The organism is Bacillus sp. B4EP4a, assembly GCF_006680105.1.
In the GTDB taxonomy this organism is placed as follows: Bacteria; Bacillota; Bacilli; order Bacillales; family DSM-1321; genus Peribacillus; species Peribacillus simplex_E.
The window spans coordinates 1-57671 of record NZ_VHIK01000039.1 but is presented as its reverse complement, the minus strand read 5'-3'; the positions used below and the strand labels follow the sequence as shown (position 1 = coordinate 57671).

Sequence of the window (57671 nt, the reverse complement as noted above, 5' to 3'; positions counted from 1 at the left end):
ACACAGTGAAAGAAGCAGCAGAACAGGCAGACGTAATCATGAACCTATTACCGGATGAAACTCAGCCGAAAGTGTACCAAGAAGAAATCAAACCGGTATTGCGTGCAGGTCAAGCGTTAATGTTCGCACACGGATTCAACGTCCATTTCAATCAAATCGTTCCTCCGGCAGATGTAGATGTATTATTAGTCGCTCCAAAAGGTCCGGGACATCTTGTTCGCCGTACATATGAACAAGGTGCAGGGGTGCCGGCATTATTCGCCATCTATCAAAATGTAACGGGTGAAGCAAAGGAATTGGCACTTGCGTACGCTCGGGGAATCGGTTCTTTAAGAGCTGGCGGTTTGGAAACCACTTTCCAGGAAGAAACGGAAACGGATCTATTTGGAGAGCAGGCAGTACTTTGCGGCGGATTGACTGCCCTTGTGAAAGCTGGATTCGAAACCTTGACAGAAGCTGGATACCAACCGGAAGTAGCATATTTCGAGTGTTTACATGAACTTAAATTAATCATCGACCTTATGTATGAAGGCGGAATGGAAAACATGCGCTATTCCATTTCTGACACAGCTCAATGGGGAGATTTCGTTTCTGGACCACGCGTTGTGACGGAAACTACGAAAGAGTCAATGAAATCGATCTTGAAAGACATCCAAGACGGTGAGTTCGCTAAAGGATGGATCTTGGAGAACCAAGCGAATCGTCCAGTCTTCAATGCGATCAATAATCGTGAAAACCAACATCAAATCGAAGTGGTTGGCCGTGAATTAAGAAAAATGATGCCATTCGTGAAACCTCAACAAAAAGAGAAAGAAGTGGTAGCAGTTGCGAAAAATTAATATATTTGAAACTACACTTCGAGATGGGGAGCAATCAGCCGGTGTAAATTTGAATTTTACCGAAAAACTTGAAATTGCTTATCAGCTTGAAAGATTGGGTGTTGATATAATCGAAGCCGGTTTTCCGGCAGCATCCAAAGGGGATTTCAACTCCGTACAGGAAATCGCGCGCAAAATCAAAAACAGCTCTGTCACAGGGCTGGCGCGTGCTGTAAAAGGCGATATTGATGCAGCTTGGGATTCATTAAGGGGCGGCGCAGAACCAAGATTGCATACGTTCATCGCCACTTCGCCCATTCATCGTGAATATAAGTTGAAAATGTCGAAGCAGCAAGTGATTGAAAAGTCGGTTGAAATGGTTAAGTACGGAGCAGCGCGTTTTCCGATCGTGCAATGGTCTGCAGAAGATGCAAGCCGTACAGAACTTGACTATTTGGCTGAAATCGTTGAAGCGGTCATTCAAGCTGGTGCCAAGGTCATTAACATCCCGGATACTGTAGGGTATGCAGCTCCAATCGAATACGGAAACATTTTCAGGTACCTTCGTGAACATGTTCCTTCTATTGATAAAGTTAGTTTATCCGCACACTGCCATGACGATCTTGGAATGGCGACAGCCAATTCATTGGCTGCCATCGAAGGCGGGGCTACGCAAGTCGAAGGCACAATCAACGGAATTGGAGAACGTGCCGGAAATGTGGCGCTCGAAGAAGTGGCTATGGCACTCTACATCCGTAAAGATTTCTATCAAGCGGGAACAGATCTTGTATTGAATGAAATTAAAAGGACCAGTGATTTGGTCAGCCGCCTTACGGGAATGCAAGTTCCTGCTAATAAAGCCATTATTGGTGCCAATGCATACGCACATGAATCTGGCATTCACCAGGATGGCATGTTAAAAGAAAAAACGACATACGAAATCATTTCACCTGAGCTCGTCGGTGTTTCGTCCAATTCACTTGTTCTAGGAAAGCATTCAGGACGCCATGCTTTCAAAGAAAGATTACAAGAGTTGAACTTTACGGTAACGGATGAGGAATTGAACTCGTTATTCGTCCAATTCAAGGAATTGGCCGATAACAAAAAGACGATGACAGATGAAGATATCGTTGCGCTGGTGCTTGAAGAGAAAGCGACGGATATCAGTTTTTATGACATGGTTTCCTTGCAGATTTCCCACGGTACCCATCAGACGGCGACCGCGACGGTTACACTGAAAAAAGGCGATAATGAAGAGATTCAAGAAGCGGCTACAGGTGCAGGTAGTGTTGAAGCCCTATATAACACGCTAGAAAGATGTTTGGGCAGCGAGATCAACTTACTGGACTATCGAATTCAATCGGTAGGTGGCGGAATGGATGCTCTTGCTCAGGTCTTTGTGAAAATTAATTATAACGGTGTGGAAACTAGCGGCCGCGGTCTTGATCAGGACGTCTTGGAAGCATCTGCCAAAGCGTATTTGAATGCTGTGAACCGTGTGATCATCATGAAGGAACTGGAAGAAAAAGCAGTATTACTATAGGAAGGGGAGATTTCGATGAAAAGGAATATTGCGGTGCTTCAAGGAGATGGCATCGGGAAAGAAGTAACAAGAGGCGCTGTAGAAATCCTCGAAGCCGTTGCCCAAAGATATGGACACGATTTTGAATTTCAATATGGTGAGATTGGAGGCGGGGCCATCGATAACACAGGTTCGCCTCTGCCGGATGAAACAGTGGAGATTTGTAAAAACAGCGATGCGGTATTATTAGGGGCCGTTGGAGGACCTAAGTGGGATGACCAGCCTGCGCACCTAAGACCGGAACGAGGTTTATTGAAAATCCGAAAAGATTTGGATCTTTATGCTAACATCCGTCCAATCAGCTATTATTCCAGCTTGTCGGAATCTTCTCCTCTTAAAAAGGAATTCATTGAAGATGTGGATTTCGTGATTGTCAGGGAACTAACTGGCGGCCTTTATTTCGGAAAGCCAAGTGAGCGCGTTGAAAGAGAAGGGAAAGAGGCGGTCGTCGATACACTTTTCTATCAGAAAAGCGAAATGAAGCGCATCATTGAACTTGCTTTTGCATTAGCATCGGATCGCAAGAAAAAGGTAACTTCCGTGGATAAAGCGAATGTTCTTGAATCCAGCAGGATGTGGCGTGAGACGGCTGAAGAAATTGCCAAGGACTATCCGGATGTAATTCTTGAACATATGCTTGTTGATAATGCAGCCATGCAATTGATCAAAAACCCGAAACAATTTGATATTATCGTGACGGAGAATATGTTCGGTGATATTTTAAGCGATGAAGCGTCGGTATTGACTGGCTCGCTTGGAATGCTTCCTTCCGCCTCTATATCAACAAAAGGGCCTAATCTATATGAGCCGATTCATGGCTCTGCCCCGGATATTGCGGGCAAAAACCTGGCTAATCCGATTGGGACGATTTTATCAGCAGCTTCCATGCTGCGTCTATCCTTTGGTTTGGAAGATGAGGCGCAAGCCGTTGAGCAGGCGGTGGAAACGGTCCTTGAATATGGCTTGAGAACAGGCGATATCGCAAATGGCCAACCAAATATTACGTCTACTTCAGAGATGATTGCGGAAATAAAGGCAAATCTTTTAGACCAGGAAGCGATTTCCAACATCATGGGAGCTTACGCATAAACTTCTTTCACGGCCTAACATTAGGCCGTGTTTTTTAAAAAAATACAAGATTGATCGAGGTGGGATAAAGATGGGAAAGTCGATAATAGAGAAAATATGGGATCGTCATATTGTGAATGAAGAGGAGAATAAACCGGATTTAATTTATATAGACCTTCAATATATTCATGAAGTAACCTCTCCGCAAGCATTTGAAGGATTGAGATTAAAAGGACGCAAAGTCAGGAGACCCGACCGTACTTTCGCGACAATGGATCATAATGTTCCAACCGTTAATCGCTATTTCATCGAGGATGATATTGCGAGGAAACAATTAGAGGCACTTGAGCAAAACTGTAAGGAGTTCGGTATCCGCCTTGCTGATTTAAACAGCCCGGAACAAGGTATCGTTCACGTTATCGGGCCGGAATTAGGGCTTACACAGCCAGGGATGACGATTGTCTGCGGGGACAGTCATACTTCCACACATGGTGCGTTTGGCTCGATTGCGTTTGGAATCGGTACGAGTGAGGTCGAGCATGTTTTGGCCACACAAACCCTATGGCAAACAAAACCCAAAACATTAAAGCTTGAGGTTAATGGCAAGCTTGGTCATGGCGTGATGGCGAAAGATGTCATTTTATATGTGATTTCTAAATTCGGTGTCGATTTCGGTACAGGACATATCATTGAGTATTGTGGGGAAGTTTTCCGGGATATGTCAATGGAAGAGAGAATGACGGTTTGCAATATGTCGATCGAAGGCGGGGCAAGAGCGGGGCTGGTAGCTCCCGATGAAACAACGTTCTCTTATTTGAAAGGTCGTAAATATTTACCGAAAGGAGAAGAGTTCGAGCAATGTGTTCAGGACTGGAAGTCGCTTTCCAGTGATGAGGATGCTGTATATGACCAAGAAATCATTCTTGATGGCAGTTTGATTTCACCAATGGTCAGCTGGGGGACAAATCCTGGAATGGCTAGCGGAGTGGATGGAAAAGTACCTACCTTCGCAGAAGATATCATGGATCCTAAGGAACTGAATCGAGCCATTGAGTATATGGGTCTTGAGGAAGGCATGCCGATCACGGAAATTCCCGTACAACATGTATTCATAGGATCGTGTACCAATTCACGCATTGAGGACTTACGGCAAGCCGCAGAAATGATCGAAGGCCAAACTGTTCAAAAAGGGGTTCGGGCGATGGTCGTTCCCGGTTCACAAAGCGTCAAAAGGCAAGCGGAAGATGAAGGGTTGGATGAGATTTTCAAATCTGCGGGCTTCGAATGGCGCGAATCGGGCTGCAGCATGTGCCTGAGCATGAACCCTGACGTGGTTCCTGCCGGTGAGCATTGTGCCTCCACAAGTAATCGGAACTTTGAAGGCAGGCAAGGAGCTGGAGCAAGAACACACCTGGTTAGTCCGGCTATGGCTGCCGCGGCAGCCATTCATGGGAAATTTGTCGATATTAGGAATTTGAAAAGTACTGAACAAGTCCATTAAGGATACGAATTAACCGGAGGTGCAGAAAATGGAACCCATTACTATATATAAAGGAAGAGCGGCAGCACTTGACCGTAAAAACGTGGATACGGACCAGATCATTCCAAAGCAATTTTTAAAACGGATTGAGCGAAGCGGATTTGGCGAATTTTTATTCTATAACTGGCGTTTTGATGAAAATGGAAAGAAACGTCCTGATTTTGAATTGAATCAGCCACATAATCAAAACACGTCCATTTTAATAGCAGGTGAGAATTTTGGCTGCGGTTCTTCGCGGGAGCATGCCCCTTGGTCATTGAAAGACTATGGATTCGATATCATCATCGCTCCGTCTTATGCTGATATCTTTAAAAGTAATTGCATGAAAAATGGCATGGTCCCCATCGCTTTAACCCTGACTGAAGTAAACTATTTAATGGAGAGAGTGTCGGCACCTGATTATGAGTTGATGATCGACCTTCCCAATCAGACATTGAAAGATGGTCAAGGGTTTGAAACAAGCTTTGAAATTCATCCATATTGGAAGGAAATGCTCATCAAAGGCTGGGATGAAATTTCGATAACGCTTCAATATGATAAAGAGATTTCTGCCTATGAATCACAAAAAAAGACTGTTTCGAGTATTTAATAGAAGAAGGTCATTTCCCGTTCTCCTTTTTTATTTGAAAGGATGCGGGATTTTTTTTATCGGGGAAAGAAGGAAAGGCGTTCATCCGCCCGTATAAATTTTTGTGTTTCCTGCTATTACATGCTAAACTGTTTCTCAAAAAGCGAACGGTGAGGCGGAAAATAGGATGGATGATGAGAACAACGAAAAGAAGGTCGGAGAAACCAAAATTATCGCCTTTCCAAATCTCGGTGAAAGGCTGATTGTAAAAGGACTGGATGAGCTTGGAAACAGAAACTTTAAAGCGGCTGCACAGCTTTTCAGCCAAGCCAGGGAGTATGAGCCCGAAAATGATGAAGTTTGCATGGGACTAGTGGTCTCGTTAGTCGAACTTGAGTATTACCAGGAGTCAAAAGAGTTGTGTATAGAGATGCTGAATAAAGGCATCGGCGACTACTTTCAACTGATCAATATTTATTTGATGGTACTGCTGCAATTGGGCGAGCATCAGGAAATGGTCACGACGATCGAACTGCTATTTGAAGAAAGCCAAATTCCTTTTGATAAAGAGGAACATTTCGAAAAGATGCTTCAGTTCAGTAAAAGGGCCCTTGAGGATAAAAAAGAGGAGAAGGAAAGGCAAAATCAGCAGCTTTCAGAGGAATTGCAGGAGGATGAACTTTTTGAAGGGACAACGGATAATGAAATGCTTATGGTCATTTCGAAACTCACGAATATCAATATTCGACCATTTATCCCTCAAATCGTAGAATTTCTACAAAAAGATGAGGGACACCCTTTCTTTAAAACGATGCTCCTTAACATCCTTATCGACCAGGAATATAACGAGGAAGTGACGTTGAAGAAATTCAATCAATCAAAGTCGGTCATACCAAGCGAATTGAAAAGTTTGAAGGAGACAGACTTCTATAAGAAGGTAACCGGACTGACCGAAGAGGAAATCAGTCAGGATAATCCGAGCTTATTTGAAATGGTCCATAGTTTGATTGAACGTCATTCTTTTTTATTGTTTCCTTTTGAACCCGGACCAGAAAGCTTGCCTGCATGGGCAGCTGCCTACCATGCCTTGGCGGAAGAATACATGACCGGGGAAGTTTTCATGAGGGAATTAGCGGACCTTTACCATGCTGATGAGGAAAGTGTTGTTGATATTCTATCCTATATAAAAGAAATTGAAGAAATTTCTTATCCCATTATTTAAGCTATTGCTGTTGTAACAGATTAATCCTGTGGTATAATGTAGTGGTTGTAATGTATAATCGTCTAATTTTGACGATTTCCCCAATATTTTTTGGGTATATTTGAAGGATGACTTGTTAACACTTGCAAAGCATATTCATCCAATGCTTATTATTGAAGTATATAGATTTTTGGAGGGAAACACATGTCTGTAAAATGGGAAAAACAAGAAGGTAATCAAGGCGTACTAACAATCGAAGTTGACGCTGCAAAAGTAAACGAAGGTTTAGACGCAGCTTTCAAAAAAGTAGTGAAACAAGTAAATGTACCTGGCTTCCGTAAAGGTAAAATGCCACGTCAAATGTTCGAAAAAAAATTCGGCGTAGAATCACTTTACCAAGATGCGCTTGATATCATTCTTCCAGATGCTTATGCAAATGCTGTCGAAGAAGCTGGAATTCAGCCTGTAGATCGTCCAGAAATCGACATCGAGAAAATGGAAAAAGGCGAAAACCTGATCTTCACTGCAACTGTAACAGTTAAGCCTGAAGTTAAATTGGGAGATTACAAAGGTGTTGAAGTTGAAAAATTCAATACTGAAGTAACTGACGAAGATGTTGAAAACGAATTGAAAACTTTGCAAGAGCGTCAAGCTGAGCTTGTCGTTAAAGAAGAAGGACAAGTTGCTGAAGGCGATACAGTTGTTCTTGACTTTGAAGGATTCGTTGATGGTGAAGCATTCGAAGGCGGAGCTTCAGAAAACCATTCATTGGAAATCGGTTCAAACTCTTTCATTCCAGGATTTGAAGAGCAAGTTGTAGGTCTTGAAACTGGCGCTGAAAAAGATATCGAAGTTACATTCCCTGAAGAATACCATGCAGCTGAACTTGCAGGTAAACCAGCAGTATTCAAAGTGAAAATTCACGAAATCAAAACAAAACAACTTCCTGAGTTGGATGATGAGTTCGCGAAAGATGTCGACGACGAAGTGGAAACTTTGGCTGAACTTAAAGAAAAAACAAAACATAAATTAGAGCATGACAAAAAACATGAAGAAGAAAACTTCATTCAAAACACTGTAATTGGTAAAGCTGTTGAAGGTTCAGAAATAGACGTTCCTGAAGCAATGATTTCAAACGAAGTTGACCGCATGATGAATGAGTTCTCTCAACGCATTCAATCTCAAGGTCTTAATTTGGAACTTTACTACCAATTCTCAGGTCAAGACGAAGAAGCTTTAAAAGCGCAAATGAAAGAAGAAGCTGAAGGTCAAGTTCGTACGAGCCTAACTCTTGAAGCGATCGCTGAAGTTGAAAAACTTGAAGCTACTGACGAAGATGTAGAAGCTGAACTTGCACAAATGTCTACTATGTACAATATGGAAGTTGACGCGATCAAACAAGCTCTTGGAAACTTAGAAGGAATCAAAGGCGATCTTAAAATTAAGAAAGCGATTGACTTCTTGGTAGAAAACAGCAAAACAGTTGACGCAAAATAATTTTTATTAAATAAGTAGATTAAAATATTTCCTTTAAAAAACAAGGCGCGAGTAATCGTGCCTTGTTTTATACATATTGAGAATTAGTGTAAATTTCAAATATCGGTTATTTCCTGATTGATTTTTTTTGGATTTCGGTGTAGATTAGTTCTAATACCGCATATACATATTTATACAGCAAATCCTGCTTTTAAAAATCCAAAGTTTTGGGCATACTGGTAAAGGGCAAATACATATTGATTGATTATTGTACTTATTTAACAACTCGGACCGTGAGCATTTTTGTTACTAAACTTCCAAGAACATGATAAAATGCAAAACATACTTAGGATTTTGGAATGTTTAAGTAGATGTGTGCCTAGTTTTTTTTCATTACGATTGGGTACCGCTATGTAATAGAGTTGGAAGAGTATTTAAAGGGGTGAACGTACATGTTTAAATTTAATGATGAAAAAGGACAGTTAAAATGTTCTTTTTGCGGTAAAACACAAGAACAAGTCCGTAAACTGGTTGCTGGTCCAGGTGTCTATATTTGTGACGAGTGTATCGAACTTTGTACGGAGATCGTCGAAGAAGAGCTGGGCACTGATGAAGAAGTAGAATTCAGAGATGTTCCTAAACCTATGGAAATCCGTGAAATTCTTGACGAATATGTGATTGGACAAGAACAGGCAAAGAAATCTTTGGCTGTCGCTGTTTACAATCATTATAAACGTATCAATTCCAATAGCAAAGTCGACGATGTGGAGCTTTCCAAAAGTAACATCGCCCTAATCGGACCGACGGGAAGCGGGAAAACCCTTCTTGCGCAAACATTGGCGCGATTACTGAATGTTCCTTTTGCCATTGCTGATGCCACTTCATTGACGGAGGCTGGATATGTTGGGGAAGATGTCGAAAACATCCTGCTAAAATTGATCCAAGCAGCTGATTATGATGTGGAAAAAGCGGAAAAAGGCATCATTTATATTGATGAAATCGATAAAGTTGCCCGTAAATCGGAAAATCCTTCCATTACACGTGACGTGTCTGGTGAAGGTGTGCAACAAGCTTTATTGAAAATACTTGAAGGAACAGTTGCAAGCGTTCCGCCTCAAGGTGGACGTAAACATCCACATCAGGAATTCATCCAAATCGATACGACCAATATTTTGTTCATCTGCGGCGGTGCCTTTGATGGCATCGAACCGATCATCAAACGCCGTCTTGGTCAAAAAGTCATTGGCTTTGGCTCTGACGTGAAAAAGGATGATATTGCAGAAAAAGAATTGCTTTCCAAAGTCCTTCCTGAAGACTTGCTTCGTTTCGGATTAATTCCGGAATTCATCGGACGTCTTCCGGTAATTGCGACTCTTGAGCAATTGGATGAAGCTGCTTTGATTGAAATCCTTACACAGCCGAAAAATGCCCTTGTTAAACAATATCAAAAATTGCTTGAGCTTGACGATGTTGAATTGGAATTCGAACAGGAAGCGCTAAGTGAAATTGCTAAAAAGGCAATTGAACGTAAAACTGGTGCACGTGGTCTGCGCTCCATCATCGAAGGCATCATTCTTGAAGTGATGTTCGATCTGCCTTCACGTGATGATGTTGCAAAATGTGTGATCACAGGCAGCACGATTTCGAAAAACGAATCTCCAAAGCTCGTCCTAAAGGACGGTACAACCATCAAAGGACAAGAAAAGAAAACATCTGCTTGATTTATATGAAAAAGCAAGACTGCCAGTTCATCCTGGCAGTCTTTTTTCTTTGTCTTTTTCCAAATTATTGTTATTTGGGATAAAAACGCCAAAATTTTCAACGCGAATTTCTTGGATAATTTCGCCCTTCCAAAGGAGATACTAACAGAAATGACAAACTAGGAGAGTGCAGGAGGGAATACGATGAATTGGACAGGATTGGCGTTGTTTATCCAGCTGTTTTTTGGGATCATTATTGGATTGTATTTTTTGAACTTATTGAAAGGCCAGCGGACACAAAAAGTTTCCATTGACCGTGATTCACGTAAAGAGATGGACCAATTACGGAAGATGAGGTCGATTTCGTTAACAGAGCCATTGGCAGAAAAGGTAAGACCCAGCACATTTAATGAAATCATCGGTCAAGAAGATGGGATTAAATCTTTAAAAGCCGCTTTATGTGGGCCGAATCCCCAGCATGTGATAATTTACGGTCCTCCAGGGGTAGGGAAAACGGCAGCTGCCAGACTTGTTTTGGAAGAGGCGAAGAAAAATGGAAAGTCCCCCTTTAAGAATTCGGCCGTTTTCGTCGAATTGGACGCCACCACAGCCAGGTTTGATGAACGAGGAATTGCCGATCCGCTCATTGGTTCTGTGCACGATCCAATCTACCAAGGAGCTGGAGCAATGGGACAGGCTGGCATTCCGCAGCCAAAGCAGGGGGCAGTCAGCAATGCTCATGGTGGCGTACTGTTCATAGATGAAATAGGGGAGCTTCATCCAATACAGATGAATAAACTGTTAAAGGTATTGGAGGATCGTAAGGTCTTTCTGGAAAGTGCTTATTATCAAGAGGAAAATCAAAATATTCCCACTCACATCCATGATATTTTTAAAAATGGACTACCGGCTGACTTTCGGCTGATTGGAGCCACAACAAGAACGCCAAATGAAATCGCGCCTGCGATACGTTCAAGATGCATAGAGGTGTTTTTCCGTGAACTTGACCGGGAAGAAATAATCACCGTGGCTAAGAATGCCTCTGATAAAGTGGGGATCACCATCAGTGAAAAGGGCTTGCAGTCGATTTCGGATTATGCCCGAAATGGCAGGGAAGCCGTCAACATGATTCAGACTCTTGCAGGAATATCAATTAATGAAAACAGGACATTTATCAGAGAAGAAGATATAGATTGGATGGCCCATAGCAGCCAGCTGACCCAAAGAATGGACAGGAAAATAGAATCGAATTCTAAAATAGGCCTTGTCAACGGTCTTGCAGTCTATGGTCCCAATAGCGGGGCGTTGCTGGAAATCGAGGTTACGGTCATGGCTGCCTCTGATGAAAAAGGTTCGATAAACATTACCGGTATCGTTGAAGAAGAAAGTATCGGCGGCGGGAGTGGCAAATCGATTCGCCGCAAGAGCATGGCAAAAGGTTCGATAGAAAATGTCATTACAGTTTTACGGTCGATGGGAGTGCCTGCCAATCAATTCGATATCCATGTGAACTTTCCGGGCGGAAGTCCAGTAGATGGCCCTTCTGCAGGAATTGCAATGGCCACAGGCATATACTCGGCCATATATAAAATCCCTGTTGATCACACCGTGGCGATGACTGGAGAAATAAGCATTCATGGCGGCGTTAAACCGATCGGCGGTGTCATTCCGAAAATCAAGGCGGCTAAACTTGCCGGGGCAAAGAAAGTAATCATTCCAGCCGAAAACATGCAGCCGCTTCTAGCTGAAATCAAGGATATAGAAATCATTCCCGTTTCGAATGTAAAAGAAGTGCTGGATCAGGCACTGAAAAAAGAATTGATGTCGGAACAAATCCTTACAACCTTGGACCTATCAAAAAAAGAAAGTGTATAAAGGAAATGCCCCGGCTAAAAATAGAACCGGGGCATTTTAAGGGCCATATTGGCGTTCCCGACAAACTTGACGTAAAAATAAACACGCATTCAAACGTGCTTTTTTATCTAATATTGGAGATAATAATAGCAGTCGAAACGTGTTAAGGTAAACGAATAGACACTTCTATATAAATAGGATAGAATTGTTAAAAGGTTGAGAACATGGGTAAATAGTTTACAACGACGATACTAATTAGATGGAGGTGTCAGGAAATGACTGATAAAGAAATCATCGTCCCCCTCCTGCCGCTTAGAGGACTGCTTGTATATCCAACGATGGTACTTCATTTAGATGTAGGCCGAGATAAATCAGTGCAAGCCCTTGAGAAAGCAATGGTGGAAGACCATCTTATATTTTTGACGACACAACAAGATGTTTCGTTGGACGAACCAGGTGAAGAAGATTTATTTACAATGGGAACTTTAACAAAGGTAAAACAGATGTTGAAGCTTCCGAATGGTACAATCCGGGTGTTGGTGGAAGGGTTGAACCGCGCAGAAGTCATTGAATTTTACGATTATGAGACACATTATGGTGCCAAGATTAAAATATATGAAGACAGTGATGAAAAGGATGCTGAACATCAAGCATTAATGCGCACACTATTGGATTATTTTGAACAATACATAAAAATGTCCAAAAAAATAACCGGTGAAACGTTTTCGTCCACTTCGGATATTGAAGAGCCTGGGCGATTAGCGGATATAATAGCTTCACACTTGCCTTTGAAATTGAAGGAGAAGCAAGAAGTGCTTGAGACCATTGATATGAAAGAGCGTTTAAGCCGTGTCATCGAGATCATCAATAACGAGAAGGAAGTTCTTTTTCTCGAGAAAAAGATCGGCCAGCGTGTTAAGCGTTCGATGGAACGGACTCAAAAGGAATATTATTTACGAGAACAAATGAAAGCGATCCAAAAGGAATTGGGCGATAAAGAAGGAAAAACAGGGGAAATTGAGGTCCTCAACGAAAAGATTGAAGAAGCGGATATGCCTGAGCACATCAAAGAAACGGCATTAAAGGAATTGGACCGTTATGAAAAAGTTCCTTCGAGCTCAGCCGAGAGTTCTGTCATCCGCAATTATATCGAATGGCTGATTTCGCTTCCGTGGACCAAGGCGACCAAAGATGACTTGAATATTCATAAAGCCGAAAAAATCCTGAACCGGGACCACCATGGTTTGGAAAAGGTGAAGGAGCGGGTGCTTGAGTATTTGGCCGTCCAGCAATTGACTAATTCATTGAAGGGACCGATCCTTTGTTTGGTGGGACCGCCAGGGGTCGGGAAAACGAGCCTGGCTAAATCGATCGCTTCATCCCTGAATAGGAATTTCGTCCGTATATCTTTAGGTGGAGTGCGCGATGAATCAGAAATCCGCGGACATCGCCGCACATATGTAGGGGCGATGCCGGGACGGATCATTCAAGGCATGAAAAAAGCAGGAACGATCAATCCTGTCTTTTTACTGGACGAAGTGGATAAGATGTCCAATGACTTTAGGGGAGATCCATCTGCAGCGATGCTGGAGGTGCTTGATCCGGAGCAAAATCATAATTTCAGTGATCATTATATTGAAGAAACCTACGATCTTTCCAAAGTCATGTTCGTCGCGACGGCGAATAATTTGGGATCGATTCCAGGTCCGCTTCGTGATCGTATGGAAATCATTTCGATTGCAGGTTATACTGAGATAGAGAAACTTCATATAGCCAAGGATCACTTGCTGCCTAGACAGCTGGAAAACCATGGTTTATTGAAGACACAACTGCAAATCCGTGAGGAAGCTCTAACAAAAATCATCCGTTACTATACTCGGGAAGCCGGTGTTCGGAGTCTGGAGCGACAGCTTGCAAGCATCTGTCGGAAGACTGCAAAAATCATCGTTTCCGGAGATAAAAAGCGGGTCGTCATTTCTGAAAAGAATGTCGAGGAGTTTTTAGGGAAAACCATGTTCCATTATGGACAGGCGGAAGTCGAGAACCAAGTCGGTGTAGCCAATGGGTTAGCGTACACGTCGGTAGGTGGCGATACGCTCCAAATCGAGGTTTCCTTATCACCAGGTAAAGGCAAGCTGATCCTGACAGGAAAGCTTGGCGATGTAATGAAAGAGTCAGCCCAGGCTGCTTTCAGTTATGTCCGTTCAAAAACCGAGAAACTTCAGATTGATGCGAACTTCCATGAAAAATATGATATCCATATTCATGTCCCTGAAGGTGCGGTCCCAAAAGATGGCCCTTCTGCAGGCATCACGATTGCAACAGCGTTAATATCGGCCCTTACAAATAGGCCGATCAGAAAAGAGGTAGGCATGACAGGCGAAATTACATTACGCGGACGGGTTCTTCCGATCGGCGGGCTTAAAGAAAAATCTTTAGCGGCCCATCGCGCAGGACTTACGAAAATCATCATCCCGCAAAATAACGAAAAGGATATTGATGATATCCCGGAAAGTGTCCGTAAAGCATTAACATTTGTTCCAGTTTCACACGTCGATGAAGTCCTTGAGCATGCATTGGTAGGTGTGAACGAATGAAAGTGACGAGTTCAGATATTGTCATCAGTGCTGTGAAGCCTGAACAATATCCAAATACCCCAATACCAGAATTTGCCTTGGCAGGCCGTTCCAACGTTGGGAAATCCAGTTTCATCAACAAAATGATCAATCGAAAAAACTTGGCGCGCACATCCTCTAAACCGGGTAAGACGCAGACCTTGAATTTTTATATCATAAATGAAGCACTCCACTTTGTGGATGTACCGGGTTATGGTTATGCAAAAGTATCTAAGACGGAGCGTGATGCTTGGGGAAAGATGATCGAAACGTACTTCACTTCCCGTGACCAGCTCCGCGCTGCGCTTCTGATCGTCGATTTGCGTCATCCCCCGACAAAGGATGATATCGCAATGTATGAATTCCTGAAGCATTATGACCTGCCCCGGATCGTTATTGCCACCAAAGCGGATAAAATTCCAAAAGGCAAATGGCAGAAGCACTTGAAAATCACGCGCCAAACGTTAAATATGGAAAAAGAAGATGAATTGCTTCTATTCTCTGGTGAAACTGGCGAAGGTAAGGAACAAGCATGGGGCGTCCTTAAGAAATATATGTAAAAGAAAAGGGTATTCCGCATCTGGAATACCCTTTTTCATTATGGAATTCAAAAAAATTGCCAATCAAATTTTCACTTTTTTCGAACCAAAAAATAAATGCCGATTGCCATCAAGGCAAATGGCCAAAACCTTTCGATGTTCGCAGTAGTTGTATCCACAAACCCGAAAGACGTTTTGATTTTATCATAGAATAATAAAGTGATCGAGATGATGAATATTACCATGCCGTGAAACATTCCAGAATTTGTTTTACGTGCCCGGAGAATAAATCCCAGAGAGATGATTAAAATAAAGATACCTATATTATCCGGCCAAATATCCAGGTTCTCGACAATGTGGAAGTGAGCCCCGAACCCGAGTAAGATGACGCCCGGCAGGATGGACTCATATTCATTACCGCTATATGCCTGAATCAGGAAGGCGGCACCAACTATACATAATAAAGTGGGCCAGCTGAAAAAGCCTGGAAAGATTTCGATTTGGGAATGTTCAAGAAAAAAATAGAGCCCGAAACCGATTAAAACGATTCCTGGGAAAATACGCTGCGTTTTCATTTTATCCTCCTATGCAATTCGATTACTTGAAGTTTTTTGCCATTTTTGATATGTTACTTTTGTACACAATGTCGAAATATGTTTGTAACTTACAAATCCGCTTAGACACCTTTTGTAACAATTCAGGCGTTTTGGCTGTCTTTTCCATGGTAGCATACGTTTTCATAAACTGTTCATATTATATGCGTGAAACCATTTTAGTACATGGTATAATAAATTTACATGAAAAATTTTGGGGGTGCAAAACAAAAGGATGCATATTTTAGCGGTTGGTATAAATTACAAAACTGCCCCTGTAGAAATTCGGGAAAAACTATCGTTTAACGAAGCCGAACTTGCCGAGGCAATGAAAGCTCTTAAAAATAAAAAAAGCATCTTGGAAAACATTATTATTTCTACATGCAACAGGACGGAAATATATGCGGTCGGTGACCAGCTTCATACAAGCAGGTATTATATAAAGGAATTTCTTTCGGAATGGTTTAATATCGATAAAGAAGAATTTTCTAAATATCTGTTCATTTATGAAGGTGATGGGGCTGTCGAGCATTTATTTTCAGTTATCTGCGGCCTGAGTTCCATGATACTGGGAGAAACTCAGATTTTGGGACAAGTACGTTCAAGCTATCTGTTAGGTCAGAAGGAAGATACGATCGGTACCGTTTTTAACCATCTCTTCAAGCAAGCCCTTACATTAGCTAAAAAAGCTCATTCGGAAACCGAAATCAATACCAATGCCGTTTCCGTCAGCTATGCAGCAGTCGAGCTTGCAAAAAAAATCTTTGGAGGCCTGAACGGCAAGAATGTTTTGATTCTTGGGGCCGGTAAGATGGGTGAGCTGGCCATTCAAAATCTTCATAGCAATGGCGCAGACAGCATTACGGTCATTAACCGTACCTTCCAGAAAGCAGTCGACCTGGCCGAGAGATTCAATGGTACGGCGAAACAGCTTCAAGAGCTGCAATGCGCTTTAGTGGAAGCTGATATCCTGATTACTTCAACTGGATCAAAAGATCTTCTTGTAACACAGGAAATGATGTCATTCGTCAATAAGCTTCGTAAAGGCCGTCCTATTTTCATGGTCGATATCGCAGTGCCGCGTGACCTCGATCCGAAATTGGCCGAGCTGGAAAATGTCTTCTTGTATGACATTGACGATCTTGAAGGGATCGTGCAAGCCAATATCGAAGAACGTAAAAAAGCTGCCGAGAAAATAGAATTGATGATCGAATCAGAAATTGTGGACTTCAACCAATGGATTAATTTGCTTGGTGTGGTTCCCGTCATTTCTTCTTTACGGGAAAAATCCCTATCGATACAGAAGGAAACGATGGAAAGCATCGAAAGAAAGCTTCCGCATTTAAGCGAACGTGACAAAAAAGTTCTGAACAAGCATACGAAAAGCATCATTAACCAAATGCTGAAAGATCCTATACTTTATGCAAAAGAGCTGGCAGATGAGCCGAATGCAAAAGAGCAATTGAATAATTTCATAAAAATCTTCCATTTAGAGGAATTGATTGAAGACCAGCTGGTTGCGGATGAAAAAGAACGGAACAGCTCCAAGTCATCCCTATTGAATCCAGTTCCTGTCCAGTAATGAGGTAGATATGGAATTACTAATGACAAGATTGCATGAAGCCACTGTTTTGTTGTATGCCATCAGTATGCTTTTATATTTTATCGATTTTCTTAATAATAACCAGAAGGCGAATAGGGTCGCCTTCTGGTTGCTTTCTATTGTTTGGGTACTGCAAACAATTTTTTTGTTTCTGTATGTGTTGAAAACGGGAAGGTTCCCGGTATTGACGATTTTTGAAGGCTTATATTTTTATGCATGGGTCCTCATATCGCTATCTTTAATCATTAACCGATTGCTAAGAGTCGATTTTACGGTCTTTTTTACGAATGTATTAGGTTTCATGGTCATGGCCATCCATACCTTTGCACCTGTTCAGATAGAATCTCAAGTGCTTGCACAGCGCCTGGTTTCAGAGCTATTGCTCATACATATCACTTTTGCCATCCTATCATATGGGGCATTCACGCTTTCTTTCGTTTTTTCACTTTTATACTTAATTCAATATGATTTACTGAAAAGGAAGAAATGGGGGAAACGCCTGCTTCGACTCGGCGATTTAACAAAGCTCGAGCATATGTCTTATGTCCTCGCGGTAATAGGTGTTCCATTATTAGTGGTCTCCCTTATCCTGGGGATTCAATGGGCTTATATAAAAGTGCCTGGAGTATCCTGGCTGGACATGAAAATCATCGGCTCATTCATTTTGCTTATCGCTTACAGTGTGTTTTTATACTTGAAAATTCGGAAACAAGTGTATGGAAGGACACTAGCCTTTCTGAATATTGGATCTTTCATGATTGTGTTAATTAACTTTTTCCTTTTCGGAAGCCTTTCAACATTCCACTTTTGGAATACATAGGAGGAAACTATGAGAAAAATAATTGTCGGTTCTAGACGTAGTAAATTAGCGATCACCCAAACGAACTGGGTTATCGATCAACTTAAAGAGCTTGGGGTTCCATACGAGTTCGAAGTGAAGGAAATTGTCACAAAGGGTGACCAAATCCTTGATGTAACACTTTCCAAGGTTGGCGGAAAGGGCTTATTCGTTAAAGAAATCGAACAAGCGATGCTTGATAAAGAAATTGATATGGCCGTACATAGTATGAAAGATATGCCTGCAGTGCTGCCTCCAGGCTTGACGATTGGCTGTATACCACCGAGAGAGGACCATCGGGATGCCTTGATATCAAAGAACCATGAAACCCTTTCCGAACTGAAGCCCGGCTCCATCATAGGTACAAGCAGCTTGCGCCGCGGCGCGCAAATTTTGGCTAGAAGGCCGGACCTTGAAATTAAATGGATTCGCGGTAATATCGATACCCGTCTGAATAAGCTGAAAACGGAAGATTATGATGCTATCATTTTAGCAGCGGCCGGACTATCAAGAATGGGATGGGAGCAGGACATCGTAACGGAATTTTTAGATGAGGATATTTGTATTCCGGCGGTTGGACAAGGAGCACTTTCCATTGAATGCCGCGAAGACGACAAAGATCTGTTGGCGGAACTTGCGAAATTGACCTGTGAAAAAACGAAAAGAACGGTTGAAGCGGAACGTGCCTTTTTGGATAAAATGGAAGGCGGATGCCAGGTTCCGATTGCCGGATTTGCGGTGGCAAAAGATAATGGATCCATTTCGTTGACGGCTTTAGTCGCTGCCCCGGATGGAAAGGTGATTTATAAAGAAATGGTTGATGGTGCTGATCCCGAGGCGGTTGGGCATGCTGCTGCCAAACAGATTAGTGAAATGGGCGGTAAAGAATTGATCGATCGCGTAAAAGAAGAGCTTGATCAGTAATGAATCCCGTTCAACCTCTTAAGGATTATCAGGTATTAATCACCAGAGGGAAAGGACAGGCAGATGGTTTAAAAGAGTCGATCGAAAAAAATGGCGGAACGCCGCTTCTTGTGCCATTGCTTGAGTTCACTCTTCCTGATCATATGGAAGATGTACAACAGCGGTTAGAAGAGTTGCTTACATATGACTGGATCATTCTGACCAGTCAAAATGGGGTGGATTTCTTCTTTAAGCTACTTGGAAACCAGCCTTTAAAGCTTCCGAAAATAGCCGTAATCGGCTCCAAAACAGAAGCGGCCCTGAAACGACATGGATATAAGGCGGATTTTGTTCCAGCTCAGTTTGTTGCCGAAGGATTCGTGGCGGAGTTCAATACCCGGCTTGATCCGGGGGCACGCGTGCTGCTGGCAAAAGGAAATCTCGCAAGGGCAGTCATTGCGGAGGCGATCAATGAAGCTGGTGCATCTTGTGATGAAGTGATTATTTATCATACAGTGCTTCCCCGAAGCAGTGAAAAAAAACTGGTGCGTCTTATAAAGAACCATGAAATCGACATCATAACCTTTACGAGTTCATCGACGGTCAATCATTTTTTACAGATCATGAAACGCCATGAATTGGATACATACATAGACCGGATCATCATCGCCTGTATCGGGCCGATTGCCGCTAAAACGGCTGAAAAACATGGGCTACCCGTAGATGTCTGTCCAGATGTTTATACGACGGATGCCATGGTTGCGGAGTTAATACGCTTCATCTTGAAAAGAAGTAAAAAGGGAGGAACTTTAAAATGAAAAACATTCCATTCAATCGCCACCGCCGCTTGCGTGCAAGTGCTGGCATGAGGGCATTAGTCCGTGAAACACAATTGCATAAAGAGGATTTGATCTATCCGATCTTCGTCATCGACGGGGAAAATGTGAAAAATGAAATCAACTCTATGCCAGGCATCTATCAGCTTTCCATGGATAATCTGGGGGCCGAAATGGATGAAGTCGTGAGTTTGGGAATTAAATCAGTCATTTTATTCGGTGTCCCTTTTGATCATGATAAGGACGAACAGGGCACAGGGGCATTTCATCACAACGGACTTGTGCAAGAGGCAACCCGCTTTATTAAAAAACAATATCCTGAAGTAATTGTCATTGCGGATACCTGCCTTTGTGAGTATACAAGCCATGGCCATTGCGGGGTCGTTGAAGGGGAAAAAATCCTCAATGACGCTTCTCTTGACCTTCTTGCCAAAACGGCAATCAGCCAGGCAGAGGCCGGCGCCGATATCATTGCGCCTTCCAATATGATGGACGGTTTCGTTGCGGCCATCCGTACAGGTCTGGATGAAGCGGGTTATGAAGATATTCCGATCATGTCCTATGCGGTGAAATATGCTTCGGCCTTTTACGGCCCATTCCGTGATGCTGCGAATGGTGCGCCACAATTTGGCGACAGGAAAACTTACCAAATGGATCCCGCCAATCGCCTTGAAGCGTTCCGTGAGGCTGAATCCGATGTTGCTGAAGGTGCGGATTTCCTAATCGTGAAACCAGCCCTTTCCTACATGGACATCATCAGGGACGTTAAGAATAACTTTAATCTTCCGGTTGTTTCCTATAATGTCAGCGGTGAATATTCAATGGTTAAGGCTGCTGCCCAAAATGGCTGGATTGATGAAAAAGCGATAGTGATGGAAATGCTAACAGGCTTGAAACGCGCAGGTTCCGACTTGATCATTACGTATTTTTCAAAAGAGGTAGCACGCTGGATAAACGAAGATAATCAATGATATAAAAAATATAACCTGTAATGGAAAAAGGGGATTGAATCATGCGGTCATATGAAAAATCGAAAAAAGCGTTTGCCGAAGCAAAAAATTTGATGCCAGGCGGCGTGAACAGCCCGGTACGTGCCTTCAAATCTGTGGACATGGATCCCATTTTCATGGAGCGTGGAAAAGGCTCAAAAATGTATGATATCGATGGAAATGAATATATCGACTATGTTCTATCATGGGGACCGCTTATCCTGGGTCACACGAATGACCGTGTCGTGGAATCATTGAAAAAGGTAGCGGAATCAGGTACAAGCTTTGGAACTTCTACGCTTATAGAGAATGAACTGGCCAAGTTGGTCATTGAACGGGTGCCTTCGATTGAAATGATCCGGATGGTATCTTCAGGAACCGAAGCGACGATGAGTGCACTAAGGCTGGCACGAGGCATTACAGGCCGTGATAAAATCCTGAAATTCGAAGGTTCCTATCATGGCCATGGCGATTCATTGCTAATCAAAGCGGGTTCAGGCGTTGCAACATTAGGTTTACCGGATAGCCCTGGAGTACCGGAAGGCATTGCAAAAAATACGATTACCGTAGCATATAATGATCTTGCTGCAACCAAATATGCGTTTGAACAATTTGGCGAAGACATCGCTTGCATCATCGTAGAGCCTGTTGCAGGGAACATGGGCGTGGTTCCGCCACAACCTGGTTTCCTCGAAGGCTTACGTGAAGTGACGACCCAATACGGGGCTCTATTGATCTTTGACGAAGTTATGACAGGGTTCCGTGTCGGCTATAATTGTGCACAAGGCTATTTTGGCATCGTACCTGACCTGACTTGCCTTGGGAAAGTAATTGGCGGCGGTTTGCCTGTCGGAGCATTCGGAGGCAAGCGCGAATTCATGGAACAAATTGCCCCGAGTGGGACAATTTATCAAGCGGGGACATTATCTGGTAACCCTCTTGCGATGACGGCTGGCCTTGAAACGCTGAGCCAATTGACTCCAGAATCCTATGATGAGTTCACCCGAAAAGGGGATATGCTCGAAAAAGGAATTGGCGAAGCAGCGGAAAAGTACGGAGTTCCCCATACATTCAACCGTGCCGGTTCCATGATTGGACTTTTCTTTACTAATGAAGAAGTCATAAACTATGATACAGCTAAAACATCCGACTTAGAGTTCTTTGCTTCTTACTATAGGGAAATGGCGAATCAAGGCATCTACTTGCCGCCGTCACAGTTTGAAGGTTTATTCCTTTCCACTGCACATAGTGATGAAGATATCGAAAAGACCATTGCAGCGGCAGAAAAGGCTTTTGCAAAGTTAAAAAAATGATGCAAGGCTTCATGAACTACCGCTATATTCGATAATAATAAATTTGAACTGGCTACCATTTTTCCAAAGGCTTTTGGAGAATGGTAGCCAGTTTTTTTTGAATTCAATCGGTAAATGGAAGAAACGAATCAAAAGTAGGAGGCCGGTTGATACAATCCAGTGTAATTTTAGCCTGAAAATTGAAACTCCTTCTTTTTAAAAGGCTTAGGAAATATAAGGAGTATTGCAAATGAAATTAAGGAATAATCAGCTTCCTCCCTTCATAGATTGATATTGGTATAGGTACCGTTTCCTGAAGCTGAAAGGAGGAGTTGTCTTGTCGCAAGAAAATGAATCGTATTTACGATTTTCTTTAGAGGAATCCGTTTGGTTCCAGAAGGGACAGGAAGTGGCTGAGCTATATTCCATTTCCCTTGATCCAAATGTGGCGATTCAAGAAAGTGATCAATATGTTTATATACGAGGCTCGTTAGATTTAAGCGGTGAATACAAAGGCTCGCAAAATGGTGAAGAAGAGGAGTTTTCGCAGACCTTTTTGCCAAAAGCGGTTCAAAAGGTCGAGAGGCATCTCGATGGACTTAATGAGTTCACACACCGTTTTCCGGTTGATATAACGATTCCGAATAATCGGATTGCCTCATTGGATGAGGTCGATGTCTCGATTCAAAGCTTTGATTATGCCATGCCAGAGCATAACTGTTTGAAATTGCAGGCGGACCTTTTGATAACCGGAATCTATAATGATTCATATGTGGAAGAACGTTTCGATACCAATCAGGAAGTTGGAGAAATAGAGGAACAGGAAGAAACGGATGGGGAAAATGAGTCATATATTCCTTATGCAGCTGCAGTGCCGCCAATCCCGGATTTTCAGCCTGTTTTCCGTGATGAGGAAGAAGAAGAGTTATACGCGCCTTTTTCTGCAGAATCAAAACGAGTTTCTGAAGCAAACGAAGAAGAAGAAGAGGAACCGATTTATTTAAGCGATCAGCATAATGTCCCAGTTTTTGAAATGCCCGTTTCACCATATCCTGAAGAGGAGGAGTGGGAAACGGAAGTGCATAGAGAGGAAGAAGCTGTAGAAGAAGAAGTAATTGGCGATCCGCCTGACTCCGCGGAAAAGGTACCTTCAATGGGAGAGGCGGAACTGGAGGAAGTACCAAGCAGGCAGGATTCCATGGAGAAGATGGAGATTCCTAAGGTGACATTGAGAGAAGAAGTAGTGGAAGAGCCAAGTCATGCAACCAAGCATCAAAATAGCCCGGTTGCAAATTTAGAAACCGAGGATGTCATCAGGCAGGGAGAAGATGACGTTGCAGCGGGTCCTATCCTTAATGAGAATGTGAAGGTGGAGCAGGAAGAGGAATCCAATTCGTCCATAAGCGATCTATTCAAAAAGAGGGAAAGACCAGCGCCTCCGGCTAAGGAGGTTAAGAATTTCAAAGGCAGGAAGCAAGCCGCGGAACGTGATGATAAAGAAACGGCCGATCATGATGAAAAGCAGCTATCCATCATGGATTTATTCGGACGGAAACAAGAAGAAGAACTGGTAAGGATGAAGGTTTGCATTGTTCAGCAAGGGGAAACGCTTGATGACTTGGCTCAACGATATGATGTTACGGTTCAATCGATACTTTTCAGCAATGAATTGGAGTCGAATCAGAACGTCCATGAAGGGCAAGTCATCTATATACCGAAGGCGGTTGCATATAAGAATTGACCAGGACAGAGAGCAGAGCATATGGTCTGCTCCTGTTTTTTAGGTGCTAGAGGAATCGGATCGTTTAGTTTTTTTAGAGAAAGTGAGTGAGTCTCGTGAGGGAAAACGAGAATCAGCAGCCTGCCAATCGGGATCGGGACACGGAGACCGTATTGAAGGAATATGCCATGTATGTACAATATATTGAGGACTTCGGACGTGTAAAAAAAATATACAGTGATCGCGGTACATTTGCCTTGAAATCCATGTTACCGCAGAACGGCATTGATTTTATCAAAAATGTTCAAAAATTGTACCATCGAGGCTATAACCGGATCGTTCCCATTTATCAAACGATGGATCAGCGTTACGCCGTTCTTCATAATGGACGTTTGTATTACCTGATGCCCTGGCTCAATAATGAAAGGGACGGGGAGCGCGATGAAAATCATAAGCAAATGTTCAGGGAGCTTGCTCGGATGCATACACTTTCCGTTAAGGAAATACAAGTGGATATCGAGGAACGGGAAGCCCATTATGAGCGGACGCTTGATGCCTGGAATAACGAGAAGGACTTTATCGATGAGTATATTGTCAGCTGTGAAAAGAAGTGGTATATGTCTCCATTCGAACTGACGGTTTGTTCTTTCTACACTGATATTTCACAGGCGCTGAAGTACTCGATCAAGAAGTTTGAAACCTGGTATGAAAAAACGAAGGATAGTGAAAAGGTTCGAACCGTGGTCACGCACGGAAAGGTTTCCATGAAGCATTTCGTTTATGATGAGCGGGGATATGGCTACTTCATCAATTTTGAGAATTCGAATACGGCTCCGCCGCATTTCGATTTACTGCCATTTCTCGTTAAATCGGCAAGGACCTATCCTGTCCAATGCGATGACTGCGTTGACTGGCTATATAACTATTTTCGTTATTTTCCGTTGAAAGAAGAAGAATTGCTGCTCATGCAAAGTTATCTGGCATTCCCTGGGTCAGCTTTGGAATTAGTGAAGGGTTACTCCGATGGCAGGGGTCATCGTTCAGAGCTTGATAATGTTACACAATTGCAGCGGCAATTTTGGCTTTTGAAAAATATTGAATATATGGTGATGAAAATCGAAGAAATCGAACAGCAGAAAAAGGCTGCTGCCGAGGCTGCCAAAGAAGAACAATCACCCCCAAGCTAAATATACATGATTGGATCATCTCCAGTCATGTATATTTTTTTGCTGTAAGGGAATACTTAAATCCAGTCGAAATACAAAGACATGGCCAGGAAAATAAAGGCGATTAGCAGGAGCATATCGAAGAAAGTCGGGAAAATCAGCGTACGTAATCCTTGGAACACAATAAAGGGGAAGATGAACTGCTGGCAGACACCGCGGAATTTCTTCACCCAAGGCGGTAAAGTATAGGGAGTATATCTTCGCTTCATATTATTACCTTCCTTTTTAGGACTTCTTATATTCTATGGGTGGGCAGTGGAAAAGGTGAAACAGCCGTCACATTCACTGTTCCTGGAGGATAAACTAAAGAAAATGAACTTGAATTGTATCAAATGGGATGATTACTGAGAAAGTAAGCGAAAAGATGATTGACTGGAGCCCCATGTTTTTTGTACTATATACTATATGCATTCAATGATTTTACATATGAATATAAATCAATGCAAAGACCGGAAATAGTAAGATGAAATGCACTTTTCAGAGAGGAAACCAAATTGGTGCGAGGTTTCCAGGCAGCAGCATCCGAAGTCGTCCGCGAGCAGTCTTCGTGAACCTCTTAGTAGCGAAGGCCGGTGAAGAGCCGTTATCCGATTTGAGAGCCGAAAGAGATTTTTTTCTTTTTCGGAAAAAAGGTGGCACCGCGAACAACTTCCTTCGTCCTTTTGTGATGATGGAAGTTTTTTTTATGCCCAAAAAGGAGGAAATGTTATGGAAGAGAACCAAATTTCTATGCCGACTAAATATGATCAGCAGACGATAGAGAAAGGCCGCTACAAATGGTGGCTTGATGGAAAGTTTTTCGAAACGACGGGTGACGATAAAAAAGAACCATATACGATTGTCATCCCGCCGCCTAACGTGACAGGTAAGCTTCATCTTGGCCACGCTTGGGATACGACGCTTCAAGATATATTGACACGCATGAAGAGGATGCAAGGCTATGACGTTTTATGGTTACCGGGCATGGACCATGCCGGTATCGCCACTCAAGCGAAAGTAGAACAGAAACTTCGTGCTGAAGGCGTGAGCCGTTATGACCTTGGTCGAGAAAAATTCGTCGAAGAGACATGGAAATGGAAAGAGGAATATGCGAGCCATATCCGTGAACAATGGTCAAAGCTCGGTCTTGGACTTGATTATACACGTGAACGCTTCACTCTTGATGAAGGGCTTTCAAAAGCTGTGCGCGAAGTGTTCGTTTCGCTTTATAACAAGGGCTTGATTTATCGCGGCGAATACATCATCAACTGGGATCCATCAACGAAAACGGCGTTATCCGATATCGAGGTTATTTACAAAGATGTGCAGGGCGCATTTTACCATATGAAATATCCTTTGGTTGACGGATCAGGTGAAATTGAAATTGCCACCACCCGTCCAGAAACGATGCTTGGCGATACTGCTGTTGCTGTTCACCCTGAAGATGACCGTTATAAACACTTGATCGGCAAAATGGTCCGCTTGCCAATTACAGGCCGGGAAATCCCGATTGTCGGTGATGATTATGTCGATATGGAATTCGGTTCAGGCGCGGTCAAAATTACTCCGGCCCATGATCCGAATGACTTCGAAATCGGGAACCGTCACGATTTGGAACGCATCCTTGTCATGCATGAAGATGGCTCGATGAATGAAAAGGCTGGTAAATATGAAGGCATGGACCGTTTTGAATGCCGGAAACAAATCGTCAAGGACCTCCAGGAAGAAGGAGTACTTTTCAAAATCGAAGATCACCTTCACTCAGTCGGCCATTCAGAGAGAAGCGGTGCTGTTGTTGAACCATATCTTTCGACTCAATGGTTCGTTAAAATGCAGCCGTTGGCTGATGCATCCGTTGAGCTTCAAAAAGGAACCGATGAGGAAAAAGTTCATTTCGTACCGGACCGTTTCGAAAAAACGTACCTGCGTTGGATGGAAAATATCCGTGACTGGTGCATTTCCCGTCAGCTTTGGTGGGGTCACCGCATTCCAGCCTGGTACCATAAAGAAACAGGTGAAGTGTATGTAGGTCACGAAGAGCCTGCGGACGCTGAAAACTGGGAACAAGATACAGATGTTCTTGATACATGGTTCAGCTCGGCATTATGGCCGTTCTCGACTATGGGCTGGCCTGACAAGGACAGTGTCGATTTCCAACGCTACTATCCAACCGGGGCACTTGTGACAGGCTATGATATCATTTTCTTCTGGGTATCGCGGATGATTTTCCAAGCTCTTGAGTTCACAGGTGAACGTCCATTTGAAGATGTGCTGATCCACGGTCTGGTTCGTGACGAACAGGGGCGCAAGATGAGTAAATCGCTTGGCAATGGTGTCGATCCGATGGATGTAATCGATCAATACGGTGCCGATTCGCTGCGTTACTTCTTATCCACGGGCAGCTCGCCAGGCCAGGACCTTCGTTATAGCACGGAAAAAGTGGAAGCGGTTTGGAACTTCTCCAATAAGATTTGGAACGCATCCCGTTTTGCTTTGATGAACATGAACGGCATGACTTATGACGAAATCGATTTAAGCGGTGAGAAGTCTGTAGCTGATAAATGGATCTTGACGCGTTTGAATGAAACGATTTCAAACGTAACCAGACTTGCGGACCGTTATGAGTTTGGTGAAGTGGGCCGTGTGCTTTACAACTTCATTTGGGATGATTTCTGTGACTGGTATATTGAAATGGCGAAGCTTCCGCTATATGGCGAAGACGAAGCAGCTAAGAAAACGACGCGCTCGATCTTGGCTTATGTACTGGATAACACGATGAGACTGTTACACCCGTTCATGCCATTCATTACCGAAGAAATCTGGCAGAACCTACCGCATCAAGGTGAGTCCATCACTGTTGCCGCTTGGCCGGAAGTGAATGAAGGGTTGACGGATACAGCTGCAGCCGAGGAAATGAAGCTGCTGGTTGAAATCATCCGCTCCGTCCGTAATATCCGTGCTGAGGTGAACACACCGCTAAGCAAAAAAATCAATTTGATCTTAAAAGCGAAAGATGAGTCCATCTTAGGGACATTACAGAAAAACAGCAGCTATATCGAGCGTTTCTGTAATCCTGAACAATTGACGATCGGAATCGAAGTCGAAGAACCTGCTCAAGCCATGACAGCTGTCGTAACTGGCGTAGAGCTAATCCTTCCGCTTACAGGACTGATCAATATTGACGAAGAAGTGAAACGTCTTGAAAAAGAACTCGACAAACTTAATAAAGAAGTTGAGCGCGTACAGAAAAAATTGGGCAACGAGGGCTTCGTTAAAAAGGCGCCGGCAAGCGTCATCGAAGAAGAACGTGCCAAGGAAAAAGACTATAGCGAAAAACGCGACTCTGTAATCCACAGGATCAGCGAACTGAAACAACTATAAAACAAAAGGATGAACCAGCTTGAAGCTGGTTCATCCTTTTTGTGTTTAAACGCTATTTAAGAAAAATATTCCGTTAGGATGATATTCTTTCTTTTATGAATGTAAGGTACTCCCGTACGATATTCATATCACTTAGTGCACTTAATGTCCGGCTGCCGACGACATCCTCGATTTCGTTGAGCATGAGGCTGCCATCTTCCGCAAATATGAAATCGATACCGACCAGGCCAAAATCAAATGACCTCATTACTCTTTCAACAAGGGCTAATTCAGAAGCAGTCAGCTCATATAGAGAAGCCGATCCGCCCAGCGTATAATTTGCCTTGAAACTGGAAGCGGATTCCCTAAGTACAGCAGCCTTCACTTTTTTCCCAACCACGAAGACGCGGATATCCCTACCGAATAAGCCAGGTTTTTGGACTATCCAATTTCCATCATTCAGTTCGGCAAGATCATCGGCATGCTCGATTAAATATACTTGCTTCCCGCCGCGGCCACGTGCTTCCTTAGCAATGAAAGGGAACTCCATGTCATCGGCACTCGGCCTCCCGTTACAATATACGGTATCGGCCATTGGAATCCCGAGCGAGGACATATATTGATGCGTCTTTGCTTTGTCATTCGCGATTTCCGATACGAAGGAGGAGTTAAAGCAAGCAATCCCCAGTTGCTCAAGTTGCTTTGTAAAAAAAGGGTCGATGGTCCGGACGATAGCAAAGTCCGGCAATGAAATTGGCTGTGTCCCATGTTCCACGTACAACTCGTTGAAACGATGACCGATCCTAAGGTCTTCCCGAAAGTGAAAGTGTAAATCAAGATCAAGCTTACTTGCTTCGTCAAGCATCCATTCTATGTATCCCTTATTTTTCAAGGCATCCTCACGGTTATAAATCAACCAGCCTGCTTGTTTTTTCATCAGATGCACTTCCTTTTCCTAATTCTTTCAAGATATAATCGAACATGCTATCAGCGATGTTGATGCCTGTACAATCATAAATATTCAGTAAATGCGAATTCGAATTCACTTCGCACAAAAGCGGACCTTCTTCACCGAATAACAAATCGACGCCAGCGAAGTCTGCACCCAGTATTTGTGCACATCGGATGGCAAGTTGTGCTTCTTCACTGGTGGGTATATATGGTGCAGCCTGCCCCCCGGCAGTCATATTAGCTCGGAAGTCTTGCTCGGAATGGCGTTGCATCGCTGCTATGACTTGATTACCCACGACATTCACACGAATATCCCGACCTTTGCTGTGTTTGATGAATTCCTGGAGGATAAATGGTTTGTGGCCAAGATTATGGATCGTCTTTAGTAACTCATCCTCTGTTTGGATTAAATATACTTGTTCCCCAAATGAACCGTATGCTTCCTTAACGATAAGGGGATACCCAAGTTCATTGCCGATTTGTATGAAAGCATCCATATTGACTCTTTCAATCCCTTCGTACGTAAAAGGGGGAAATATGGTTTTCGGCATCGGTATACCATGCCCGGTCAATGCTTGATGTGTTTTTGCTTTGCTGTCGCAAATATCGATCGCTGTACTGCTGTTATATACGGGGATGCCGAGCAATTCCAAATGGCGCGCCAAATGAATGTCTTTATCCATGAACAGGACAAAATCAGGCAGCTTATCAAAGGCACCTTTAAGCAGTGGCACTCCTTTTTCGATAATGGGAATGAGATCTGAATTGCGGATAAGGGTTGCCATGATATCTTTCCTTTCAGCCGCCTCTTTAATGAACAAAGCCAAACTGGAAAACTTATCATGCTGTAAATAGCCGTTAACGACAATCCAACAGTGGAAATCTGAAGGTTTCATAGTAAAACACTACCTTTCATCTAGGTTAATCGTTCATATATTGATAAAATAATCTTAACGCATAAGAGCGGTATAAAGAAAGAGGAGGCTCAACGATTATGGTCACAACCATGAAAGAAATCAATCATTTTTTTGAACGGCGCCAAGTTCAATTGGGCATGAATTTTGGCCTATCACGGATGGAAGCATTGTTAACTGAATTAGGTGACCCGCACAAGGCGCTAAAGTATATTCACATTGCAGGATCAAACGGGAAAGGATCAACACTGCAATATATTAAAGCAATCCTGCTTGCCCAAGGCATTCGGGTCGCTTCCTTCACTTCTCCTTATTTAATACGGATGAATGAGCAGCTGAAGATAAATGAGGATGAAATCAGTGATAAGGATTTTATCGCTGTCTTCCAGGAGCTTTGGCCGATCATCCAAGAGATGGATAGTAAGGGGAATGGTCCCACTCAGTTCGAAATTTTGACTGCGATGGCATTCTCTTATTTTAGCCAAAAGGAAGTGGATTTGGTTTTGATGGAAACCGGTTTGGGAGGAAGGCTCGATACAACGAATGTCATCCAGCCGTTTCTTTCGATCATTACCTCGATTTCTTTGGAACATACGAACATCCTGGGAAACACACTTGGGGAAATTGCTTTTGAGAAGGCGGGCATCATTAAAAGCGGGGCGCCGATCATTAGCGGAGTCACAGCCGGGGAACCAGCAAAAGTAATTGAAGAAAAAGCGTCGTCATTAGGCGTACCTTATTACCAATTAGGCAAAGACTTTCATGTAGGCAAAATAAAGCAAAGTGAACGTGGGCAAAGTTTCTCCTTTTCTCTTGCAGACAGGTCCATCGAAAATGTGGAAATGCGGATGTTAGGCCGTCATCAAATGGAGAATGCGGCACTGGCCATTGCTGCTGTCACATTAGGAATGGAAAATATCGATGAAAAAAGCATACTTAAAGGAATAGGGGAAGCGAAATGGGATGGCCGCTTTGAAAAAATATCGGATGAGCCGTTGGTGATCATTGATGGTGCACATAATCCTGCCGGCATCGACGTACTGAAGGAAACGCTAAAAGTGCATTACCCCGACTATAAGTACCGATTCGTATTCAGTTCATTTAAAGATAAAAATTATTCCGAGATGCTTCATGGACTGGAAACGGAAGCGATGGAAATCATTATTACCGAATTCGACCATGAACGGGCGGCGGATGCGAAAACGCTTTATGAAAAGTGCAGTCATCCAAATAAAAGGATAAACAGGGATTGGCAGGCGGCAATAACGGAATGCAGAAGGAAAACAGGGGAAAAAGAGATTCTTGTCATCACAGGGTCCCTTCATTTCCTTTCACTTGTGAGGGAGTTCCTGATCAGAGAAGATGCCTAAAGGGATGTGTCTTTACCGGCGGACTAATTAATTTTCCCGAATGCATATTTAGAAAGCATCCTCTTCACCTCAAGTTTTATTAATTCTATTTTTAAAACAATAAAGACTTTAGGCAAAAGGATTCTATCTATAAGTTAAAACAAAGTTGATTGGAGCGGGTGTTCGAGACTCCTGCTTAGAACAGCGAGTCCAGGGGAGACCCCGCAGGCGCAAAGGCGCCGAGGAGGCTCACGGACCGCCCGCGGAAAGCGAGTGCCTCACGTTCCAATCAACGTTCAAATTGCACAAACGCCTAAAGAAACTGTAGACAAACTCGGTTTTCATCGAGTTTGTCTACAGTCTGGGAAAGGGATCTTTTCAAAAAACTCTAATAGAGTGATTGTTAACAAATCACCAAGTATATTTGTTAAAATATGTTTATATATTGATTCTATTTGACTGGTGAATAGTAGGATCTACTTAATAAAATAACGGAAGGAATGATAATCATGAAGAACCTAAGTGATTATTACATAGCGGAAGGGACTTTTATATTAGGGTTTCAAAGAAAGGCAATCGAATCCTCATGCACTATGTATAAATGATGGTTATCCATATCTATCTCTTCGTTTTGGGCTTAATTTTAGGCTCATTCTTCAACGTTGTCGGTTTAAGTGTTCCAGCTAGTCATTCATTTGCTAATCGTCGCTCCGCCTGCCCTTCTTGCGGGCGTACATTGACATTCTTCGAGTTGATACCGGTTATTTCTTATATGTTGCAAGAAGGGAAATGCCGTGGCTGTAAAACAAGGATTTCACCCCTTTATCCGGCAGTGGAAATGCTGACCGGTGTTTTGTTTACCTCTGCTCCCATATTCCTTGGCTGGTCGAACGAACTCTTGATTGGCTGGACATTGATTTCATTATTTATGATCATCTTCGTGACTGATGTCGCCTATATGCTCATTCCTGATAAAATACTGCTTTTCTTTACGGTGATTTTTATCGTTCTAAGAGTCCCATTTCCGCTGTCGCCCTGGTGGGATTCAATTGTCGGGGCAGCGGTTGGCTTTAGCCTGCTGTTATTGATTGCAGTCGTGAGTAAGGGTGGCATGGGTGGTGGTGATATCAAGCTATTTGCAGTGATTGGCTTTGTACTGGGAATGAAGATGGTGTTATTATCGTTTCTTTTTGCGTGCTTTTATGGGGCGTTCCTTGGCATCATCGGGTTGCTGACCGGAATCCTAAAAAAGAAAACACTTATTCCTTTCGGACCTTATATCGTTTTTGGGACATTGACTGCTTATTTTTGGGGCGATGCCCTTTTACATTGGTATGTAACTTTTTTAAGATGAGCTTAAAGGGCCATCCTCATGCAAGAGGAATTTGTCAAAAATCACCTGAACAATAGCGGAGTTGGGAACTATCCCCAAATGGCTGCAAGTGAAGATGACATGAAAGAGGAATGTATGTAATTGGTGAGAGGCGATATTGAATGGTTCATGAACCAGAAGTACCAGTACCTGGAAACCTTGTTTAGTTACCCATATATGGATAGGGAAATTTGACGAAACCTATTAATGACAAGACGACAAAAGTCTTGTTATTTTTTTTTACCTCTATGTTAGGATGAACAAAATGATCTGGAGGGGAGGAAAAAAATTGGGCAAGCCGGAACAAAGCAAGGGTGTAACGATTAAAATAAATGGGGAAGAAAAAGTATTTCCAGATAAAAAGATTGAAAGTCAAGAGGCGGCGAGTAAGGAGCAGGGGCAGGAACACACTGATGAGAGTTTCGAATGGATACTCCCTGAGGATTCAAACGAAAACAAAATCGTATTGGTTCCCTCACCGCCGAAGAAGAAAATGCCGAAGTTCATCGGTTTTGGCACCAGTTCGCTGAAAAGCTCGGATAACAGACCGATCAAGACATTCATGATCGCTGTCATTTGTGCCGTCTTTTTTGGGTCGATTCTTGGCTTGATCGCCGTTAAAACGATTACAAAGGAAAAAGCAGAAGTATCTTCGGTCGAGACCCCGATTCCAACGGAAGCCACTGTTGAGGATAAAAAAGCGGCAGTGACTGAACCAGGAAACCAGCTGAAGACATTCCTTGTACAGGGAGGAGTATTCAGCAGCGAGGATGCAGCAAGGCAAATACAAAAGAAAATCATTGAAAAGCAGGTTCCTGCTGAAATTTTCAAATTGGAAGACAGCTATTATCTATTCTTGGGAACGGCAGAGAGTCTAGCTGCAAGTAAGGAGCTGGCCTTGTTCTTAAAGTCCTATGATGTGGACGTATATTGGAAGGAAATTGATTTTGAAGCGGCCGGGACAAGCCAGGAAGATGAGAAAACCCTCGATAAGATGAAGGCGATATACGCTTCGTTGGCAGAAACATCCGCAACAAAGCTTCGTGGAAAGGGAGGGATGGTAAACGAAGAAACCCTGAAAAAAAACATGGATGAACTGAAGACGGTGAAATTATCGCCGGAGTTTTCGAAAATGAACGATGACCTGACTGCTGCCGCAAAGTCGATTGACGAATATGGGACTTCCAAAAATGAAGAAAAGCTATTCCAGGCTCAAGAAAGTCTGCTTGATTTTTTATTGAATTTCCAAAACATATCGAGTTAAGTAAAGAAAAAAAGGGGAGCTGCCTAATGGGACAAGCTCCCCAATATGAAACCATCTGTGACACCTTTTTTATTTTCCGGGAAATACTTACAGGCATTTGTCGATTCCTAGTAAACAATAATTGTGGATTGCAACATAATTTGGTAGGATAGATATTGTATCTCCCTATGTAAAGAAAGGTGACTTTTATATTATGCATCCATTGATTTTAGCTTCTTCATCACCACGTCGTAAAGAACTTCTACAATTTCTTCAAATCCCCTTTGAAAGCATGAATTCCAATGTCGATGAAAGTATTGATGAAAACATGTGTCCTGATGCAGCGGTGAAAGAACTGGCCTCCCGTAAAGCGGAAGCCATCGCAGCAAAATTTCAGGAAAGCTGGGTGATCGGCTCGGATACCGTTGTTGTCCTTGATGGTGAGATATTGGGTAAGCCGACAAGCCGGGCGGATGGAAAAAGAATGCTGGAAATGTTATCAGGACGGACACATGAAGTATACACAGGTGTCGCCATCCTATTCGGCAAGCATCGCAGAGTATTCGCAGAAAAAACGGAAGTGACATTTTGGGAGCTGCCAGAAGCTGAAATCGAACGTTATCTGGATAGCGGTGAACCCTTTGACAAAGCTGGCGGCTATGGGATTCAAGGATACGGATCTCTTCTTGTCGAACAAATCAAAGGGGACTATTTCTCAGTCGTTGGGCTTCCGGTCTCAAGACTGGCCCGGGAACTTAAAGCGATGCAGGAAGAGTTAGGATAAGATAATTTGATTTCGTCTGGCATCTTCCCTTTTCTAAGGAAGGGTTGATTTTTTGAGCGAAAAAATGTTAATACGGGATTACCCGAAAGAAGAGAGGCCGCGCGAAAGGTTTCTGCAGGACGGGCCGCAAAGTCTCTCCAATCAGGAATTGCTTGCTTTGCTACTCAGGACGGGGTCAAGGGAGGAATCAGTCCTGCAACTATCCGGCAGGCTCATCAATTCCTTCAAGGGCCTGCGCTTGCTAAAAGAAGCCTCTGTGGAAGAACTGACCGTGATCAAAGGGATTGGTGAAGCAAAAGCGATTCAAATCCTGGCCTCTGTCGAACTTGGCAGGAGAATTAACAATTTGAATGATCAAGACCGTTATGTGATTCGATCTCCTGAAGATGGAGCCAATTATTGCATGGAAGAAATGCGGTTTTTATCACAGGAACATTTCGTCTGTCTCTATTTAAATACGAAAAATCAAGTGCTTCAAAAAACTACGGTATTCATCGGCAGCCTCAATGCCTCGATCGTGCATCCGCGCGAGGTTTTTAAAGAGGCTTTCAAAAGGTCCGCTGCCTCTATCATCTGTCTTCATAACCACCCCTCCGGAGACCCCTCTCCCAGCAGAGAAGATATTGAAGTGACGAAAAGGTTAGTCGAATGTGGTAAAATAATCGGGATTGAAATATTGGACCACATCATTATCGGGGAACATAAATATGTTAGTTTGAAGGAAAAAGGTTATTTATGACACTATCAAAATTTTTGACGATACGATATAATATTGTTTATGATTTTTAAAAGAGGAAACTTTTTCAAAGGGTCTTATTGTCAAAAAACGACAAATTATTATTTGAACTTATAAAAAGGCATTTTTGTTTACGAAAGGGAGATACCATAATGTTTGGAATTGGCGCTAGAGATATAGGGATTGATTTAGGAACGGCGAATACGCTTGTTTATGTAAAAGGAAAAGGTATCGCTGTACGTGAACCATCGGTTGTAGCTGTGCAAACAGATACAAAGCAAATCGTTGCAGTCGGAAACGATGCGAAAAACATGATCGGCCGTACACCTGGTAACGTGGTAGCCCTTCGCCCGATGAAGGATGGAGTAATTGCTGATTATGAAACGACGGCTACCATGATGAAGTACTATATGAAGGAAGCTCAAAAGAAGGGCGTATTCGGCAACAAGCCATATGTCATGATTTGTGTGCCTTCTGGAATTACGGCAGTTGAGCAGCGTGCAGTCATCGATGCAGCTAGACAAGCAGGAGCCCGTGACGCATATCCTATCGAAGAACCGTTTGCAGCAGCAATCGGTGCAGACCTTCCGGTTTGGGAGCCTACAGGAAGCATGGTCGTTGATATCGGCGGAGGAACGACGGAAGTGGCAATCATTTCCCTTGGCGGAATCGTTACAAGCCAATCGATCCGTATTGCCGGTGACGAAATGGATGATGCCATTATCGTTTACATCCGTAAGAACTACAATTTGATGATCGGTGAGCGGACTGCTGAAGCGATCAAAATGGAAATTGGTTCTGCTGGAGACACGGAAGGCGTAGAAAACATGGAAATTCGCGGACGTGACCTATTGACTGGATTACCGAAAACGATCGAAATCACAGCTGAGGAAATATCCAAAGCATTAAGCGACACAGTTTCTGCAATTGTGGATTCCGTGAAAAACACTTTAGAGAAAACACCACCTGAATTAGCCGCTGACATCATGGACAGAGGCATTGTATTGACAGGCGGGGGTGCTTTGCTGCGCAATCTGGATAAAGTCATCAGTGAAGAAACGCAAATGCCGGTGATCATCGCTGAAAATCCGCTGGATTGTGTTGCAATCGGAACGGGAAAAGCGCTTGACCACATTCATTTATTCAAGACTAAATCAAGAGATTCGCGATAAGCATTACTTCTCAAATAGGGCCGGCTCAACAAAAGGTGCAATTTTGAGCCGGTTTTTCTTATGTTTTGCAGTTTAATTTAAATCAAAGTGTAATTTTAAGACAATAGAGTAAATTTTAGATAGAGGTGTAATCACCATGCCACAGTTTTTTAATAAAAAACTCCTTCTCTTGCTCGTTAGTATTATCGTTCTCGTGGCATTGATCGGTTTTTCATTAAGGGAGAGAGAAGAGTTGACTTGGCCGGAGCAATTCCTGAAAGATACGACAGGCTGGGTAGGAAATGTGTTTAATAAGCCAGTATCGGGTATAACAGGTTTTGTAGGGGGCTTAAAAGACCTTCAACATACATACGATGAAAACAAAAAATTGAAAGCCCGCTTGGATGAATACGTATTATTGAAAACCCAAGTCCAAGATTTAAAGGAAGAAAATGAAGAACTTCGCGATAACCTCAAAAAAGAAGATGACCTGCGGAAGTATTCGCCCACTCAGGCGACGGTCATTGGACGTAATCCTGACCGCTGGCATGAAATGCTGACGATCAATAAAGGGAAGCGTAATGGGGTAGAAAAAAATATGGCAGTCATCACGTCCAATGGGTTAGTCGGTAAGGTGAAATCAGCGACGGATTTCACGGCCTCGGTTCAACTTTTAAGTTCGATCGATAAAGCCAACCGTGTCTCAGCCATCGTTCAAGGTGATGATAAAGCATATGGCTTGATTGAAGGATTCGATGATAAAAAGAACCTTTTGCTGATGAAACGGATTCCATATGATAAAAAGATCAAGAAAAATTCATTGGTCATCACATCCGGTTATGGAGGGATCTTTCCGAAAGGTCTGCTGATCGGGAAAGTTGTCGATGTCAAAGTGGATCAATATGGATTGAACCAGACCGCATATATTGAACCTTCGACGGATTTTTATGATATTAATAATGTTATGGTCGTTCAGCGCGAAGTGGACGGTGTACCGAAAGAAAGTGAAGGGGAGGATGAAGCTGAGTGAGATATTTCATCCTTTCTTTTATAGCCTTGGTTTTTTTTGTATTTGAAAGCATCTTCGCCCAGATGTTCGCTGGAGATGCATTCGGGTCCGATAAAATCCTCGTGCCCCATTTCATGATGATTTTCGTTTTTTTCCTGACCATGTACGGGTCCAGGAAAATGGGTATGCTTTATGGGGCGATTCTTGGATTGACTTATGATGTTGTATATACGGAAATCCTTGGGACTTACATGTTCCTGCTGCCTTTTCTTGCCTATCTGATATCGAAAAGCATGAAAATCCTGCAAAATAATATTTTGATTGCCTGCCTTACTGCGCTTTTATTCACGGCAGTTTTAGAGGTCGTCATTTTTCAGATGAATATCATCCTATCTTTTGCAGATATGGGATTTGGTGAATTTGCGGAACGGAGATTGATTCCGACATTATTATTGAATCTAGCGTTCATTATCATCAGCTGCTATCCTTTAAAGAGAATGATTGAAAAGCTTGATTTGCAAAGAGAAACGGAATAACGTTCCTGTGTCTTAAGAAGCAGGTGGGAAATGTATTTTCTCTTTTCCGTGTACGTAGAAAAAGGAAATTTGTTTTCCTATGTCGAATTATATTTCATTGAGGTGAAACAAACGTCATGAATAAAAGAATTCAGCAAAATGTCATGATTAAGGGAACAAAAGACGGGTTTATGCTTCATCTCGATGATTCTTGCTCATTTTCCGAATTATTGAAAGAGTTAGAAGTGAAGCTTTCGGCAAACTATCAGTTTCAAGAAAATGACCCGTCCATTTCCGTAAAAGTACATACAGGGAACCGCTATCTTGATGAACAACAAGAAGAAAAGATTAAAGAGGTCATCCATAAAAAGAAGAAGCTTTTCGTAGATGAGATGATTTCGAATGTCCTGACGAAGGATGAAGCGAAACGATGGAAAGATGAAAACCAAGTGACGACCGTGACCAAGGTCATAAGGTCGGGACAGGTTTTTGAAGTTCCCGGAGACTTACTTTTAATTGGGGATGTCAATCCCGACGGAACGGTTCGTGCGGGTGGCAACATATATATCATGGGACAGCTAAAGGGAATAGCCCATGCCGGTTATAAAGGGAATAATGAGGCCATAATAGCAGCCTCTGTCATGAAGCCTGCCCAACTGCGCATTGCCGGACAAGTGAATTTATCTCCTGACCAATATACGAAATGGGGACATGACTTGGAATGCGCCTTCATGGATGAAGAAGAAAATATCATTATAGAAAAACTGCAAGTCTTAAAGAAATATAGACCTAATTTAAATAGATTAGAAGGGGGTCTCTAATCGTGGGAGAGGCAATAGTTATAACATCCGGTAAGGGTGGTGTCGGGAAAACGACCACCTCCGCCAATTTAGGAACATCTTTAGCTCTTCTAGGCAAGAAGGTTTGCTTGATTGATACGGATATTGGTCTTCGGAATTTGGATGTGATCATGGGATTGGAAAATCGCATCATCTATGATTTGGTCGATGTGGTCGAAGGGCGCTGTAAGATACACCAGGCGCTCATTAAGGATAAACATTTCGAGGATTTGCTTTATTTGCTTCCAGCTCCACAAAATAGTGATAAAACAGTGGTGAATGAAGAGCAGATGAGGAAACTCATAAGCGATATGAAGCCTGACTATGATTATGTCATCATTGATTGCCCTGCAGGCATTGAACAGGGCTTCAGGAATGCCATAGCTGGTGCGGATAAGGCAATCATCGTTACGACTGCAGAGAGACCGGCTGTCAGGGATGCAGACCGTATTATTGGCTTGCTTGAAAAAGAAGAGCATATTGAACCGCCTCAATTGATCATCAACCGGATTCGCGGCCATTTGCTACATGAGGATGAAGAAATGGACATCGATGGAGTTGCCGATTTTCTTAAGATTGATTTGATCGGCGTTATTCCTGATGATGACCAAGTCATTGTGGCAGCGAATAAAAAGGAACCCATTGCCTATAATCCGGACAATAGAGTTTCGCTTGCCTATCGGAACATTGCCAGAAGGATCCTTGGTGAATCTGTGCCCTTGACTCCAATTGGCAGCGAACCAAAGGGCTTCATGTCCAAATTGAAAAAATTCTTTAGCGTGCGGTAAATCTATATTCTTTTTGTCAGGAAGCGGGGAGCATTTGATGCCCTCGCTTTTTTTTTATGCTTCTTGCAAAATAAAAAAGGCAAGCCATATACTGGCCTGCCTGATCTATATGCTAAAAATGCAGCGCGGGTTATCCGCGTCTTCCGCCTCTTCCGCCGCGTTTTGACTCGGTGCTGCGTTTAAGAGTCGATAAATTTTCTTCACTAGTCTTTAAAAAGCGAACCATTTTATCTTCGAAATTTTCCTTTGGTTGGAAATTACCTTTTGAACGAAAATCTTTAGAACGGCTATCCCCTTGGCGTGGTGGGCGTTTGGTATAAGAAGAGGTTTGCCCTTCGGGTCTATCTATAGCCTTTTTGATGGACAAGGCAGTTTTTCCGTCTTTCTCACTAATCACTTTTACTTCAATTTGGTCGCCTACTTTAAGATGGTCATTTACGTCTTTTACATAGCTATCTGCTACCTCACTGATATGCACAAGACCTGTTGAGCCTCCTGGTAATTCTACGAATGCTCCAAAATTAGTGATACCTGTTACTTTACCTTGTACTTTGCTGCCTATTTCGATTGACATAAAAAAATGTTCCCCCTCGATAATGTTAAAACCACTTTATTATAACAAATTTCGGGGAACAATATCAATCTCAATTATTCGATTTTCTGAATCAATAACCGAATCTCCTTGGAAATTCATAAGTTTCCGGATGATTTTTCATTGGAAAAAAATTTTTCAGGGATGTGCAGAAAGAAAATCTTTTCTCCGTCATAGTCTGGACAAGTTGCTCATACGTTGTAATATAGCGCTTTGACATGAGCAGGGGGGAAATCTGGAATGGATGATCGCAGGAAAGATATCCGAAATCGTATCGCCAAGAGACGCAAGTTCAATGATAAACCGGCAGGTGGCAGTAGTTGGACGGAGATCCATAATGAGGAACCATATGGGATTGATTCATATAACGGGTATTCCGAGAAAGATCATCCGCTCTTCAAGAAAGAATATTTTTTCTTTAAAATCCTTGCCAGTGTATGCCTGTTCTTGATTATCGCTGTGATGTTCAAACACCCTTCTGTAAGGCTGGACCCTGCCAGAAGTTTTGTCACGGAGAATATGAACAAGGAATTTCAATTCGCTTCAATCTCCAACTGGTATGAAAGTGCGTTTGGTAAACCGATCGCTTTTTTACCGAATGAAGCCGATAAGGAAACCGTTGATTCGAATGGAGAATATGCAATGCCAGCCTCTGCGAAGATTACCCAAAACTTCGAGACGAACGGTGAGGGAATCATATTGGAAACGAGCAAAGGCTCAAAGGTCGAAGCCGTAAATGAAGGGGTAGTCATTTTTGCCGGTGAAAAGGAGGGGATTGGAAAGACGGTCGTCATTCAGCATGCCAATAAAAGTGAATCTTGGTATGGGCAGCTGGAAGGAATTGATGTGAAATTGTATGAGTTCGTTAAAAAGGGCAATGAAGTCGGACAGGTTACACTAAGTGAAGATGGATCCAAGGGCAGATTTTATTTGGCGATAAAAGAAAATGATGCTTTCGTCGATCCTAAAAAGGTGATTTCCTTTGAGTGAATATGGGAAATTACTGTTTAAAATCAGGGTGCACCCGACATTGTGGTTTGTCATTGGCATCGCCATCCTCACTGCCCATTTCGTTGAAGTGATGATGCTGTTGCTCATCGTCTTCATTCATGAAATGGGGCATGCTGTCTGTGCCCAGCATTTCAAATGGCGGATAAAGTCAATCCAGCTGCTTCCTTTTGGCGGGGCTGTCGAGACTGAGGAGTACGGAAATAAGAGTTTGAAGGAGGATTTGGCGGTGGTGCTTGCCGGTCCGCTTCAACATGTTTGGCTCATTGGTGCAGCTTTTTTGCTCTATTTCTTTTCTATCATTCCATATGAGCTGTATCAGCCTTTTTTGTATATGAATCTTATGCTGCTGATTTTTAATCTGCTGCCAATTTGGCCCTTGGACGGTGGACGGCTGCTATTCATCGGTGTATCCCTATACTGCACCTTTCTGGAAGCGCAGAAACATACACTTCACTTTTCTGCAGTATTCGCTGTCCTGGCTTTTTTGACCTGGATCATTCTGGATCCGCTCAATTTGAACATCTGGCTCATCATCTTTTTCATAAGTCTCTCACTCGTCATGGAATGGCGGCAGAGGTATTATGCTTTCATCCGCTTTCTTTTGCAGCGCCATTACGGGCATACGAATGATTTAGCGAAACTGAAGCCAATCTCGGTGGATTCACAAGAACCGATTTATAAAGTGCTGGAACTGTTTCAACGCGGTTGTAAACACCCCGTCATCATCATGAAAAACGGGAAAGAGAGCGGCTCGTTGGATGAAACGGAAATCCTTCACGCCTATTTTTCCGAGAAAATGACAAACGGGAAAATCGGCGACCTATTATATTCTTATTAAATATGTTATCCTTTCTTCAAATTGAGGAGAGGATTTTTTTTGATGAAAAAAATGATCGCGAACCTAGCTTCACGCGAAAAAAGAGTGGCTGTACTAGAGAATGGTGTTTTACGTAAACTTGAAATCATGCCGCCTCAAAAGCGCAGTACGGTCGGTAATATTTATCTTGGGAAAGTGACGAAGGTTTTACCGGGAATGGATGCCGTCTTCATTGATTATGGTGCAGAGAAGAATGGTTTTTTACACCGTGACGAGATTCCCTCTTTCCAGCTGACAAAAAAAAGTGATGGGAAAACATCCATCGGTCAATTTGTCCATCAGGGAGAAAAGCTGCTAGTTCAGGTGACTCGGGATGAAACGGGCACCAAAGGAGCTAAATTGACTGGGCTGATCGAGTTTTCAACAGAATCCCTCGTATACATACATGGAATAGATTATGTTGGTGTTTCAAAGAAATTCAAAAACAATGATCTTCAAAAGCAGTGGCGGGAAACGGCCTTGCAGCATAAAAATCCTGATGAGGGATTGATTGTCCGCACCTCGATGGAGAACGAAAGTGAATCGGTATTCCTTGACAGGTTAACTGGATTGCGGGAGCTCTATAAAGGGCTTGAAGTTAAGGCTGCGTCCTTTAAGGCCCCGTCCATACTCTATGAGAGGGACGCATACCTTGACATGATCATTTCTGAAATGTCTTCGGGAACGGCGACAGGGGAACTTGCCATCGATGATTTCGAGGCTTATCTGGAGTTGAAAAAGTGGATACAGGAAAACCGTAAGGAGTGGGATATATCCCATGTATCGGGTCCAAAGAATATTTTTTCCGAATGGAATGTCGAAGCGCAAGTTGAGAAAATGGCCAAGAAAATCGTTTGGCTAGAGAATGGCGGATATTTAATTTTTGAAGAAACGGAAGCTTTCACCGTAATCGATGTCAATTCAGGTAAGTTCACCGGCAAGGTGGCGAAGGAAGCAACATTGTTTGCGGTTAATCAGGCTGCGGCGAAAGAAGTCGCCCGTCAACTGAGATTGAGGAATATCAGCGGGATCATCTTGATAGATTTCATCAATATGGACAATTCACGGCATGAGCAGGAAATCATCGATATCGTCAAAAAGGAAGCGGTGAGGGATGAGAAGCGAATCCAGGTCATCGGCTTTACGGAATTGGGCATTTTACAAATGACGAGAAAACGAACCTCCCCGTCTTTAAGTGAAATGATGTCGGTACCATGCCCGGTGTGCAGTGGAAGCGGTAAAATCGAGAGCCCGGAAACGGTGGCCTTCCGGTTGGAACGGGAACTGCTGGAACACAGGAAGACGGATGATGAAGCAGTCTGGGTGGAGGTCAGTAAAGCGGTGGCGGACGTGCTGCTTGGTGAAAAAGAATCATATCGGCCGGCACTGGAGGAATTGATCGCTAAAAAGATATACCTATCTTTTATCCCAGGTTCGAGGAATGCCTATTCCATCAAGCGCTTCGGAAGCATTCAGGAAATCGGGAGGGCTTTCGAGTGAAGAGCGGGAATTCTAATAAATATATTGACAGCCTTTCCTGTTTCATGTTAGGATTTTAATGTTATGTTTGTAGCACCCGTGCTACAACCGCTCAACAACAGGTTTTAAGCTTTTGCCTTTCTGGTAAAACGCCTGTGATTGGCGAGTCTGAGACATTTAAGGAGGTGCAAGTATGTACGCAATTATCGAAACTGGCGGTAAACAAATTAAAGTAGCAGCTGGCGAAGCGGTTTACATTGAAAAATTAAACGCAGAAGCAGGCGAAACTGTTACATTTGACAAAGTTTTATTCGTAGGTGGCGAAGACGTGAAAGTCGGTGCTCCACTAGTGGAAGGCGCTACTGTAACAGGTACTGTCGAGAAACAAGGTAAGCAAAAGAAAATCACTGTTTTCAAATACAAAGCGAAGAAAAACAATCGTAAAAAACAAGGTCATCGTCAACCATACACAAAAGTTGTTATCGAAGCAATCAACGCGTAAGGGCTGATTCTAGATGATTAAAGTTGTCTTTGATGCTCCGCAGGAACGGATTACTTCGTTCACCTTAAGCGGACATGCTAATTTTGCTAAAAAAGGTTCAGATATCGTTTGTGCAGGTGTATCGGCTGTTTCCTTCGGGTCAGTCAATGCGATTATGTCCTTAACGGATGTAGAGCCTGAGATTGAGCAAGGGAGAGAGGGCGGCTATCTTCGCTGCGTTATTCCGGCGAATCTTTCACCGGAATCCGAAGAAAAGGTGCAGCTGCTCTTGAACAGTATGCTCATATCACTGCAAACTATCGAACGTGATTATGGTAAATACATGAAAATTATCCTCAACCAATAGGAGGTGGAACAAATGTTAAGATTAAATCTTCAGTTCTTCGCTTCGAAAAAAGGAGTAGGTTCTACAAAGAACGGACGTGACTCTCAATCTAAGCGTCTTGGCGCTAAACGTGCAGATGGTCAATTCGTTTCTGGTGGTTCTATCCTTTACCGTCAACGCGGAACAAAAATCTATCCAGGTGAGAACGTAGGCCGTGGTGGAGACGATACTCTATACGCTAAAGTAGACGGTGTTGTTAAATTCGAACGTTTCGGACGTGACCGTAAAAAAGTAAGCGTATATCCAGTTGCACAAGAAGCATAATTGGCATCTTTGAACAGAGGCTGACTCAAAAGGGTCTGATTCCTTCTACAAGACACTATATACCGCGTCATTTTTAATAATGGTATGTTATATAGTGATGAAGGGGTCCGGCCCTTTATTTATACTATAGGAACGAACCAGCATTTTGCAGGAGACTTTAGTCATTAGTATAAGGAAAACAACCTCTGACTTACAAATGGCTCGCCAATAGGCGGGCTTTCTTAAACTTTCAGGGGGGAAATCCAAGAATACTCATCCATCCGATTTGGTTAAACCAAATAGACACTCCAATTCAACTATAATATCTCCAATTGGTGCATAAATAAGGCCCATTCTCTTTTTTAGTTCAAATGGCTCTACCATCGTCCAAAGAACTCAGGGTGTGCGGCTGTATTTTTTGGACGGGGGCTTTCATGTGAAGGCATGTGAATCAAGCTTCATTTCCTGTTTGTTGTTTTTTTGATATACTGTACAAATGGAAGTATTCAACATGATAGAGCCGAAAAAAGTTTCTTTATCATAATTGAAGGTGTTAATAATGGATAAAAATTGGACGACTATTGAAACTCTGCGTCAAACCAGGCATGACTGGCTGAATAAAATTCAAATCATCAAAGGGAATCTGGAGTTGAACAGAATCGATCGTGTCAAGGGCATCATTGATGAAATCATTGTTGAAACCCAGAATGAAGCACGCCTTTCCAGTTTGAATTTACCTAAATTCACCGAGATGCTGTTGACGTCGAATTGGAATAATGGATCCTTTTATTGCGAATATGAAATCATTGATGTTTTTGAAGGCTCAACTGAGATGGACGGGCTGATGTATCGCTGGACAAACGATTTCTTTAAAATTCTGGATAAGAATCTGGATCCGTTTTTTGAAAATATACTGGCTGTTTCCATGTGTAAAAAAGAAGTGAGCGATATGCACTGTTCATTTCATATGCAAGGCAGGTTCATTGATCAATCCCCAGTGATCGAGTTTTTGGAAAGTTCATTGACGGCCGAGCAATCAATAGAAATTCTTGAATGTATTGAGGATGAAATATTTTTTAAGATGGATATTAACTTTTAGAGAAGTATACAGCAAGAAATGACTTGCAGAAAACAAGGAAGTGATAGCATGTTTGTCGATCAAACGAAAGTCTATGTAAAAGGCGGAGACGGTGGTAACGGGATAGTTGCTTATCGTCGTGAGAAATTCATACCTAAAGGCGGACCTGCTGGCGGAGATGGCGGTAATGGGGCCAATGTCGTTTTTGAAGTGGAAGAAGGCTTGCGTACATTAATGGATTTCCGTTATCAACGTCACTTTAAGGCACCTCGCGGAGAACATGGCATGTCCAAAAACATGCATGGTGCGGCTGCAAAGGATATGGTCATCAAGGTTCCACCAGGCACGGTTGTCATTGATGATAAAACGAAGGAAGTCATTGCTGATTTAGTTGAGCACGGGCAACGCGCCATTATCGCCAAGGGTGGCCGCGGAGGCCGGGGAAATTCCCGCTTTGCAACACCTGCCAATCCTGCACCTGAAATCGCTGAGAACGGCGAACCGGGCCAAGAACGCGATATAGTCATGGAATTGAAACTATTGGCTGATGTCGGTTTGGTTGGTTTCCCAAGTGTAGGGAAATCCACGTTGCTTTCTGTCGTATCAGCAGCAAGGCCTAAAATTGCCGAATACCATTTTACGACGATCGTACCGAACCTGGGAATGGTGGAAACGGAAGATCACCGTAGCTTTGTCATGGCCGATTTACCTGGTCTGATCGAAGGCGCTTCAGAAGGTGTGGGCCTTGGACATCAATTCCTGCGCCATATTGAAAGAACAAGGGTAATCGTTCATGTAATCGATATGTCGGGTCTTGAAGGCCGGGATCCATATGAAGACTATCAAACAATCAATAAAGAGTTGGAAGAGTATAACCTGCGCTTGACTGAACGTCCGCAAATCATTGTAGCAAGCAAAATGGATATGCCGGACTCAGAAGATAACTTAGCGGCATTCAAAGAAAAGCTGGAAGAAGACTATCCTGTCTTCCCGATTTCTGCCGTGACGCGTGAAGGGATCCGTGAGCTTCTTTATGCAATTGCCGATAAAATCGAAGAGACGCCTGAGTTCCCTCTTGAACATGAAGAAGAGAATACTGGAATCCACCGGGTTCTATATAAACATACATCACAGTCTGATGAATTTAACATTGAACGCGAACCCGATGGCAGTTTTGCCGTATCAGGATTCAAGATCGAGCGTCTATTCAAAATGACTGACTTCACCCGTGATGAGTCCGTGCGTCGTTTCGCCAGACAGCTTCGATCATTCGGAGTCGACGAAGGCCTTCGCCAAAAAGGTGCGACAAATGGCGATATCGTCCGTATCCTTGAATATGAATTTGAATTTGTTGATTGATTGTAAACCATGATGGCAGGCAAAAGGAGGCGTGCGAAGTTTGAATAAGGCCGATCAGAAGTTTTTCCTCGTTCGAGAGGATGTCCTTCCCGAAGCGATGAAAAAAACGCTGGATGCAAAAGAAATGATTGAACGGGGAAAAGCAGAATCAGTTTGGGAAGCGGTAAAGCGAGTGGACCTAAGCAGGAGTGCATTTTACAAATACCGTGACACGGTTTTTCCGTTTCATACAGTTGTTAAGGAAAAGCTGATTACACTGTTCTTCTATCTCGAAGATCGTTCTGGTACTCTATCGGAGCTCTTACGGCTCGTCGCCTCATCCGGTTGCAACATCATGACCATCCACCAAACGATTCCTTTGCAGGGACGTGCAAATGTCACCCTATCCCTTAATACGGGTGGGATGACGATGGATATTGATGATCTGCTTACTAAACTGCGTAAAATGGAGTTCGTCGAAAAAGTCGAAATCATTGGTAACGGCGCATGAAAACAGCCTGTACATTTCAGATGTACAGGCTGTTTTCATTTGTAAGAGGAAATTAACGATTAAGTATTGTAAAAAATCAGAAAATGGCATAACATAAACAGTAGATTTTCCGTGAGAAGGAGTTTATAATATGACATCAAAAATTGCATTTCTTGGACCAAAAGCAACATTCACGGATTTAGCTGTATCGCGACTATTTCCTAATGATATAAAAATACCGATGAACACGATTCCGGACTGCCTTGATGCTGTTCGGGACGGGGAAGTGAATCACGCGCTCGTGCCGATCGAGAATGCTTTGGAGGGCTCGGTAAATATAACGATGGATTACTTAGTCCATGAAGTCACATTACCGATGAAAGGCGAAGTGACGATTCCAATCCAACAGCATTATATGGTGCATCCAGATCATGCATATCCTGGTTTCAAACCTGACATGGTTTATTCGCATTCCCATGCCATTGCTCAATGCCGCAAATTTCTACATAATGAGCTAAGGGGCATTCCATATGAGTATGTCACATCCACTGCAGCCGCTGCGAAGATGGTGATGGAGAATCCCGATATCAATATTGCTGCGATTGCAAATGATATGGCTGCGGAAGAGTACGGTTTGACGATTGTAAAACAAAATATTCACGATTACGAACATAATCACACCAAGTTTATCGTCGTATCCAACAGTGAAGTCGACTTTGAAGGGCATTTGACCGTTGAAGGGGACAAGAAAACGACCTTGATGATTCAGCTGCCTGCTGACCACTCAGGACAGCTGCACCAAGTCCTTTCCGCTTTTTCCTGGAGGAAACTGAACCTTTCCAAGATTGAATCGAGACCAATGAAAACAGGATTGGGCAATTACTTCTTCATCATCGACATCGAAATGTCTCTTGATGATGTCCTCATCCCAGGAGCGATCTCTGAGCTCGAGGCCTTAGGATGTACGGTTTCGATCATGGGAAGCTATTCATGCTTTAAAGTCCGAACTGGTGTACCGCAACGATGAATGATAAATGGTATAACCTCAGCTGAGTTTTATACAATGAATAAGAAGGGTGCCCCGGGAGTATTTCCGGGGCATTTTTTGTGTTCGTTAAGATTTATAATTCAATATATAGCAATAGACAGGAAGAAATGCTATTCATTATTTGATTTTGAGGAAGATGGTTTTAAAGTTTTTCATGATAAAAAGAGCCTATGATTCTGGATGGAAAACAAACACCGATTGTGATGAACGCAAATACAATAAGTAAATCCAGTTAGTCCGCCTGTGGAAATGGGAACAGTAATACATACGTTGATGACTAAATCAGTGGAAGCACCTTTTTTATTAAAAATGCAGAGAGAGGATGGTGGTCAGCAGAGATGGATAATCAATTCAATTTTGTTGCAGGCGATTGGGAATTAGATGCAAGCGATAGGCGGAATTGCCGAACTTAAAAATAGTGTTCTAGAAAAAGACCAAGAAAAGGATGAAAAGGAAGAAGAGCAAGATAAGGAGCAGGAACTACAAAATATCAATATCCTTATATGGAAGAGAAGCCATCTGATGCTGAATTAATCCAAGCGACGGGAGGCTGGGTTCAGGCGGTCGGTTCCGTCATTAGTCTTATCGGGCAGTTGAGAAGTAACGAGGAAGAAAACTCCGGGGAAGGCAGCTCAAATGAAAGCAATTCCGTTGATGAGTGAGCATAATGGCCAATAAAAAAATCCTCAAAAGACATGGCTTTTGAGGATTTTGCGTTCATTCAATCGACTAAAATGCCAGCATCCCTTAGAGCACACTCCGCTTCGTCGAGCAATTCTTCAGATGCTGCGCTTAGTGTATGGAGATGGATGCCGCTCGTCAGTTCCGATAAAAAAGATGCGTTCGTTGCCGTCACCCTTGAAAGGAATTGCTGAACTTCCTTCCGGCTGCTGACCATGATGGAAGCGGTTAGGTCGCCGTATACGGGGTGCTCGATTTTGACATCTTTAACCGTGATGCCAATATCCACGAGTAAATATAGCTCTTCTTGGGTCCGCGAAGGATCGTGTTGGCAAGCAATGATCCTTTCCGGCTTTTGCGTGCTCCCCGTTTGTAAGTACAGATAGCCTTGGCTCGTGGCAATGATAGGTTCATTCCGCGCTTTCAGGAGGGTTATGTCACCAACGATAACCTGCCGGCTTACATTCGTTATCTGCGAAAGCTCGCTGCCCGTTACAGGCTCCGCGCTTGTTTGCAATAAATGTAAGAGTTTCGTCCGTCTTTCTTCCCCGAGTAATTTCTTTCTTTCCATAAACATTCACCTCTTTAATTACAAACATTCTAACACAGTTTGGAGGGTTTTATCGAATGGCAGCTATTCCTTCGATGCATTCCGCCAACTTGTGAATGTCGTCCGCCGTCGTGTTTTTGCCAAAGGAAAGGCGGACGAATTGATGGGCTTCATCTTTGCTTTTCCCAATGGCCATCATCGTTTTTGAAGGATCCTGTTTACCGATTTGACAGGCGCTTCCCGTCGAAACAGCGAATCCTTTCTGGTTTAATTCCAGCATGATGTACTGTCCTTGCAATCCAGCGAAGGTCAGCGCCAGAATGTGAGGTAATTGCTCGCTTTTTGCTTCGATGATTTGAAAATCAATTTTCCTTTCCATTAGCCGTTGGATCAATTGCATCCTAAGTGTGGAAATCCGTTTCCGTTCATCTTCCATGATATCCCCCAATTTCTTGGCAGCGGTTACGAAGGAAGCAATTCCGGGGACGTCCACTGTTCCTGGTCTGAAACCATATTCATGAGTGATATTCGGTACCGAAGGCTTCAACCGGTGGATGTCCGGGAAAATGACGGCCCCAGTCCCTTTTGGACCATAAACTTTATGACTGGAAACGGATAATCCATCACATGAGGCAGCTATCTTCCCGAGCGGTAATTTAGCAAATGATTGGACACAATCCACATGAAAAAAAGCCTGGTGTTTTCGAACGATTTCACTTATTTGTTCAATGGGTTGAATGACCCCGATTTCCGAATTCACATGCTGGACAATGACCAAGCATGTTTTCTCCGACATACATTCCTGCAAATGTTCAATATCAACCCGGCCATCTTTCAAATGCCTTAAATAAGTAACCTCGAATCCTTCTTGTTCAAGTTTTTCAACGAAATTGGCAAGAGATGCATGTTCAGTTCTGCTTACAATCAAGTGGTTCTGCCAGGATGGTTTCGAAGCGATGAATGTATCGATGGCAAGCATGTTGCTTTCTGATCCGCCGCTCGTAAAGATGATTCCTTCCTTTTTTATGTTCAGCATTTCTGCGAGTTGCTGCCGTGACATATCCAATAAACGTGCCGCTTCAGAGCCAATATCATGCAAACTGCTCGCATTCCCGAAAAACTTCCGGGAAGCTTGGCTGAATACGTCGAGAGCCTCCTCATCAATCGGAGTTGTTGCGGCGTAATCCAAATAAATCAAGAAATCACTTCCATCCTTTAATCTTAAAAAACTCTTGATAATAGTTTAATAATATGTAAATATAGTTGTCAAGACACCTGTCGTAAACAGGAGGAATGAAATAATGGTAAAAGCGGAAATCATCGTGATAGGCAGCGGGATTGCTGCCTTGAAAACGGCATTGGAAGCAAGTGAACATAAGCATGTGATACTCATCACAAAATCAAATATCCGTCATGGTAATTCTTATTTAGCACAGGGCGGGATTGCTGCTGCAATATCTGATCGTGACCGAGTATCCTTTCATAAAAAAGATACGCTGGCGGCTGGTCAGCGATATAACAAGGTGAAGGCAGTGGAAAAACTCGTCGAAGAGGCACCTTCGGTTATAGCTGAACTTATTGATTCGGGTATGCGATTTGACCATGATGATGACGGAACTCTATTGCTTGGCATGGAGGGCGCCCACAGTGAACGAAGAATCCTTCATAGTCACGGGGATGCTACAGGAAAGTACATGATGGAACATCTTATAGGGCGCTTGAAAAAATCATCGATTACTGTGATGGAGAATGTTGCTGCAGTGGAGTTGATCATAGGGCAAGATGATTCTTGCATAGGAGTCAAAACACTTGATAAGGCAGGGGATCTTGTTGCCTATCATGCGGAACATACGGTTTTGGCTACAGGCGGCTGTGGTTCCCTATACCATTTCACTTCAAATTCACAAACGGTTTCAGGTGATGGAATCGCACTTGCATTCAAGGCCGGTGCAATAGTTCGTGACATGGAATTCATACAATTCCATCCGACCCTGCTTTTTGTGAATGGCAAAGCGAAAGGGCTCGTTTCAGAAGCGGTTCGCGGGGATGGTGCGAGATTAGTGACGGAAATGGGAAGGCCGATCATGGAGGATGTCCATAGCTTAAAAGATCTAGCACCAAGGCATATTGTTGCACAGACGATTTTTTCTTATTTGCAGCGTGGTGAAAAGGTATTTTTAGATATTTCGATGATTAAGGATTTTAAAAATCGTTTTCCGACAGTGAGCTCATTGTGTGAAAAAAGCGGGCTGGACCTTCAATTGGGGAAAATCCCGGTTGCACCAGGAAACCATTTTCTAATGGGAGGGATTGAAGTGGATGAATCGGGGCAAACCTCTGTACCCTCTTTGTATGCAGTTGGTGAAGTGGCATGCACTGGTGTACATGGTGCAAACCGATTGGCAAGCAACTCCCTTCTCGAAGGATTGGTTTTTGGAAATACGCTTGGCCGTTTCCTAGCTAAAGCCCCGGCAAGGTCGATACCGGAAGAGAAAGAGCAGTCCAAGAGTTCCAGTCAAATTTCCTTTTTACCTGATCTCACGACATTGCAGGAAAAATTAATGAATGAAGCGGGAATCGTTCGAAATGAAGCGGGTTTAACTCGACTGAAGGATTATCTTGAGACATTTAATATCGAAAAATTGCTGCATATGGAAGTAACGGCATTATCGATACAAGAAATAACGAAAATCAATGCCATAATCGTGGCGTGGCTGATTGCCGAATCCGCATTGACCAGAACGGAAAGCAGGGGCGGTCATTTCCGCAGTGACTATCCAAACGAGGATGACGCCCAATGGCTTGAAAATTCGGTTATCCTTGCTTGCACGGATGTAAAAAACCGAGTGAAAGGGAGACGACTATATGAATATATTGAAGCTTAAGCAGATGCTGCAACAATTTTTAATGGAAGATATAGGGGAATGCGATGTAACGAGTGATACGATTTTTGATCAAGGTGAACAAGGAACTTTGACATTCATCGCAAAAGAAGGCGGGGTCTTTAGTGGAGGGGACGTCATCAAGACGGGATTTGCATTGTTGGATGAGCAAATCGAGGTTTTCCTTTTTGTTCAAGATGGAGAAGTTTTCGAAGAAGGACAGCAGCTTGCGAAAATGACCGGCGATATGGCCTCCCTTTTAAAAGGGGAACGGGTCGTTTTGAATCTAGTGCAGCGTATGTCCGGCATTGCGACACAGGCTCATAAAGCTGCCATGATTTTAGCGGGGACGAAGACGAGAGCATGTGATACGAGGAAAACTACGCCAGGCCTGCGGATGCTTGAAAAATATGCGGTCCGTTCCGGCGGGGCATTCAATCACCGATATGGTCTGTATGATGCAGTCATGATAAAGGACAACCATATTTCTTTCGCTGGGTCCATAACGAAAGCGGTTCAAACGGTAAAATCCAAATTGGGACATACCACTAAAGTGGAGGTGGAAACGGAATCACCACAACAGGTGCTTGAAGCTGTGGAAGCCGGTGCAGATATCATCATGTTCGATAACCGGAGCCCCGAAGAAATCAAGCAACTGATTAAATTGGTTCCCGCCCACATCATAACTGAAGCTTCTGGAGGGATCCATTTAGACAATCTAGCCTCATATCGGGAAACAGGGGTAGATTATATTTCGTTGGGCAGCTTGACGCACAGTGTCAGAGTACTTGATATTAGCGCAAAGGTCAAAGAGCAGGAGGGGATATTGAAATGAACATTTTGGAGATGGCTAAAACAGCAGGAAATGCATTGCCTGAAAAGTATAAAACGATGACAAAGGAAGAGATGGAGAATCGGGTCCATGAGATTAAGAAACGACTGGGGAACCGTCTTTATATCCCAGGTCATCATTATCAACGGGAGGAAGTCATTCAATTTTCGGATTCAACGGGGGATTCACTTCAATTGGCCCAGCTTTCCGCGCAAAATCGCGAAGCGGATTATATCGTGTTTTGTGGCGTGCATTTCATGGCTGAAACAGCGGATATTTTGACGGAAGAAGGGCAGACGGTTATCCTTCCTGACATGCGTGCAGGCTGCTCCATGGCGGATATGGCCGATATTGAACAAACGGAACGGGCGTGGACAAAGCTTCAGGATTTATTTGGCGATACGATCCTTCCGCTAACTTATGTGAATTCCACTGCGGCCATCAAAGCTTTTGTAGGGAAAAATGGCGGGGCGACGGTGACGTCTTCCAATGCACAGGGGATGGTCTCGTGGGCCCTCTCGCAAAAAGAAAGAATCCTTTTTCTTCCCGATCAGCACCTTGGGAGGAATACCGCCTTTGACCTTGGAATCCCATTGAATGAAATGGCTGTCTGGGATCCGCATAAGGATGAATTGATCTATGAAGGGGAACTGGAAGATCTGAAGGTACTTCTTTGGAAAGGACATTGTTCAGTCCATGAAAATTTCACTACGGCGAATATTGAAACGCTTAGAGCGGAGCAGCCTGAAATGAATATCATCGTTCATCCCGAATGTCGCCGTGAGGTAGTCGCCTTGTCAGATTATGCGGGTTCGACATCGTATATTATAAATATGATCGAAAAAGCCGAACCAGGTAGTTCTTGGGCAATCGGCACGGAAATGAACCTTGTCAAGCGTCTTATCGCCAATAATCCTGACAAGAACATCATCTCGTTAAATCCGAATATGTGTCCATGTCTTACAATGAACCGGATTGATCTGCCTCACCTGCTATGGGCGCTTGAATCCATTGAAGAAGGTATCATCATCAATCCGATAAAAGTGGAAAAGAACATTGCGGATAATGCCATCCTAGCATTAAACAGAATGCTGGAGCGCGTTTGAGTCAGTGCTTTCTAAAAAGATTTTGGATCATAATAAAAAGGGGGATTAGACCCCCTTTTTATTATGTAATCGAAACAGGTAAGAACTTTTAAAGGTTATTCGCTTTAAAAGTATTGCCTTCATTCATATCACCGGATTTAAATCCTTTATTGAACCACCGTTTCCTCTGTTCGGAAGTACCATGCGTGAAGCTTTCTGGCACCACGTACCCTTGTGCTCTTTCTTGGATACGGTCATCCCCCACACCACTTGCTGCATTCAAGGCCTCCTCAAGATCGCCTTCTTCAAGCAAATTCTCTCCTTGGACATGATGTGCCCAAACTCCAGCCAAATAATCGGCCTGTAATTCAAGACGGACAGAAAACCTATTGTATTCGGTCTCGCTGACCTTTGAACGATCGGGCATTTCCTTTTCCGTTGTCCCTAAAAGTGTCTGAACGTGATGTCCGACTTCGTGGGCAATGACATAGGCCATGGCGAAATCCCCGGGTGCCTGGAATTCTTGCTTTAACTCTTGATAAAAGCTGAGATCAATATATAGTTTCATGTCACCCGGACAATAAAATGGCCCTACCGAAGAAGCTGCCATCCCGCATGCCGATTCGACACTACCCGAATACAGGACAAGGTTCGGTTCCTTATATTCCAGTCCATTTTTACGGAATTCTTCTGTCCAGACCTGCTCCGTTTCTGCAAGGACGACAGATACAAACTGCGCAAGTTCCTTCTCTTCATCAGTTTCGACATAAGAGCCGCCATTGTTTGATTCAGTGGAATTCAAGCTGCCTAGCAATTCGCTTGGATTACCGCCAAGGAGCGTCACGATCAAGACAATTACCAATCCGACCCCTCCGCCGATTCCGGCCATGCCTTTTGTGCTCATGCCTCTTTTGTCCTCGACGTTCGAGCTGCCCTGTCTACCTTTCCATTTCATTATTATTACCCCCAGGGATGTAAGATAAGTACCTGAAGACAAAGCCTTAGGTCATTACTTTCTTATACCCGGATTTCCCTGAGTTTAGACAGAAGCCTGAAAGAAGCGTTTCAGGAATGGAATCCAAAGGGGTGAATTTCCTTTTACGAGATGTCCCATCATTTATTTCGTCTCCAAAAAAGTACCTTCTATGTCCCTAAATCATTGATCCAATCATAAAAGTCATTTTTCACGCATATGTTTTCATGATAAAAATAATAGCAATTCACCCACTGCTTCATAGAATATATGGACATATGCACAGGAGGGGTTAACAGCGTGAAAATTCATATAGTCCAAAAAGGCGATACACTTTGGAAACTCGCCAAAAAATACGGCGTCAGTTTTGAAGAACTTAAAAAAGTTAACGCACAATTAAGCAACCCGGACATGATGATGCCTGGAATGAAAATTAAAATACCAGGGACATCCGGAGCTGTAATAAAAGAAACGGGTAAACCAAACGTGAATATTCAGCCGGGAATGAAAGAATCCCAAACTCAACAGTTCCAGCCTCAGTCAGCACCTAAGAAAGAGCAGCAAATTATGCAAAAACCGGCTGTTAAAGAACATCCGAAATTTCAACAACCAGTAAAAGAACAGCCGAAATTTCAACAGCCGATAAAAGAGCAACCTATCATTCAAAAACCAGTAAAAGAGCAGAAAATCGTTCCACAGCCAGTTAAGAAAGAGCAGAAAATCGTTCAGCCAAAGCCAATCATTAAAGAAAAGCAAGTAATCGTTCCAAAAGAAGTGCCAGTGCCCATGCCGGTGATTCCGGAGATCGACGTCAATAATTATTATATGGTCAACATGACCAATATGAGTGTGCAAAAGCCTCCAGCACCACCACCTTTACCAAAGAAAAAAGAAGAGCCAGTAACCAAAAAGAAGAAAAAGCCAGCTGTACAGCCAGCTCAGGAATATAGTGAGCCGGTGGATGATTGTATTCCAGTAACGCCAATCTTGCCTGGAAGCGGTTATTGTATTCAGCCGCCACCATGGGCGCAAATGCACATGCAAGGTATGCAACAAGCACCATATCAAGGCGCACAAGGGTATCAGGCGGCTCCGGAAATACAAGGTTATCAAATGATGGAAGAGAGCTCTGATGCTTGGGGGGAATCTCCTGACATGCAAATGATGGATCAAGGATTCGTCCAAGGGGCGAGCATGAATGCAACAAGCCAGCAACATTATCCATATCAAGCCTCCGCACCGGTTCCGCACCATTATTATGGAGGGATGAATCAACAAGCTCAGGCAGCAGGTTCATATATGCAACAAGATTATGAGTCACCAGGCGAATCGCCTTCTTCATACAATCAAAACTACCCTCAGCATTATTCCCAGACTGCCGGTGAGGATGAGGAGGATTGCGGCTGTAATAAGGGGGTACTTGGAACTTATGGGCCGGAAGTGAAGGGGCAGTATCAAGGGAACAAAAAAATGGATGCCAATGCACATCACCATCCAGATTATCACCAATATCAATCCGTTCAATCACAGCAGCAGGCCTCATACCCAGGGATGTCACCGAAACAGTCTCAGATGGGAATGGAGATGCCATTCCAATATGAAGATGAGTCAGAAGAATCATATGATGGATTCATGATGATGGGCGGCCAAAACCCAGGCCAGCCAGGTATGATGATGGGCGGCCAAAACCCAGGC

The 57671-nt window shown here is 43.2% G+C and carries 53 protein-coding genes and 2 other annotated features (1 of these 55 running past the window's edge); of the genes, 45 read left to right on the top strand and 8 right to left on the bottom strand.

What is annotated here, in order from left to right; translation table 11 throughout:
• The 11 genes from ilvC to yihA form a co-directional block, all read left to right on the top strand.
• Nucleotides 1-839, top strand: the 3' portion of a protein-coding gene (ilvC, locus tag FNK51_RS19410; protein ID WP_141994365.1) for a ketol-acid reductoisomerase. 190 nt of this gene lie to the left of the window's left edge; 839 of the gene's 1029 nt are visible here — the last part of the coding sequence; its start codon lies beyond the left edge, outside the window; the stop codon is at nt 837-839.
• On the top strand, nt 826-2361 hold the full coding sequence (locus tag FNK51_RS19405; RefSeq protein ID WP_141994364.1) for a 2-isopropylmalate synthase: 1536 nt from the start codon (nt 826-828) through the stop codon (nt 2359-2361). The genes ilvC and FNK51_RS19405 overlap by 14 nt, the downstream gene beginning before the upstream one ends.
• Before the next feature lie 15 nt (nt 2362-2376).
• Nucleotides 2377-3489, top strand: coding sequence for a 3-isopropylmalate dehydrogenase (gene leuB / locus FNK51_RS19400; protein ID WP_141994363.1), 1113 nt, complete (start codon nt 2377-2379; stop codon nt 3487-3489).
• Nucleotides 3490-3559: 70 nt separating this feature from the next.
• Nucleotides 3560-4969 (top strand): 3-isopropylmalate dehydratase large subunit, encoded by a 1410-nt coding sequence (gene leuC, locus FNK51_RS19395; RefSeq protein ID WP_141994362.1) that lies wholly within the window; start codon nt 3560-3562, stop codon nt 4967-4969.
• A gap of 28 nt (nt 4970-4997) precedes the next feature.
• Entirely contained in the window at nt 4998-5597 is a 600-nt protein-coding gene (gene leuD, locus FNK51_RS19390) for a 3-isopropylmalate dehydratase small subunit (RefSeq protein WP_141994361.1), read from the top strand.
• A gap of 166 nt (nt 5598-5763) precedes the next feature.
• A complete protein-coding gene (locus FNK51_RS19385) occupies nt 5764-6798 on the top strand; it encodes a tetratricopeptide repeat protein (protein WP_141994360.1) in 1035 nt (344 codons plus the stop codon).
• A gap of 183 nt (nt 6799-6981) precedes the next feature.
• Entirely contained in the window at nt 6982-8274 is a 1293-nt protein-coding gene (gene tig / locus FNK51_RS19380; RefSeq protein ID WP_141994359.1) for a trigger factor, read from the top strand.
• Nucleotides 8275-8705: 431 nt separating this feature from the next.
• Nucleotides 8706-9974 (top strand): ATP-dependent protease ATP-binding subunit ClpX, encoded by a 1269-nt coding sequence (gene clpX / locus FNK51_RS19375; protein WP_034308926.1) that lies wholly within the window; start codon nt 8706-8708, stop codon nt 9972-9974.
• Nucleotides 9975-10157: 183 nt separating this feature from the next.
• Nucleotides 10158-11828: an ATP-dependent protease LonB gene (lonB, locus tag FNK51_RS19370; protein ID WP_141994358.1), complete on the top strand. Its 1671-nt coding sequence runs from the start codon at nt 10158-10160 to the stop codon at nt 11826-11828.
• 254 nt (nt 11829-12082) lie between these two features.
• On the top strand, nt 12083-14404 hold the full coding sequence (lon, locus tag FNK51_RS19365) for an endopeptidase La (RefSeq protein ID WP_098370056.1): 2322 nt from the start codon (nt 12083-12085) through the stop codon (nt 14402-14404).
• Nucleotides 14401-14982: a ribosome biogenesis GTP-binding protein YihA/YsxC gene (gene yihA / locus FNK51_RS19360; protein ID WP_034308918.1), complete on the top strand. Its 582-nt coding sequence runs from the start codon at nt 14401-14403 to the stop codon at nt 14980-14982. Before lon ends, yihA begins: the two co-directional genes overlap by 4 nt.
• A 71-nt stretch (nt 14983-15053) precedes the next feature.
• Here yihA and FNK51_RS19355 read toward each other — a convergent pair whose 3' ends face one another.
• The gene (locus tag FNK51_RS19355) at nt 15054-15536 is read right to left on the bottom strand and encodes a LiaI-LiaF-like domain-containing protein (protein ID WP_098370057.1); all 483 of its coding nucleotides are present in this window, start codon (nt 15534-15536) and stop codon (nt 15054-15056) included.
• A gap of 253 nt (nt 15537-15789) precedes the next feature.
• On the opposite strand from FNK51_RS19355, the gene hemA reads away from it, so the two are divergent.
• The 8 genes from hemA (at nt 15790) to ysxE (ending at nt 24922) form a co-directional block, all read left to right on the top strand.
• Nucleotides 15790-17136 (top strand): glutamyl-tRNA reductase, encoded by a 1347-nt coding sequence (gene hemA, locus FNK51_RS19350; RefSeq protein WP_141994357.1) that lies wholly within the window; start codon nt 15790-15792, stop codon nt 17134-17136.
• A 10-nt stretch (nt 17137-17146) separates the two neighbouring features.
• A complete protein-coding gene (locus tag FNK51_RS19345) occupies nt 17147-17977 on the top strand; it encodes a cytochrome C assembly family protein (RefSeq protein ID WP_141994356.1) in 831 nt (276 codons plus the stop codon).
• Between the two features lie 9 nt (nt 17978-17986).
• Nucleotides 17987-18919 (top strand): hydroxymethylbilane synthase, encoded by a 933-nt coding sequence (hemC, locus tag FNK51_RS19340; protein ID WP_141994355.1) that lies wholly within the window; start codon nt 17987-17989, stop codon nt 18917-18919.
• A complete protein-coding gene (locus tag FNK51_RS19335) occupies nt 18919-19716 on the top strand; it encodes a uroporphyrinogen-III synthase (protein ID WP_141994354.1) in 798 nt (265 codons plus the stop codon). Before hemC ends, FNK51_RS19335 begins: the two co-directional genes overlap by 1 nt.
• Complete coding sequence (gene hemB / locus FNK51_RS19330) at nt 19713-20705, top strand: porphobilinogen synthase (protein WP_076364930.1); 993 nt, start codon at nt 19713-19715, stop codon at nt 20703-20705. Before FNK51_RS19335 ends, hemB begins: the two co-directional genes overlap by 4 nt.
• Before the next feature lie 41 nt (nt 20706-20746).
• Nucleotides 20747-22036 (top strand): glutamate-1-semialdehyde 2,1-aminomutase, encoded by a 1290-nt coding sequence (gene hemL / locus FNK51_RS19325; protein ID WP_098370061.1) that lies wholly within the window; start codon nt 20747-20749, stop codon nt 22034-22036.
• 316 nt (nt 22037-22352) lie between these two features.
• On the top strand, nt 22353-23756 hold the full coding sequence (spoVID, locus tag FNK51_RS19320; protein ID WP_141994353.1) for a stage VI sporulation protein D: 1404 nt from the start codon (nt 22353-22355) through the stop codon (nt 23754-23756).
• A gap of 95 nt (nt 23757-23851) precedes the next feature.
• Nucleotides 23852-24922 carry a spore coat protein YsxE gene (ysxE, locus tag FNK51_RS19315; protein ID WP_286176898.1) on the top strand — a complete coding sequence of 357 codons (1071 nt, stop codon included), beginning with the start codon at nt 23852-23854 and terminating at the stop codon, nt 24920-24922.
• Nucleotides 24923-24978: 56 nt separating this feature from the next.
• On the opposite strand, the gene FNK51_RS19310 is transcribed toward ysxE, so the two are convergent.
• Nucleotides 24979-25170, bottom strand: a complete 192-nt coding sequence (locus FNK51_RS19310; protein ID WP_098370063.1) for a hypothetical protein — start codon at nt 25168-25170, stop codon at nt 24979-24981.
• 227 nt (nt 25171-25397) lie between these two features.
• Nucleotides 25398-25626, top strand: a binding site (T-box leader).
• A 43-nt stretch (nt 25627-25669) separates the two neighbouring features.
• Between FNK51_RS19310 and FNK51_RS19305 the strand changes: the two genes are divergently transcribed.
• The gene (locus tag FNK51_RS19305; protein WP_141994352.1) at nt 25670-28321 is read left to right on the top strand and encodes a valine--tRNA ligase; all 2652 of its coding nucleotides are present in this window, start codon (nt 25670-25672) and stop codon (nt 28319-28321) included.
• 73 nt (nt 28322-28394) lie between these two features.
• Here FNK51_RS19305 and FNK51_RS19300 read toward each other — a convergent pair whose 3' ends face one another.
• Entirely contained in the window at nt 28395-29237 is an 843-nt protein-coding gene (locus FNK51_RS19300) for an ATP-grasp domain-containing protein (RefSeq protein ID WP_141994351.1), read from the bottom strand.
• Nucleotides 29206-30147, bottom strand: coding sequence for an ATP-grasp domain-containing protein (locus tag FNK51_RS19295; RefSeq protein ID WP_141994350.1), 942 nt, complete (start codon nt 30145-30147; stop codon nt 29206-29208). Before FNK51_RS19295 ends, FNK51_RS19300 begins: the two co-directional genes overlap by 32 nt.
• Nucleotides 30148-30245: 98 nt before the next feature.
• Here FNK51_RS19295 and FNK51_RS19290 point away from each other — a divergent pair, with 98 nt between their 5' ends.
• From FNK51_RS19290 to minD, 10 genes are all read left to right on the top strand, one after another.
• Entirely contained in the window at nt 30246-31535 is a 1290-nt protein-coding gene (locus FNK51_RS19290; RefSeq protein ID WP_141994349.1) for a bifunctional folylpolyglutamate synthase/dihydrofolate synthase, read from the top strand.
• A gap of 580 nt (nt 31536-32115) precedes the next feature.
• Entirely contained in the window at nt 32116-32868 is a 753-nt protein-coding gene (locus FNK51_RS19285; protein WP_141994348.1) for a prepilin peptidase, read from the top strand.
• 307 nt (nt 32869-33175) lie between these two features.
• Nucleotides 33176-34150: a hypothetical protein gene (locus FNK51_RS19280; RefSeq protein WP_141994347.1), complete on the top strand. Its 975-nt coding sequence runs from the start codon at nt 33176-33178 to the stop codon at nt 34148-34150.
• A gap of 193 nt (nt 34151-34343) precedes the next feature.
• The gene (locus tag FNK51_RS19275; protein ID WP_098370071.1) at nt 34344-34913 is read left to right on the top strand and encodes a Maf family protein; all 570 of its coding nucleotides are present in this window, start codon (nt 34344-34346) and stop codon (nt 34911-34913) included.
• Between the two features lie 64 nt (nt 34914-34977).
• Complete coding sequence (gene radC / locus FNK51_RS19270; RefSeq protein ID WP_098370111.1) at nt 34978-35652, top strand: RadC family protein; 675 nt, start codon at nt 34978-34980, stop codon at nt 35650-35652.
• Nucleotides 35653-35801: 149 nt separating this feature from the next.
• A complete protein-coding gene (locus tag FNK51_RS19265; protein ID WP_034308871.1) occupies nt 35802-36821 on the top strand; it encodes a rod shape-determining protein in 1020 nt (339 codons plus the stop codon).
• Nucleotides 36822-36957: 136 nt separating this feature from the next.
• Nucleotides 36958-37830: a rod shape-determining protein MreC gene (gene mreC / locus FNK51_RS19260; protein WP_034308869.1), complete on the top strand. Its 873-nt coding sequence runs from the start codon at nt 36958-36960 to the stop codon at nt 37828-37830.
• Nucleotides 37827-38345 carry a rod shape-determining protein MreD gene (mreD, locus tag FNK51_RS19255; protein ID WP_098370073.1) on the top strand — a complete coding sequence of 173 codons (519 nt, stop codon included), beginning with the start codon at nt 37827-37829 and terminating at the stop codon, nt 38343-38345. The genes mreC and mreD overlap by 4 nt, the downstream gene beginning before the upstream one ends.
• A 116-nt stretch (nt 38346-38461) precedes the next feature.
• A complete protein-coding gene (gene minC, locus FNK51_RS19250) occupies nt 38462-39145 on the top strand; it encodes a septum site-determining protein MinC (protein ID WP_063232834.1) in 684 nt (227 codons plus the stop codon).
• Between the two features lie 2 nt (nt 39146-39147).
• Entirely contained in the window at nt 39148-39951 is an 804-nt protein-coding gene (minD, locus tag FNK51_RS19245) for a septum site-determining protein MinD (RefSeq protein WP_034308862.1), read from the top strand.
• Between the two features lie 130 nt (nt 39952-40081).
• On the opposite strand, the gene FNK51_RS19240 is transcribed toward minD, so the two are convergent.
• Entirely contained in the window at nt 40082-40525 is a 444-nt protein-coding gene (locus FNK51_RS19240; RefSeq protein ID WP_034308861.1) for a S1 domain-containing RNA-binding protein, read from the bottom strand.
• Between the two features lie 258 nt (nt 40526-40783).
• On the opposite strand from FNK51_RS19240, the gene FNK51_RS19235 reads away from it, so the two are divergent.
• From FNK51_RS19235 to FNK51_RS26690, 11 genes are all read left to right on the top strand, one after another.
• Nucleotides 40784-41533, top strand: a complete 750-nt coding sequence (locus tag FNK51_RS19235) for a M23 family metallopeptidase (protein WP_141994346.1) — start codon at nt 40784-40786, stop codon at nt 41531-41533.
• On the top strand, nt 41526-42392 hold the full coding sequence (locus FNK51_RS19230) for a M50 family metallopeptidase (RefSeq protein ID WP_098370075.1): 867 nt from the start codon (nt 41526-41528) through the stop codon (nt 42390-42392). The genes FNK51_RS19235 and FNK51_RS19230 overlap by 8 nt, the downstream gene beginning before the upstream one ends.
• Nucleotides 42393-42434: 42 nt before the next feature.
• Entirely contained in the window at nt 42435-43910 is a 1476-nt protein-coding gene (locus FNK51_RS19225; protein WP_286178788.1) for an Rne/Rng family ribonuclease, read from the top strand.
• A 75-nt stretch (nt 43911-43985) separates the two neighbouring features.
• Nucleotides 43986-44069, top strand: a sequence feature (ribosomal protein L21 leader region).
• Between the two features lie 13 nt (nt 44070-44082).
• Nucleotides 44083-44391 (top strand): 50S ribosomal protein L21, encoded by a 309-nt coding sequence (gene rplU, locus FNK51_RS19220; RefSeq protein WP_034308849.1) that lies wholly within the window; start codon nt 44083-44085, stop codon nt 44389-44391.
• 13 nt (nt 44392-44404) lie between these two features.
• A complete protein-coding gene (locus FNK51_RS19215) occupies nt 44405-44737 on the top strand; it encodes a ribosomal-processing cysteine protease Prp (RefSeq protein WP_056525537.1) in 333 nt (110 codons plus the stop codon).
• Nucleotides 44738-44749: 12 nt separating this feature from the next.
• Complete coding sequence (gene rpmA / locus FNK51_RS19210; protein ID WP_034308845.1) at nt 44750-45040, top strand: 50S ribosomal protein L27; 291 nt, start codon at nt 44750-44752, stop codon at nt 45038-45040.
• A gap of 538 nt (nt 45041-45578) precedes the next feature.
• The gene (locus FNK51_RS19205) at nt 45579-46118 is read left to right on the top strand and encodes a Spo0B domain-containing protein (protein WP_141994344.1); all 540 of its coding nucleotides are present in this window, start codon (nt 45579-45581) and stop codon (nt 46116-46118) included.
• Between the two features lie 48 nt (nt 46119-46166).
• Entirely contained in the window at nt 46167-47456 is a 1290-nt protein-coding gene (obgE, locus tag FNK51_RS19200) for a GTPase ObgE (RefSeq protein WP_098370078.1), read from the top strand.
• Nucleotides 47457-47496: 40 nt separating this feature from the next.
• Nucleotides 47497-47946: an ACT domain-containing protein gene (locus FNK51_RS19195; RefSeq protein WP_098370079.1), complete on the top strand. Its 450-nt coding sequence runs from the start codon at nt 47497-47499 to the stop codon at nt 47944-47946.
• A gap of 130 nt (nt 47947-48076) precedes the next feature.
• Nucleotides 48077-48952, top strand: coding sequence for a prephenate dehydratase (gene pheA / locus FNK51_RS19190; RefSeq protein WP_098370080.1), 876 nt, complete (start codon nt 48077-48079; stop codon nt 48950-48952).
• 402 nt (nt 48953-49354) lie between these two features.
• Nucleotides 49355-49507: a hypothetical protein gene (locus tag FNK51_RS26690; RefSeq protein WP_181762299.1), complete on the top strand. Its 153-nt coding sequence runs from the start codon at nt 49355-49357 to the stop codon at nt 49505-49507.
• Nucleotides 49508-49694: 187 nt separating this feature from the next.
• On the opposite strand, the gene FNK51_RS19185 is transcribed toward FNK51_RS26690, so the two are convergent.
• Together FNK51_RS19185 and FNK51_RS19180 are read right to left on the bottom strand one after the other, a co-directional pair.
• Nucleotides 49695-50225, bottom strand: a complete 531-nt coding sequence (locus FNK51_RS19185) for a transcription repressor NadR (RefSeq protein ID WP_098370081.1) — start codon at nt 50223-50225, stop codon at nt 49695-49697.
• Between the two features lie 49 nt (nt 50226-50274).
• Complete coding sequence (locus FNK51_RS19180) at nt 50275-51402, bottom strand: IscS subfamily cysteine desulfurase (RefSeq protein WP_141994343.1); 1128 nt, start codon at nt 51400-51402, stop codon at nt 50275-50277.
• Between the two features lie 103 nt (nt 51403-51505).
• On the opposite strand from FNK51_RS19180, the gene nadB reads away from it, so the two are divergent.
• The 3 genes from nadB to nadA are packed head-to-tail and all read left to right on the top strand — an operon-like array spanning nt 51506 to nt 55024.
• Nucleotides 51506-53089 carry an L-aspartate oxidase gene (gene nadB / locus FNK51_RS19175; protein ID WP_141994342.1) on the top strand — a complete coding sequence of 528 codons (1584 nt, stop codon included), beginning with the start codon at nt 51506-51508 and terminating at the stop codon, nt 53087-53089.
• Nucleotides 53070-53921 carry a carboxylating nicotinate-nucleotide diphosphorylase gene (gene nadC / locus FNK51_RS19170; RefSeq protein WP_141994341.1) on the top strand — a complete coding sequence of 284 codons (852 nt, stop codon included), beginning with the start codon at nt 53070-53072 and terminating at the stop codon, nt 53919-53921. The genes nadB and nadC overlap by 20 nt, the downstream gene beginning before the upstream one ends.
• Entirely contained in the window at nt 53918-55024 is a 1107-nt protein-coding gene (gene nadA / locus FNK51_RS19165; protein WP_098370085.1) for a quinolinate synthase NadA, read from the top strand. The genes nadC and nadA overlap by 4 nt, the downstream gene beginning before the upstream one ends.
• An 88-nt stretch (nt 55025-55112) precedes the next feature.
• Here nadA and ypfJ read toward each other — a convergent pair whose 3' ends face one another.
• Nucleotides 55113-55958, bottom strand: coding sequence for a KPN_02809 family neutral zinc metallopeptidase (gene ypfJ, locus FNK51_RS19160; protein WP_141994340.1), 846 nt, complete (start codon nt 55956-55958; stop codon nt 55113-55115).
• A 318-nt stretch (nt 55959-56276) separates the two neighbouring features.
• On the opposite strand from ypfJ, the gene safA reads away from it, so the two are divergent.
• Nucleotides 56277-57671: SafA/ExsA family spore coat assembly protein (gene safA, locus FNK51_RS27295; protein ID WP_286178779.1), on the top strand; the 1395-nt coding region annotated here is incomplete at its 3' end.

Coding starts and splice junctions, on each gene's coding strand:
- nadB (WP_141994342.1), top strand. CDS start 51,506: ATGGTAAAAGCGGAAATCATCGTGATAGGCAGCGGGATTGCTGCCTTG.
- FNK51_RS26690 (WP_181762299.1), top strand. CDS start 49,355: ATGCAAGCGATAGGCGGAATTGCCGAACTTAAAAATAGTGTTCTAGAA.
- leuB (WP_141994363.1), top strand. CDS start 2,377: ATGAAAAGGAATATTGCGGTGCTTCAAGGAGATGGCATCGGGAAAGAA.
- FNK51_RS19295 (WP_141994350.1), bottom strand. CDS start 30,147: ATGAAACCTTCAGATTTCCACTGTTGGATTGTCGTTAACGGCTATTTA.
- pheA (WP_098370080.1), top strand. CDS start 48,077: ATGACATCAAAAATTGCATTTCTTGGACCAAAAGCAACATTCACGGAT.
- mreC (WP_034308869.1), top strand. CDS start 36,958: ATGCCACAGTTTTTTAATAAAAAACTCCTTCTCTTGCTCGTTAGTATT.
- nadA (WP_098370085.1), top strand. CDS start 53,918: ATGAACATTTTGGAGATGGCTAAAACAGCAGGAAATGCATTGCCTGAA.
- tig (WP_141994359.1), top strand. CDS start 6,982: ATGTCTGTAAAATGGGAAAAACAAGAAGGTAATCAAGGCGTACTAACA.
- obgE (WP_098370078.1), top strand. CDS start 46,167: ATGTTTGTCGATCAAACGAAAGTCTATGTAAAAGGCGGAGACGGTGGT.
- FNK51_RS19290 (WP_141994349.1), top strand. CDS start 30,246: ATGGTCACAACCATGAAAGAAATCAATCATTTTTTTGAACGGCGCCAA.
- FNK51_RS19235 (WP_141994346.1), top strand. CDS start 40,784: ATGGATGATCGCAGGAAAGATATCCGAAATCGTATCGCCAAGAGACGC.
- FNK51_RS19285 (WP_141994348.1), top strand. CDS start 32,116: ATGATGGTTATCCATATCTATCTCTTCGTTTTGGGCTTAATTTTAGGC.
- nadC (WP_141994341.1), top strand. CDS start 53,070: ATGAATATATTGAAGCTTAAGCAGATGCTGCAACAATTTTTAATGGAA.
- radC (WP_098370111.1), top strand. CDS start 34,978: ATGTTAATACGGGATTACCCGAAAGAAGAGAGGCCGCGCGAAAGGTTT.
- clpX (WP_034308926.1), top strand. CDS start 8,706: ATGTTTAAATTTAATGATGAAAAAGGACAGTTAAAATGTTCTTTTTGC.
- ypfJ (WP_141994340.1), bottom strand. CDS start 55,958: ATGAAATGGAAAGGTAGACAGGGCAGCTCGAACGTCGAGGACAAAAGA.
- hemB (WP_076364930.1), top strand. CDS start 19,713: ATGAAAAACATTCCATTCAATCGCCACCGCCGCTTGCGTGCAAGTGCT.
- FNK51_RS19205 (WP_141994344.1), top strand. CDS start 45,579: ATGGATAAAAATTGGACGACTATTGAAACTCTGCGTCAAACCAGGCAT.
- FNK51_RS19300 (WP_141994351.1), bottom strand. CDS start 29,237: ATGAAAAAACAAGCAGGCTGGTTGATTTATAACCGTGAGGATGCCTTG.
- rpmA (WP_034308845.1), top strand. CDS start 44,750: ATGTTAAGATTAAATCTTCAGTTCTTCGCTTCGAAAAAAGGAGTAGGT.
- yihA (WP_034308918.1), top strand. CDS start 14,401: ATGAAAGTGACGAGTTCAGATATTGTCATCAGTGCTGTGAAGCCTGAA.
- minC (WP_063232834.1), top strand. CDS start 38,462: ATGAATAAAAGAATTCAGCAAAATGTCATGATTAAGGGAACAAAAGAC.
- FNK51_RS19385 (WP_141994360.1), top strand. CDS start 5,764: ATGGATGATGAGAACAACGAAAAGAAGGTCGGAGAAACCAAAATTATC.
- FNK51_RS19185 (WP_098370081.1), bottom strand. CDS start 50,225: ATGGAAAGAAAGAAATTACTCGGGGAAGAAAGACGGACGAAACTCTTA.
- rplU (WP_034308849.1), top strand. CDS start 44,083: ATGTACGCAATTATCGAAACTGGCGGTAAACAAATTAAAGTAGCAGCT.
- FNK51_RS19225 (WP_286178788.1), top strand. CDS start 42,435: ATGAAAAAAATGATCGCGAACCTAGCTTCACGCGAAAAAAGAGTGGCT.
- FNK51_RS19275 (WP_098370071.1), top strand. CDS start 34,344: ATGCATCCATTGATTTTAGCTTCTTCATCACCACGTCGTAAAGAACTT.
- FNK51_RS19305 (WP_141994352.1), top strand. CDS start 25,670: ATGGAAGAGAACCAAATTTCTATGCCGACTAAATATGATCAGCAGACG.
- FNK51_RS19240 (WP_034308861.1), bottom strand. CDS start 40,525: ATGTCAATCGAAATAGGCAGCAAAGTACAAGGTAAAGTAACAGGTATC.
- FNK51_RS19215 (WP_056525537.1), top strand. CDS start 44,405: ATGATTAAAGTTGTCTTTGATGCTCCGCAGGAACGGATTACTTCGTTC.
- lonB (WP_141994358.1), top strand. CDS start 10,158: ATGAATTGGACAGGATTGGCGTTGTTTATCCAGCTGTTTTTTGGGATC.
- hemC (WP_141994355.1), top strand. CDS start 17,987: ATGAGAAAAATAATTGTCGGTTCTAGACGTAGTAAATTAGCGATCACC.
- FNK51_RS19345 (WP_141994356.1), top strand. CDS start 17,147: ATGGAATTACTAATGACAAGATTGCATGAAGCCACTGTTTTGTTGTAT.
- hemA (WP_141994357.1), top strand. CDS start 15,790: ATGCATATTTTAGCGGTTGGTATAAATTACAAAACTGCCCCTGTAGAA.
- hemL (WP_098370061.1), top strand. CDS start 20,747: ATGCGGTCATATGAAAAATCGAAAAAAGCGTTTGCCGAAGCAAAAAAT.
- FNK51_RS19310 (WP_098370063.1), bottom strand. CDS start 25,170: ATGAAGCGAAGATATACTCCCTATACTTTACCGCCTTGGGTGAAGAAA.
- leuC (WP_141994362.1), top strand. CDS start 3,560: ATGGGAAAGTCGATAATAGAGAAAATATGGGATCGTCATATTGTGAAT.
- leuD (WP_141994361.1), top strand. CDS start 4,998: ATGGAACCCATTACTATATATAAAGGAAGAGCGGCAGCACTTGACCGT.
- FNK51_RS19335 (WP_141994354.1), top strand. CDS start 18,919: ATGAATCCCGTTCAACCTCTTAAGGATTATCAGGTATTAATCACCAGA.
- FNK51_RS19265 (WP_034308871.1), top strand. CDS start 35,802: ATGTTTGGAATTGGCGCTAGAGATATAGGGATTGATTTAGGAACGGCG.
- lon (WP_098370056.1), top strand. CDS start 12,083: ATGACTGATAAAGAAATCATCGTCCCCCTCCTGCCGCTTAGAGGACTG.
- FNK51_RS19355 (WP_098370057.1), bottom strand. CDS start 15,536: ATGAAAACGCAGCGTATTTTCCCAGGAATCGTTTTAATCGGTTTCGGG.